The sequence below is a fragment of the Chitinophaga agrisoli genome, assembly GCF_008386695.1.
GTDB lineage: Bacteria > Bacteroidota > Bacteroidia > Chitinophagales > Chitinophagaceae > Chitinophaga > Chitinophaga agrisoli.
In genome coordinates, this window is record NZ_VUOC01000004.1 from 3,154,414 (window position 1) to 3,212,084 (window position 57,671).

The window sequence follows — 57,671 nt, forward strand, 5'->3', positions numbered from 1 at the left end:
CCATACGAATACTGCAGTTAACAAATATTTCATAGGTAAAATTGAATAACGATTTTATGGCATAAATATAATCGATTTGGGAAGACCAGCAACATGCATCCCCACCGGTATTGATCAGTTTAACCTATCTTTGGCGCCCGGAAAATCCCTTTAAAATGAAATCCTCACAGTCTGTTAGAATTGCCTTTTTAGCTATTTTATCTTTTTATTATATGCATGCCGGGGGACAGGCACGTAGTTCCGCAGGTTTTGGGATAGGCCCTAATCTTCCCATCGGGAGCGGTTATCCCGTAGGTACTACCGGGGCATTGCAAATCAGTGCGAAGCTTAGTAATAAAGTTGCATTGACGCCCCTTATCGGCGTTACAAGCATCAAGGGCCAGCGTGAGGCCCGTTATAACGGTTACTATTATGTGGAGTCCTCACAAAATGTTGCCTTGCTGATGACCAGCTTACCTGTCCGGTATTATATCACCAAAGGCTTATTTACCACATTGGCGCCTAGTTTGTATGTTGGGGGCGAAGATGCCTCCAGCAGCGGCATAGGCGGCACAGCCGGCGTTGGTTACGACCTGGCGCTTGATCCTGTCAATAGCTTAGAGTTTATGCTGCACTGTGATGCCGTGCCTGTTTATGAGAATGAGGTAGGCGTAATAGGTTTGCGCATACTTTACAAGATAAACTTCCATAGAGGAAGATAAGGTCCTCAGGGTACTGGCTGAGGCGTGGTAGTAGGCCCTTCTACAACCAGTGTCCCGTTCTTTAATATCTTCATCCGGTCGATAAAGACGACGCGTTTGTCACCCGTTGCGGATGTGCGGGCGTGGTATACGCATAACATTTGTCTTCCGTCCGGAGAATAGGTAATGCTGTTATGACCTGTTCCGGTTACGGTACCGCCTTTTTGTAAGACGGGATTATTGGCTGCTTTTGTAAAGGGACCCAGGGGGCTTTTTGAAGTGGCATATCCCACTGCATAGTTCTTTCCACCGAAATAGTTAGCGGAGTACATCATATAGTAAGTGTTTCCTTTTTTGAAGGCGACGGAACCTTCTGTCCAGCGGCGGTTAATTTCTTTTGAGGTGACTGAGCGGCTTTCCCATTCTGCCTGCTTGTCATTCATTTTTACCGGCGGGCGTAACAATAGTACCGGTTCGCCGATGACGCCGCTGAAATCAGGTTTTAGCTCAACGCCGTATACCCAGCTCTCTTCTATGGCATCAAACCATCCTTTTTTCTTTGCCCAGGCGGCTACCTCGCTTTCCACGGGGTGTTTGTAACAGCAACGGGAATAATACAGGTAAGCCCTGCCGTTGTCGAAAAGTACGTTGGCGTCGATAACGGGATAGCCTGGATCAAAAACAGGTTTGTTATCTATGTCTGTGAATGGGCCGGTGGGGCTGTTAGACACCGCTACGCCAATGCGGAAGTTCTCCAGGTCTTTATTGGGATTTGTTCCCCATTGGGCACTGTAGAACATGTAATATTTGCCATTGTGCTCATAGACTTCGGGCGCCCAATATGCACCGTTCCATGCGGCCGTGGAATCACTCCAGCCATTCCTGTTAGCGGCATAATAGACCTGGCCTTCGTTTTTCCAATTTACCAGGTCGGTGGAGGAATAGGCGGCAAATCCATTTTTGGCAACACCGCCGGTTCCGTACATATAGTACTTGCCGCCTTTTACCTGGAGGACGTATGGATCTCCCAGTTCAACGGGTAATGGATTCTTGTATGTTTGTGCCAATAGCCCAGTGATATTGGTCATCAGCAGGAAAAATCCGACTGCAAGCTTTGTTATTCCTTTCATTTTGTAATATTTCGGAACTGTGAAATTAATAACTATCGCTGTAAAGTGACTGCCATCAACCCAATTACCACGTCATTGGTGATTGTTTTTAGCGTAAGATCCTGCAAAGTTTTAGTGGCATCCAGTGGCAGATCCAGCACTGTGGCGGCGCCTCCGGGAATCTTCTTACCGTTGAAATCCGCTTCTGAGCTTTCGCCAGTTACGATATTTCCTGTCTTTACATGTACCCGGATAGGCCGGGGCGTCTTTAAAGCAAAGGCAAAACCATCGGTGTAGTAGTCCTGGTCGATGGGCCACCATGTTTCCGGATTGCGTAATACGAGCGTATCCGCTGTTCCATCTGTATAACGGACGATGACCTCGCCGTTCGTGAGCTGGCTTTGCATAGGATTGGTGGAGCCGGCCATCAGGAACCAGGCATGGGCCGCTTTGCCTGATAGCGGGATGGTCGCCTCATGCGGATAGTTGTCCCATTGGGAGGTGAATAGGATATTTTTCGCGGATGCGTTGCCGGGTGTACGGAAACGAATGCCCTGGGTGAGTATGATCCCGTTCTTTTCTCCGGCGGTCTTGCGGAGACCGCTGTCGTCTACATCGAAGGTCTCTAAGGGTTTGGGCCAGTCCCCGATGCCCTGCCAGGGCAATTGCAATGTGGTAGCCTGGGGGCGTGGCGAGAGATATTTGTTTTTAAAGATCTGCGTTAGCTGATCGTTGAAATAATTTGACAGATCTATTGTCTCTACTTGTGGTTGTTTATGACCATTCCAATCGATGAGCTGCGTGGAGATTGTTTTTCCGTTGCCATAAGTGATGTTTACCTTGTTGGTTCCGGGAAGCAGGTCTGATTCCGGTATCGTGATGTTAGCCCCGGTTTGGGCGGATATCCTGAAATCATTTACCTGGATGGTTGCGGAGCTATTTTGCTGCGTATTGTTCTGCAGGTAAAATATGTTGCTGTTTTCTTCAGGATCTTTCCAGGATATTAATTCAATAGCCGGCGCTACTTTGAAACAGATGGGCATCCACCAGGACAGGCCGCCTTGCCGAAGTTGGACAAATACCGTATGATCGCCTTCAGAGGCGTGGATTGCTGCTGAAAAGCCTGTTGTGGAGGTTTTGATACCCTGCAATACATTTTGGGGGTCAAATACTTTCAGGACGCTGGCGCCTGGAAAGCTTTTCGTAAGCGTTGTCGCATCGGTATAAGTGCTTTCTTTTGATGGCAGCAGCGGTTTAGCGCCTGTCCAGACGATCTTTATGTTATAGCTGGCGGCTGACGGGGCGTTGATCTCTATTAATGGTTTGCCTACGGCATCTGTAACATTTTTCCAGGCAATGGATTTGCCATTTAATGATATGTTTTGTACCTGTCCCTGTGCGATAACCCGGAGTTTGAGAGAAAGGGCCAGGGGGAGTTTTGGCACAATTGTGTAGGCATCGGTCTTTCCTGTTCTTTTGAAATCAAATGAGATATCGGGCGTGGCAAAGGATGCGTAATTCCATGCGGAGGGCAGTCCCGGGCGGATGGTCAGTACTTTATCCAGGGCATTGGGGACAATGCCAAAAAGCCCTTCTACCAGCGCCCGCGAAAACATACCAATGGGGTCTGCAAAATCACGATAGGACTCCCCACGGATGGCGTCAAAATAGGAGATCTGCACGATATTGCCCGGGCTTCCGCCTAAATACATTGACTGCAGCACTTCACTTTTAAACAGTTTGAAGGCTTCGTCTATGCGGCCGCCTTCCCAATTTGCCAGCGCCAGGTGCATGGATTCCGCCAATGCCACATTATTCAGGGACCACTGGTAGGGCATCCAATTGGTGGTTGAGACGGTGTAATAGCCGCTATCGGCTAATCCTTTTGCCCTGATGGGGATATGGGGGATCCCGTTATCAATATACCGTAAACTCTGAAACGCCTGGAATGGGTCCGGTACTTCTGAATCAATGCTGTGATAGATGCTCCACAGGGCGGCGGCAGGATGCAGCAGCTTATTACCCATTGCATCCTTAAATTCCGCGTAAGTTCCTTTTCCAGGCATCCATAAAGTTTGGTTCATAGCCTGGAGCGTTTTGCTGGCCTGCCGCAGGTATGGACCCGGGTCCTGCCCTATTATGGCGGCTATTTGCGCCGCCTTTTTAAAATGAAAATAGTTGTAAGCGGAGGTGTGGGTCACATCTCCCCCGCTGTATTGCAAAGCATCGCTGGCCCATATGGCAGCGTAGGCGTCGAACAGGCCATTGCCGTCTGCATCGAAGTTCCTGATCTCCCAATCGAGGTGTCTTTTGAGCACCGGCCATGTTTTCTTTATAAATGCGGTATCGCCGGTCCATAGATAGTGGCGTAACAATGCATCGATGTATACCAGGTTCATGTCGTAATGATGCGGCCTTAGCCGGACGTCATCAGGATCGCGGCTGATATAACCGCTGGAGAACATGCCGATACCCGATTTTTCGGTACTGCGGGCCAGGTGCATGGCGGTGTCAGGGACAACCGGCCCTATAGCCGGGCTGGTAAACTGGGAGGCGGCATAGGCACTGAGATGGATTGCTGCGCGGTCGTGCCAGCCTAATACATCTGCTGTATATGGTCCACGCCAGCCGTTCAAACGCATGCGCCAGCCAATAGCGCCGTGCATGTAGCTGGGGTATTCCCAGATAGCATCTGATGCCATGCTTACAGCGCCACCAATGGTATTGATAAAGGGATCCGGAGTGGTGACGAGTATACGGTTCGCCAATTGCTCCCTTGCGGTGGCGGCTTGCTGAAAAACAGCAGGCAGGCCGCTGTAGGGAATGGCTGCTTTTGTGGCGGGATTGTGAATGGCGAAATAGTTCTCCTGGTTGTTTTGCGCCGTTAATTTTCCAGTAATAACGGGCGCTTTTTCTGCTGTGGATCGATATAATTCATCAGGCGAATTGAGATGACCGGCGTCCGCAATTTTGAGATCGGCGTTTGGCGCGAATGTACCTGTTAGTTCGCGTTCACCGGCGCCATATTGCAGGTTAAATCTGCCTTTATCGTAAATAGTGTATTTGTTGTCTTTGCAGTTGCCGGGTTGTAAATAGAATACGGATTCAGGATCGGGTCCCATATCGCCATCCCGGGAAAACTTTTTGCCGGTAGCGCCGCCGAATGTCCAATATAAATTGACCGGTTTAGTTATGTTCTCAAAGCTTGTTTTGATGATACAGCCTTCGGCATCGGCCATCGCTAATATTTCAATGTGTAATGTGCCGCTGCCTAATAAAGGATCTTTGATGGTGTACAGCCTGCTTCCGGGGCGATAGCGGGCCGTGATCTTATCTGCCTGTGTAAGCCATTTAGTTTGGCCATTAACACCAATGCCGAATTTGAGCGTGCCACCCATCCCCGGCATATAGAAAGCAAATTCCGGCCGGTCGCCGGTCTCCACACGAAAGGCGGTATTTGTACCGTAGAGCGCTCTTGTAAAAAGGCGGGTTCCATTGGTAATGACAAAGTCTCTGCCTTCCGGTTTGTAGCGTAGTTCTAATTTCTTGTTGTGCCAATATTTATCTGAAAGCTTTAGCGGGTATAATTCCTGTGCATGGCTAACGGATGTAATAATAAACAGGCTGACAAATAAAAGCAGTCTCAGTGTGTTCTTCATCGTGGTCTCAATTTGGATAGCTATTCCAAATGATAAGATACTCAATTAACTGGACTAGTGCTTATTTCGTTTGGTTTTGCAATGCGGTAAGGTTAACCGTTTCATACGGATTTTCTGATAATCCAATACCCAGGGGACAGTCAGGTGGGCGGAATCCAGGAAACGAACCAGTCCCCGGCTCATTTGGCGTGCCAGGTTCAGATACCGGAAACACCTTCTACCAATCCCCCCAACTGCACTACTGCTTTGGAGGCCGGTTTGAGGTTTACCGCCTGTTCCTTTATCAATTGAAGAAATGCGGGTAAAACGGTGGCTGTATATTTCGGATATTCTTTTATGATCTGCTCATAATCCTGCGGCCTTGTCTTCCCATAGTCCATATCATGATACTCCATCCTGGAAGTGCATATCACCCAGTACGATAAAACTCACATCCTGCGCTTTCAGGATGGCCGGCGATAACAGAAAAAAAAAGCGATACAAAAATCTTAGACCTACGCATTTAGTAATTTATCTACGTCAATGATCTTCCAGGGATCGTTATCCATATTGCGGTAAATGGAAATTTGAACAGTTTTTACCGGCGACACAGTTACCGTGGAATACCCCATAAAATCCGCATATTCAAAATACCTGATGAATGGCTTTTCATTTTCCAGGTTTGTTCTTCGTTCTTCCAGCGAAGCAGGCGCAAACTTAGGCTCGAGATCCAGCAGGCTGGGGCCATAGGCACTGAGGCCTTCCAGGTGGTCTTTTACCGGTGCATCCGGATGTTCAATTACACTGCCGGTGCAGATCTGTACAAACTTACCGGTCTTTGTTGTCCGTGTAAGTATACTGGTTTTATGCAAGTGGCCGCATAGGACAATGGCGTTGTATTGTCCTAGTAAATTCAGGAGCTCTTCCCGCTGCTGTTGCTGTGAGGGTTTAGCGAAGATATGCCAGTTGGAGCGGGCCGTGAAAGGTACAACGGGTTGGTGTACGCAGAAGAAGATCGTTTTCTCCTTTGCAGTTGCCAGCATGCCTTTTAGCCAGGAAAGACTTTCATCTGGCGTATAACCATCGAACAGGATAAACCGGACGTCTTTATGAACAAATGTTGAATTGGCGGTGCTTAAGGATTGATCCTGCTGGGCAGTTTGCCAGGGCAATACCACCTCCTTAAACGTTTCCTGCGCGCCAATGCCAGTAATATCGTGATTGCCTTTTATTACAAAGAATGGGCGCTGGAGCTCCTGTTGTTTTACCAATTCAATAAATCCGTTAGTCTGTTTTCTGGCTAATTCTTCCGCACCACAAAGCCCTTCTACAAAATCTCCCAATTGCAGGTAAAAATCTGCATTGAGCTTTTTACCTGCTTCTTTTGTTCTGGTCAATAAGGGCTGCAGGTTTTCCCGGCTAATGCGGGAATAGTTATGCACCTGTGTCACATCACCGGGTGAGAATTTTGTTCTCACATATTCCAGGTCATGAAAATCCTCTTTTGTAAAGTGAATATCACCCAGCAGCATAAAGCTGAACCCTTTACCGGCACTGGGAATGAAATTAAATGCCGATGCGCCTAATGGCAGGGAAGCTGTGAGCATACCCATGGAAGCTACAAACCTGCGCCGGCTGATGGTATTTTTATTATCAGTCATTGTCATTTATTTCATTTTAAATTGATCCCTGGTGATATCCATGTAGGTATGGCCATAATTATCTGCCGGTTCTAATCCGGTACCTTTCTGAAAATCATTCCAGGAATTAACCAGCACCAAACGTTTCTTGCCCATATTTCTTTTGGCCACGTTGGTCATGTCGGTATAGAACTGAACGCTTCTTTCCTGGTTAAATAATGTGCTGGTTGGCGTCAGGACCTTATCATTGAAGCCGGGAATGATGCAGGGCACAAAATCCTTGCCCCAAACGGTGGTGGAGTCTGTCCAGTTTTTCCAGTTCTGGTCAGTAAATGCCGGCATAAATACGGAACGGTCATATACACTGGTGGACCAATCCGTAAGCACTACGCCGTCCATTGCCTGACTGGCGGCGCTGTAACGTACAGGCGGCAACCACCCGGTTGTGATCTCTCCAACGAAATAGGGGTGAACGCCGATCGAGTCCAGCGATGTGCGCAACGCAGGGATCACTTTTGTATAGTCAATGCTGGCAGCTTTGCTGGAAGAGAGGTTAATAGGCGTGATCAATACTACCGGCTGCCCATCGATCTTGTAATAATAATCGTTGGCGAAACGGTCGGTGGCCAGTGCTTTGAATTCGTTGATCAATGTATTCAGCTTTTCGCCCGTAAGCGGAGAGGCATTGGAAGCATTAATATGCGCGGTATTGAAATTGATCACCATTTTCACACTGCTCTTTCTTCCGGTAACGAAGCTATTTAAAAGCTTATCGCCACTTGATGCACCGTTCCAGTTAAAGATAAAGAAGTCCACGCCGGCAGAATCTGCCCAAATGCGTTCCTGGTCCATGATGGATGCCGTAAGGGCGCTGTAGTTACCTAATACAGGCGTATCGCTTATGCCTTTGGCCCAATCTGCGGCAGCGTAATTATAGAAATAAGCGCCTACGTTCACATTCTCTGTGATGTCCGTTTGTGGAATAGGGTAATTGAAATCAGGCGGAAGGTATTCATTCTCTTTTTTACAACTTGCCAAAATAAACAGGCAACATACGATATATATAGTCGTTCTCATTGTTTTGGTTTTAATAAGGTAAATACGGGTTTTTCTTATTTGGCAATGCAAACCAGAGCTTCGTCCACAGATCATCCGCACCGCCCAGCCATTGTGCCGCTTTAGCCACCTCCTTACTGTTTGTGGCACGTTCGCTGCCCGGATAGGGAATCCGCTGCGGTACATAGGCATATTCGCCATCATAGGTGGCAAACTGCGGTTCAAAGTCCAGTGTGCGTGACCGGCGGATCAATGCCCAGGCGTCTACGCCTTGTCCGGGGATAGCCAACCAATGCTGCATGATGACCTGCCGGTAATAATCCCCTGCAGGCACATAGCTGGTGCAGATCTGTACCCAATCCATGAATTCTGTTGATCTTCCAACGGTATCGGAAGCTGTTCCCCATTTAATGCCAGGCGTATTTTCGTATGTGGCAGCCTGGTCTTGTGTTAAGCCATAGCGATCGAATGAGGCGCCGATCCCTTCGTAATAATATTGCGAGGCGGTACCTGCATCTCCCCACCATCCTTTTAAGGCGGCTTCTGCTTTTAACATCGCGGCCTCTGACCAGGAGAGGAAGACATACTCAGCATCGGGTTTCAAAAATCTTGCTCCGATATAGGAATAATCGTCCTGTTTTAAGCCGGTGTGCGGGCTGACAATATTGCCGGCATACTTACTACCACCACCGTAGGAGATATTCTGCCCGAAATACTTACCTATATTGGGGCCTTGTTTGGAAGGCTGGCCATAAACGGCTAACCGGGGATCGTTATAAGGCTGTGTATAATATACCAATGACTCACAGAGTACAGGGATAGTAGCTTTGTTGGCCGTGTAATTATAAATAACGTTGTTATACAGGTAACTCCATGTATCGCTGGTAGTTCCCCAGCTCATAGCGGCAGTTTCGTCCTGCGCGGTAATGGTATACTGACTGCTGTTTTTATAGACGTCCTGTACCACCTGTTGCGCAAAGGCAGGATCGCCGTTGGGCGCATCGTTTGAGATACGCATGGCCAGCCGTAGCCGGAGGGTATTGGCGAATTTCTTCCATTTCAGCAGATCACCACCGTAAATCTTATCTGCTGTGGCTGTATAGGCATCGCCTGACAAGTTGATGGAATCTGCAATATTCTTTAGATCCGTCAGCAGTTTATAATAAACGTCTTGCTCCTTGGTATAGGCGACGCTGGGGGTGCCCGCCAATGCCGCGTCCATTGGGATGCTTCCCCACATGGAAACGGCGTTTGAAAAGATAAAATCTTTCCAGATGCGGGCGATGAGCACCCGGTTGGTATAGGCGGGATTATCCTTATAATTTACCTCGATCTGGAATGCAGGTTGCAGGCAATTGATATAGGTGTTGGCCCAGTAGGTATTGTTTGAGTTGTCGTTATAGGTGTATCGCTCAAACTCGCCCTGGAAACCGGAGAAGTGTTGTGTATAATTGAAAAACACTACGCGGTTCATATCCCCACCGTACAGATTGAGCGTATTTAACTGAGAAGTGGTTAAAAGAAAATCAGGCTCTACCTTATTGGGATGGTTAGGATCTGTGTTGATCTTATCAAAATTCTTTGTGCAGGCAAACAAGCCAATAACACTTAACAGTATTAGATATTTCTTCTTCATGTTTGATAGCATTAGAAAGTAAGGTTGATATTGAATCCGTAGATAGCGTTGGGCGGCAAGGACCCTCTTTCAATGCCTTGTCCATTACCGGCAGAAGATGTAGCCTCCGGATCAATACCACGTGGCGTATTGCGATACAGTATGGCCAGATTACGGCCTACCAGGGAAAGCCTGGCCGTTTTAATAGGCGTTCTTCCTATCAGTTTTTCAGGAAAGCTATAGCCCAAAGCCAGTTCGCGCAGCTTTACAAATGAAGCGTCGAACATTACAAACTCGGCATAGTTAGGCCGTGCGTATTCGTAATTCTGCGGCGTTACATATTTGGTATTTTTTGTACCGTCTGCATAATAGGCATCCCATTGAGCGCCGCCTGTTAGCTCACCGGCGCTTTCGCCAAAGATCATGGAGTGTTTGTAGTAATCATCCCTTCCGTTCAGCGTTTCTGCCAGTACGCCATTTGTGAGCATCTGGGAGTAGCTGCCGGAGTATAATAAACCGCCGCTTCTTACATCCAGTAAGATGCTCAGTGAGAAATTACCGTAGTTGAAGGTGTTCCTTAAACTTCCCAGCCAGTCCGGGCTTGAGGAGCCGAAAGCCATATCGGGATTTTTTGTCAGCAGGCCGCCACCATCGTCCAATAACATATGTCCGGATGCATCACGCGCCACACCCAGGCCGCGCATGTAACCATAGGGTTTACCTACTTCCGCGTACACATAGATATAGCTTGAGTTATTGTTCAATACAAAACGGTTCACGCTATCAATCAGGCTTACTACCAGCGAGTTGTTCTTTGAGAAATTGATCTGGGTTTCCCAATTGAATTTTTTACCGGTTAATATTTTTGCTGTCACCATCAGCTCGTTTCCCCAGTTCCTGATCTCGCCGGCATTGTAAATACGTTGCTTGTAGCCGCTGGAAGCCGGCACCTGGGCTGTAATGATCTGATCCGTTGTGGAAGCGCTGTAATGTGTTGCATCTATAAAAATGCGGTTATTGAACAGTCTCAGTTCTGCGCCGTATTCATATGACCTGGTTTTCTCCGGTTTCAGATCCGGGTTATTCATAGTAGTTGACAGGGAGGCAATAGGGGAACCGTTGAATAAACCATTGAATGAATAGGCTTGGTCCAAACGGTATGGGTCCGTATCGTTACCCACTATCGCCATTGATGCACGCACTTTTGCATAGTTCAGTACATTGCTATTGATATGCAGCATGTCTGTTAAAATGAGGCTACCACCAATGGAAGGGTAAAAATAAGCGCGGTTCGCCGCAGGTAAAGTTGATGACCAGTCGTTACGGCCTGTGAGATCAATAAAGGCAAAATCATTGTATCCCACAGAAACAGCGCCATATACCGAATTTGTCACTTTTTTCCTGGCCGTTTGTCCGTTGATGGGATATTCCTTCGCATTGGAAACATTGATCAAACCAGGCTGCAGCAGGGAATTGATCCTGGTGTCCCTTGTTTCATAGTTAGATGTATACCTGGTGGCGCCTGCTACTGCACTTATAGAAAAGTTCCTCACCCGTTTGTTGAAAGAAAACAGGCCTTCCAGGTTAAAATTGGTTTGGTTGGTATTGAAGGTACGCAGAAACCCATCGGGGTTACTGGCTATCACTGAACCGATATCGTTGAATTCAGAACCACTCCACCAGATCATATCCGCACCCAGACGGCCGGTAAACTTTAACCAGGGCGTTAGATTGATCTGCGGGTTAAAAGATGCAATTACGCGATCCTTTGTATCCTGGTTGGGGTTTTTATTGACGATCCAATAGGGGTTGCTAAAGTTGCGGTGCGTGCCGATCTCATGCCCGGTAACCGGGTCTTCGTACGGGAGCAGTTCGTCCAGATCCGTACTGCGGGCCATATGTACATACTCGTATGTTGGATTGCGGCCATTGGAATTGGAATATTGCCGGTTGTGCACGATATCCCTGATAAAACTCACCTTAGAATCCATTGTGAACCATTTGGTAAACGTGTTGGTCATCCGTACATCAATGGAATGCTTATTGTCTTTATTAAAGCCATCCACGACGCTGGTACCGGTATAATTGGTGTAACCGATCCTGTAGGTGGTGTTGGTATTGCCGCCTTCAATAGCGATGGAGTTGGTAAAAAGATGCGCCGTGGAATAGAAATCCTTTACATTATCCGGCTGTGGCAGATAAGGTTTGATCTCCCCATTAATGGCAACATATGGCTGCCCCAGCATAGGCGAGCCCCAGCTACGGTAGTTTACATTACCCACCGGAATGCGATGGGTGTTATCAATATAGAATGATGTTCCCACACCGTAGGCATTCTGATATTCCGGGAACTCCGTTAATGTCTGGAAGGTTTCGTTTGAGTTAAGGGTAACCTTGAACTTACCGGAGCCTTTTTTGGTGGTAATAAGGATCACCCCGTTCTGCCCGCGGGAACCATATAATGCAGCAGCATTAGGCCCTTTCAGTACTTCCATACTTTCGATATCTGCGGGGTTGATATCGGCTGCCCCGCTGCCATAATCTATACTACCGTCATCACCAGGGGTATTTTCGATGGGCATACCGTCCACCACGAAGAGCGGCTGGTTATTGCCGGTGAGTGATTTATTTCCGCGGATCACGATCCTTCCCGATCCGGTATTGAATCCCGAAGGCACGATCTGTACGCCGGCCACTTTACCCGCCAGGGAGTTGATAAAATTGGGATCCTTTGTTTCGTTCAGGGAGTTTACATCCACACTTTGGTGGCTATAACTGAGCGCTTTGGCTTCCCTTTTTATGCCAAGCGCCGTTACCACTACCGGGTTTATGTCCTTTATCGCTGTGCTAAGCTGTACAGAAAGCGTGATCATCTCCCCTGCCTTGTAGGAATAACCTTCCAAGACCTTTTTAGCATAGCCTAAATGGGTAAATGTAAAGGAATAGCTATCGCCAGATTCCAGGTTATTAAATGTAAAAACCCCGGCATCATCTGTAAAGGTATGGGCGGAAAAATCTCCTTTTTTATTGCGCACCTCCACTGTGACATGAGAGAGCGCGGCGTCCGTTTCGCTCTTCACGATGCCCTTTACTGCAGGGAGCTGCTGTGCTGCGAGTGGAATGGCAGCTCCTACCATAAAGAGCCAAACCATTGGCATCATTACAAATAAATAACATTGTTTCATGTATCATTGATTTTAGACAATACTATCCCCTTCCCCTCTGCGGGAGATCTTTTCATTTATATCAAAACATCAGGGTTATTTAGGGCTTATATAGATGGTATCCCCTACGCTGTTACTTTTCAGCTCGTTCAGTAACAGCAAAGTTTCCATAGCCCCTTCTAATTTTGCACTCTTTTTGAAACTACCTGTAAATTTCCTCCGCTTTAGCGACTCCAGTGGATATTCTATATGAATGTTATAAGCCTTGCTTAATTGTTGAAATACCTCGGGCAATGGCGCATTATGAAAATTAATTTCGTCCGCGGCTAAGGTCTGTTCTGTTTGTGCGTTGGGATCTGCAGACAATTTGCCACGTCCCTGCGGCACCATCTGCAGCGACTGCGCCGTTTGATCAAACCGGCAGCTCTGGCCACTGGTAAGGTAAAAGACCTTTGCTGTGTCTTGCAGGCGATGCACTGCGATCTTTCCGCTGATGAGCTGAACGTTTGTCACTTTCTTATCCTTATCAGTGGTGATCTTAAAGACGGTTCCTATATCGATGGTCACCAGTCCGGCCGCGTATACTGTAAATGGCCGTTTGCTATCATGCACCACATCGAACACCCCTTCGCCCTCCAGCCATAGCGATCTGTTTGCTTTCATGGCATTATCATAGCGTAAGGTGCTTCCCGGCGAGAGCTTCACTATGGAATGATCCGGCAAGGTATATTTTTGAACCGCCGTTCCCTGGTTCTGTATCACCGTATCGTGTTGGGCCATCACTACCTTGTCTACATTATTCTCAGCCATTCCGCTGTGCCTGGAAGCGGGTACCATAAAATACAGCGCGGCTCCCATTACCAAGAGCAGCACCGCCGCCGCAGCGCTCCAGTATTTCCAATGCAAGCTGCGGACACGGCCAGCTTTACTCCGGTTAATATTTTCCAGCCACGATGCTGCCCACTCCTCCGGAACCGTGTCCGGGGATAGCTCATCCCACTCCTGTTCATCCAGGTAAGCATCCAGCACTTCCGGCGGCAATTGGAGGAATTCTTCCGCTTCCCGGGCAGTGCCTTTGCTTTCCAGCAGCTTCAAAATCTGTTCGTGCAGTGACTGTTTTCTTTGATCCATCGCGGTGGTTATAATATGAATACGTTGTACTTAGCGGCTTTACTTACCGGTAACAATTTGGTAACATAGGGGCTTTATGCTATCCAGCCAGTATAATAGCCATACAGTAATATCCAGATGGCGATATCAGTGGAAATGAGGCTGCGGATCTCTTTAATGGCCTTATTAAGCTGGTTTTCCACAGTTCTTTTGGAGATACCCAGTTGTTCTGCTATTTCCTGGTTGGTCCATCCTTTGAGGCGTAACTGCATGATCTTGCCGCGTTGGGGAGGGATCTTATTTAATGTGACCCTTACTTCTTCGACAAAGGATCTTGATACCGGAGGCGCTTCGGGGATATTATCTGCAGCGGCGTATTCGTCCAGGCTAAGCAGCTTTTCTTTTGCTTTTTGCCTGAGTAAATCTATCAGTGTGGTCTTTGCAATGCGGAAAATCTGATGGGACAGGGCTATATCGGGGTTCAAGTGGTTACGGTACTTCCAGCATTTAAGGAAGGTAGTCTGTACCAGATCGGCACTAATCGCTTCCGACCGGGTTTTGTTCAGAAAATAATAATAAAGCTTAGCGTGATATTGATTGTAAATGGTCGTAAAGGCAGCTTCATTATTCCCCTTAACTTCTTCGATCAAATTCTTGTCCATTGAACATCTTTATAACAAACACGTGAAGAGTCAAGGCGCAAAATAAAACTGCATTTACGACAACCGGGGTTAACTCTGTGTTATCTTTTGTTTATTCCTTTCTCATCATTGATTCATCGCTTTTGATGCCGCTATGACCGCCTGGTTAATCTCCCTGATCCTATCCAGCTGCATCTTCTCTACTTTTCTATCATAGGTAAGCAGGCCATTTACTTCGTGTTCTACGTCCGTTGTCTGGGTATAAATGGCTACGCTTAGGCCTTTGTATCTCATCAGCTGTTCGACCTGTTCGAGTAACAGTACATAGCGGTCTGTAAGTGCGGTTTGCGTGGGCTCATACGCGTAGGCATTATTTTCTACCGGCCACATATGCCCGCGGGTAAACAACCCTACGCCGCCAAATTCACCTAATGAGGCGGCACGTTTAGCGTCTGGTACGGATGCTTTGTAGGGGCCTACATAAATATGGGTATCTACATAATCTCCGTTTCCAGGGTCTCCATAGGCTTTTTGGTAGTGTGGGTTATTATTAAATCCGGAATTGCCATTCACGAGCCGGGAGACATCATATGCTTTTACCCAATCGGTAATTTCCTTCACATCAAATGCACCCCAGTTTTCGTTAAAGGGCACCCAGGTAATGATGGAGGGGGAGTTATAATGTTCATCTATGATTGCTTTCAGCTCCTGACGGAACTCCTTGCGGGTAACGGCTGTATCTTCATCCTGATACCAGATAGCGGGCATGTCCTGCCAAACCAATAGCCCCAGTTTGTCTGCCCAATAGTAAAAACGCTGGGGCTCCGTTTTCATATGTTTCCTGATAAGATTGTAGCCTGCTTTTTTGGTGAAGGAGATATCAGACTTCAGAGCTTCTTCGGTTGGCGCCGTTAGCACGCCATCCGGCCAGTAGCCCTGGTCCAGCAGCCCAAGCTGCATCAGGAATTTACCGTTCAACAACGGTCTTACCACTCCGTTAAGCTTACCCAGTTTTATATCCCGCATGCCGAAGTAGCTTTTCACTTCGTCTGCGATGCTGCCATCTGGATTGTATAAGGTTAGTTTAAGGTCGTACAAAAAGGGCGTATCAGGCGACCATAATTTGGGGTTTTCGATGGGCAGATAAAAATGTGTACCAGTCTCTCCGGTTGCCGTTGAAACGATCTTATGGCCGTCAGCCGCTTCTGCAGCTATCTTGTTTGCACCATCGCTGTAAACGAATACCAATAAACGCTTAGTGTCAAGATCAGGCAATAAGCGGATACTTCTAATATAGTGACTGCTTACCGGCTCCAGCCATACGGTTTGCCATATACCGGAGGTAAAGGTGTAGTCGCCGCGGGGGCCGTTCTTGCCGGAGGGCGTTTTGCCGTCATTGAGGTCCTGCGCTGCCACGATCAGCGTATTAGTACCCGCTTTTAAAAATGGCGTGATGTTGCAACTAAAGGCATCGTATCCGCCCTGATGAGCGCCTGCTTTTTTCCCGTTTATGAATATGGTAGCGTTATGGTCAACGGCGCCAAAATGCAGGATGATCTGTTTCCCTTTCCAGGCTGCCGGTATTTCGAAGGTTCTCCGGTACCACATATTTATTTCCTGTTTGCGCCGGATGCCGGATAAAAAGGATTCCGGGCAATAGGGTATTAATATTTTTTCATGTACATCGTCAAAGGAGGCGGGTAATTGCGGATGCAGGGCATCAGGCGCTTCCTTACCGCCATAATAGTCCCATTTCCCGTTCAGGCATATCCATTGGTCTCTTTGCAGCTGAGGCCTGGGATACTCGGATAGCGGAATGGAGGCTTGTATGGCGTCGTTTGTCCAGGGCGTAGGTAGTTGTGCTACCTGTGCGGAGGCATTGACATATACAGCGGTGAAAAGTAAGGATGTTAGCAAGGTCCGGTAATAGCTCATATTCAATTGGATATACCGGTATAATACAAATATTTTAGTTCAATTTGGTTAGAATATTTGTGGTATGAGAGTAGATATTTATTCCGCTCTTAATGCCCTTACCGGATTCATTAGCGCGGCCCTTAGTGATTGTAAGCTGATGGTAAACAAGGCAATTATCATTGCCATCAAGCCGGCCAGGGCAAAGGTCCACCAATGGAGCTCAATGCGGTAGGCGAAATCTGCCAGCCAGTGGCTCATCGCGTACCAGGCAATAGGTACTGCGATCATGACAGCGATCAGTATTAACCTGATAAAATCCCTGGACAGCAGTGCCAGTATGCCCGGAACAGATGCGCCCAATACCTTACGAATGCCTATTTCTTTTACACGTTGCTGCGCTGTAAAAGTGGCCAATCCAAAGAGACCAAGGCAAGCGATAGACACCGCCAACACGGTAAATATCAGGGATAGCTGTTGCTGCTTTTGTTCTGCGCCGTATTGCCGGGCGAAGTTCTGGTCAAGAAAACTGACATCAACCGGATTGTTGTTGTCAAATTTTTTATAGACGGCTGCCAGGTAGGCAAGTGCCTGAGGCGTTCTGGCAGTATTGATCTTTACATACAGGTTATCTTCCATAACAGCCGCCGGGGGCATGATCATCACCATCGGTTCTACTTTGTGCTGCAGGGAATAGGTATGAAAATCTTTTACCACCCCAATGATGGTGCGTTCACCTACCGAATCCTGCCCTTCCATATTGAAACGCAGTCTTTTCCCTACTGCCTGTTTCCAGCCCAGCTTTTTTACCAGGGTCTCATTCACCAGGGCTGCACCAAACTTATCCGACTGGGAGAAGGCAGTGAAGTTACGGCCGGTGAGTGTTGTAATCTCCATTGTGGGAATGTAGTCCGCATCGATCATCAGCTGTTCGCATACCACTGAACTGGGGTCGAAGCTACCATCTTCCTTTTCGAACCTATAACCGAATCCGCCCAGATCATTATTACCGATAGGGTTACCGGCTGCGGCCACGCCGGTGATCAAATTGTTCTTTAGTAACTCCCCTTTCAGGGCAGTTACCTGCTCCCTTACTTTTTTATCGTGGATATGTAGCGTAAATACCTGGTTTTTATTAAAACCAAGGTCTTTACGGGAAGTGTACTGTAATTGCTGGTAAATGACCAGAGAGCCAACGATCATGACCACTGTGATCACAAACTGGAAAATAACGAGCGATTGCCGGAACAAGGCGCTGTTAGACAGGTTACCTGTGTGTCCTTTTAAGGCGGGAATGGTCTTAAAACGGGCCAGGAAAAAAGCCGGGTAAGCGCCGCTCATTACTCCAGTAAGCACAGCGAGAGCGGCCAATCCCAGCAAGGTGGCGCCCTTACCAAAGCGCCAGATGGCCAGCTCTTTACCTGTAAGCACGTTAAAAAATGGTAATAACAGTATGAACAAGAAAAAGGCCATCAGGGCTGCCAGGCAGGTTTGCAACACGGCTTCTGTTATAAACATAGCCGCGAGCTGCCGGATGCCAGATCCTACCACTTTCCTTACTCCTATCTCCCGTATGCGGATAGTAGCGCGGGCAGTAGAAAGGTTCACATAATTGATCACTGCTATCAACAATACCAGTAAAGCAATGGCCGAAAAAATATAGATCTTGCTGATGCTGCCGTTGGGACCTATCTCAAAAGCCAGATTGGAATGTAAATGAATGCTGGTAAGCGGCTGCAATTCCATTTTATAATCATCGATCTGCATGCGTTTCCGGATGGTCTTATCAGCAAAAGCAGGCAGCTTGCGCTCCAGCTGTTGATGATCCACCCCATTCTTTAGCAACAGATAAGTATAGACGTCGAATTGCTGCCAGCTGCCTTCGTAATTTTCAGGCAATGAGCGTAGCGCGCTGAAATGCAGGTGTGTATTGCCCGGCACGTCTTTAATGATGCCCGTGACCTTATTGGGAAAATTGTTGTCGAAATAAACGGTCTGGTTAATTGCCTGTTCGGGACTGGCAAATAATTTCCGGGCTATTGATTCGGTGATCACGATGGATTGGGGAGAAGCAAGTGCGGTGTTCGGATCTCCAATGATGAAGGGAAAGGTGAATACTGCAAATATGTTCTTGTCAGCAAAGAAAATGTCGTTGGCTGTTATCTTTTTGTCGTTGTGCCCGATAATACCACCGCCTTCCGTAGATATGCGGACCGCTTCTTCTACTTCCGGAAACTCTTCCTTTAATGCCGGCGCAAAAGGCGCTGAAGTAGGCGCTTCGTGTAAATCGTTACTACCCCAGCGGGCGTGTTGTACCACCCGCACAATACGATCTGCTTTCTTATGAAAGCGGTCATAGCTTAGTTCATCCCCTACGTAAAGAGCGATCAACATAAAACTTATCAAACCGATGGTGAGCCCCAGGATGTTGATAAGGGAGAAGACCTTGTTTTTCCAAAGGTTCCGCCAGGCGATCTTACAATGATTTTTAAACACGGTGCAGGAATTTTCTATGGGGAAGCAAGAATGCTGCCATTCGTGTAAGATACGTTATATGCCACTGTTGCATATATTTACTTTTTTGCAATTGTTCGAATATGGGATATGCTGTCCGGAAATGGACGGAGTATTGGTAACCAAAATGACGGGGGACGGCCTTTACCAGATATCAGAAATCATTGGAAATCCGTCACCCGGTATGATCTAATTTCACCCTGCGGGCATAAATTAATGCTCCCTTACCACGGACTAATTCCTGTTTCCGGCGCATTGTCATCACTAAAGAACTGACCTGTGGGCCCATCGGAACCTAACATGGCAGCCTTTACCACCCTGGCAGCAGCATCTGGTACAGTTCCGGGGCCAGTGTGATTGTTAAAATCTGTAGCCGTATAACATGGGTCAACGGCATTTACCTTAAATGGCGTGTCGCGCAGGTCATAAGCCAGCACAATAGTATAGGCATTAAGGGCCGCTTTGGATGCAACATAACAAGCCGGTTTTACCAGAAAATGTACCCATGAGGGATCATTTTGTAACGTGAGGGAGCCCAGGCCGGAAGTTACGTTCACAATCCTTGGCTCCGGCGACTGTCTCAGCAGGTCTATAAATGTCTGTGTTACTGTTATTACGCCAAAAAAGTTTGTTTCGAATACCTGTTTAAACACATTGATATCCGCTTCCAGTGGCGGCTGCGGCATATCTCCATGTATACCCGCATTATTGATCAGCACATCCAGCACCCTGGTTTTCCCACCCAGCGTTTCACGGGCGGCCATTATAGATGCAGGCCGATCTACATCTATCTCTACAGGCTCTACCTGATCTAAGCCTTCTGCATGCAGCTGACTTGCGGCGTGTTCCCCTTTTTTCAGATCCCGGCACCCCAGATACACATAGTAACCTTGCCTTAAAAGTTGCCTGGCTGTTTCAAAGCCAATGCTTTTGTTTGCTCCTGTTATCAGTACTGTTTTCATATTTAAATGTATAATAGTACAAAGCTACAGAGAGCCAGGGGCATGGCTGTAACACATCCAATGGTATTAATGGTACATTTTACGGATGGTGCTACGATACTCAGCCGGCGTTATACCGGTTTCCCGCTTAAAAAACCGGTTAAAATAAGAAGCATCTGAGAAACCAAGATCAAAGGCGATCTCCTTCAATGTGTTATGGGTATGAAAGAGTAAGCGACGGGCTTCCAATACCAACCGTTCATGAATATGCTTAATGGCTGGCTTACCGCTTTGTAATTTCACCACCTCACTTAAATGGCCAGCTGAAATATGTAACAGCGAAGCGTAATCACCTACCTCATGCATTTCGCGGAAGCACTCATTTATCCTGGCCTGGAAATTCTTTATTAACAGCTTATCGGCAGAAACGACGCCTTCCTTAAATTGCGCTGTATACAACCGGCTCAGATAAGTAAGGAGCGTGGTGAGGCAAGCGGTGAGCATACGTTGCTGCCATTCACCGGGGGTGTTGTTCTCTTCGTTGATCCTGGCCAGCATATCTTCTACAAAGTCCACATCAGTTGCTGTAAGTAGCAATTCGTGACCGTCTTGTGGGTTCTGGATCAGTGGCAGCTTACTTAGTGAAGCGTTTTCCTGAAATGAGAGAAATTCCTTTGTAAAAGCGATACCTGTGCTCCATAACTGGTCAAATTCTTCCTTTACTATGATATGATTAGGCCCCGAAAAGTAAATAGTATTGTCTTTAAGTGTATATGGCGTCATATCTATCCATTGCCGAACGCCAGCGTGCCTGATAAAAACAACCAGGTAATGATCCTTCCGGTGAGGAATAAGCAATTCTGACTGATGAGGCAAGCTACCTTCAAAATTATATACTCTAAAATATTTATTACCGGTTGCTTCATCGGGCGTTAAAGCATAAACCGGCAATTGCTGATTGTGGTTAAGTACATACATTTCTTAAAGTTATCATTTTGCCGTAAACAACGAAAGAGGTTTATGATCCTGGTCCGGCTTATCACCGCTCCATTAACTTTACAGCCTCTTCATCCTTATACCGGGCTGCCAGTATTCGCAGCTGGTGTTTTAAGCTGTCTGCGATCTGTGCATATGCTTTATCCTGGTACACATTGTGCATTTCACCCGGATCTTTTCCAAGATCATAAAGCTCCCAGCTGTCTGTGGGACCATAGAAATGTACCAGGGTATATTTTTCCGTTCGTATACCGAAATGGGGGTATACATGGTGGGGCTGAGGAAACTCATAGTAATGGTAATAGGCTGCCTTACGCCAGTTTGCAGTATCGCCTTTTAGCAGTGGCAGGAAGGACTGCCCCTGTATATCTGCCGGCACTGATACGCCTGCGATGTCCAACATGGTAGGCGCCCAGTCAATGTTCACCATCAGATAGTTGAAGGTAGTGCCGGGCTTTATCACACCGGGGTAGCGTATCAGGAAAGACGTTTTCAAGGACTCTTCATAGATAAAGCGCTTATCGAACCAGCCATGCTCTCCCAGGTAAAAGCCCTGATCTGAGGCATATACGACCACGGTATTTTTTGCCAGCCCGCTTTGGTCGAGGTAATCCAACAGGGCGCCAATGTTCCTATCGAGAGATCTGGCTGTTGACAGATAATCTTTCAGGTAGCGTTGGTATTTCCAGCGAACGAGGGTCTCCCCTTTGGGCTGCAGCTGGTCAAAGTCACGGCTTACTTTACCCTCGTAATAATCCCGGAAGGTTTTCAGCTGACCGGGGGTAAAGCGGTTGTAGATAGGCCCTCTACCGTAATCTGCGTGAACCTTCAGGTCTTCTTTCAGGCGCATGGTCTTCTCAATGGTCATATCCTGGTCCTTAGCCGCTACGCGGCCTTTATAGTCATCCTGAAAATTGGGCGGTAAGGGGAAATCGATACTGTCGTAAGCGCCCAGATCCTGCAGGTCAGGGAGCCATTCGCGGTGGGTAGCTTTATGGCCTACTACCAGGAAAAAGGGCTGCGTAGTGTCGCGGTGCTGCAGCCAGCCGATGGAAGATTGCGTGATCAGGTCTGTCACATAGCCGGTATCGCGGGTGGTGTGCCCGCCTTTTTCGATAAAGTCCGGGTTATAGTAATCTCCCTGCCCGGGTAGTATGCGGAAATAGTCAAAGCCCTGTGGCAGGCTGTTCAGGTGCCATTTCCCGATCCAGGCGGTCTGATAGCCATTTTGTTGCAGGATACGGGGGAACAGCTGCTGGGATGCGTCAAACCTGGTGGTATCATTTAGCTTAAAGCCGTTCATATGGCTGTATTTGCCGGTGATGAACGTTGCCCGGCTAGGCCCGCAGATGGAGTTACCTACCAGGGCATTCCTGAAAAGAGCGCCTCCGCGGGCAATACGGTCTATATTAGGCGTTTGTACCAACTTACATCCATAGGCGCTGATAGCCTGGTAGGCGTGGTCATCTGAAAGGATAAATATAATATTCGGGCGTCTAGCAGCGGCAGTGTTGTCTTTCTGCGCCCGGGCGCAGGCACTGGTCAGCAACAAAAACAGTAGAAACAATAATTTAATGGGATCACTCATCTTTCCAATGTTTTACATGAATGTTTATGGCGCGGCTACAGTTTTTCATCATTAAGATATAAAATAACCGCTTTCTTTTCCGATGAAATCAGAGATGAGGGGCATGCATGGATCTGGTAAGCGCATTTTATGCATTGAAAAAATTTCAGTAAATTAGTAAGGTTAACTATTCCTCAGCCCTCAAAATAATTAATCCTATGCGGACAAATGCCTATTTGCCGTTTTGCCTGATATCCGTCTCATCACTTGTGATAACACTCCGGATCCTTGCCAGCAAAGAATACTATTAGCAGCCCCTAAATTATATGCTGAACAACCACTCCATGGCATTGCCCCAAGGCCAAAGACAGGAGAGGATTATTTAAATACTATTCCACTATGAAAAAGTTCACTCATCCCAAAAAACTTCAATTGAGCAAGATCAAAATTGCCAGTCTCAGTAAATCATGGCAGCAGGCGTTGAAAGGAGCGGGTGTTTGTTTAACCTCCCTAGCCCAGACCACCTGCCCTAATTGCACCCCCAGAGAAACCGTTTTTGATTGCGTATGATATGCTGTCACGACCCTAAAAACCATATGCTGAACAACCGCTCCACGGCATAGCATCCAGCTAAAGACAGGAGAGGACTATTTTAAATACTATCCACCATGAAAAAGGCCACGAATCCCAAAAAACTCCAATTGAGCAAGATCAAAATTGCGAACCTCAGTAAATCCAAACAAGCAGCATTGAAAGGCGGCGGTATCTGTTTAACGTCTTATGACGAGACCTCCTGCCCTACCTGTTCCCGTAAGGAAACGCTTTGTAACGCCATTTAACGGGCAAAAGACAGACAGTGCCAGCGGTTGGCATGATAATCCCTGGCACTGTTTATCTATGGATTCCCCAGAAGGCACACCCACCACATTAAAATAATAAAGTATATATTTAGCCTTCTAAGGGGACAGTCACTATAGCTATAATGATTGATTTTGAACTATGCAAACATTTAATGATCAAATACAGCGAATAAAGGATAAACTTCCGGAAGCCCGGAAAGCGGACAAAGAGCTTAACGCATTTGGCGCCAGCAGCCATAAATATCAGCTCAATAATCCTGTAACAGAAGAAGAAGCATTGAAGTTTGAGCAAGGGTATAGTATTCGTTTACCAGAAGATTACAGATCCTTCGTGCTTCAGGTAGGAAGTGGCGGCATTGAGCACGAATATTCGGGGGCGGGACCTACTAGAATTTATGCTTTAGGGAAAGGATTAGATCAGCTAATCCCACATATTGCCGGAGATTATCTGAAAGAGGCCTGTATCATTTACCCAGGAATGTCTGATGAATACTGGGCATCATTGACGGAAGATCTTCGCAACAACCATCATAAAATGGATGAGTCTGACTATGTAGATGCAACAGGTAAAATATTTGGCGGAATTCTTTTTATGGGGGATGATGTTGGGATTGTTTTAAATGGTCCACATATGGGCAGGGTGGTACATGTAGATTCATATGAATACAAGCCTGTATTTGCGTCTGAAAATAATTTTTTAGACTGGTATGAACAATGGCTTGACGGGATAATCTCTGGTGAACTGATAAGCCCGTATTCCAACCGGTTTGATCATACTATGGCTGGTACAGATATAGAAACAATCCGTGCTTTTGTGGATTCAAATATTCCTGGTGAACAGGACAATTGTTTGTATACCCTGCTGAGGAGAGAGGAGATCACGGCCACCACCATACAAATTATTGAAGCTCAACTTTCAACCAATGCGGGGAAATATAAGGAGCTATTGCTTCAAATACTCACAAAGTTTGATTACCAAAAGGCGAAGCCACATTTAATTGAGTACTCGCAAACTAAGCTTGCGTATGCGCTCATATTTGTTAATACGTATGCAAAAGACAGGTGTATTGAATGGATTACACTGATATATGAACATATAGACAGCATTAATGATTATGGAACCTTTAATGCATGCCTCCACTTGCTTCATACAGCAGGAATTGAATCAGGCCAGCTACTGGTTCAATTCGCACAAAAAAAAGATGAGCACATACGAATATCTGCACTTTATGCCCTGGGAAAATTGGAAGATAAGGCAGATTTTTTAGATGCTTTTATACAAGGGCTAGCGGATGACGCTCCTCTTGTGGTGGATGCTGCTTTACAAGCGCTTGCCGGCATAAAAGATCCCAGGCTTCCGGTACTTTACGCTCAAATTGCCGAAAAATTTGCCGGAGAAAAAGGGAAACGTATATATTATCTTGCGGAGCGGTTAGCCGAATATGGATTAACCCATAAGAAAAACTAAACAGCTATATCAGAACTCAATTCTTTATATGTACAAGTGAACATTAAGAAAGAGCAGCTGGACCGTTTTTTCCAGGCCAAACTAATAACGCCTGCGGTCGATGCAGATTGGGTATCCTGGTGGAACAGCCGTGAAATGTACTCGCCATCAGAGTTGTCAGACATTCCTGTATATTCTAACGCCACCAATGGCGAGATATTTACCACGTTTTTAACAGATCCGCAAAGCGTCAGCTATGAACAGCGATCAGCGACAACCAGTACTTCCGAGCTTGACCCAGCCTTACTTGCCAACAGCTGCTTACATTCAAAGCGGCTACTGGTTTATAGAATTATGTGCCTGCTTAAAATATCCTTATAATTTGCGCCGAAGCCCATTCAGAAACCAGGTTTTGCGTAACTTCTCGTTATAATTCGCCTTGTATTATGGCTAATGGAAGCAAATCACCACATATCCTCAATACTTCTACCAACCTGCTTGGGTTTTGTTTAATTGTACTGACCTCTATTAAAGTCATGCATTTTAATAACAGCACCCTTATCGACGATAGCACGGGCATTGCTTCGCTGTTATTAATGGCCAGTTGTTTTCTTTCCTTCTTATCTATGCGGTCGAATGACGCACGGAGGAGCGAGCGGCTGGAAAACGTGGCTGATTATGTTTTCCTGATCGCGCTGATCTGTGTAAGCGTTACCATTGTTTTCGTGTCTTTTAACCTGATCTCCTAGATCTGCAAGGAGGTCCGTTGCCGCTATGGCTGCCGTACCATCCAGAATTCGTACCTTTAATTACATATGCGACCGCATGTTATCAATAAGCCCCATTATTGCCCCACCTGCCTCCATAAATTCAGCGGCGGCTATTGTTATAACTGTGGCGAAAAGTCCGTAGATCTTAATGAGCATGGCGTGAAGAAGTATTTAACGGATGCGCTGGATGCGTTTACACATTTTGACGGAAAGTTCTTTAAGACGATCAAATACCTTATGCTTTACCCCGGCAAGCTGACTGTAGAGTATTTTGCCGGGCGGCGGGTAAAGCTGATGAAGCCATTGCAGTTATACCTGGTCATTACGCTGCTTTATTTTATCTTCCAGAAATCGTTTGATTTTTTCTATAACCACCTGGAGTATGTTGTTACGCAGCACGATCAGCTCTCGCTTCAGGCAAAGGAATTGGCGCTGGGTAAGGCGGTGGCAAAGGGCTTGTCATTCGAAACCTTCACGCATACATTTAATCACGCGGCACAGGATAATGCCAAGGTCTTTATTTTCATACTCATTCCTGTACTGGGCCTGCTTTTATATATCCTGTTCTATCAGCGTTACAGGAAATACGTGCCCCACCTGATATTTGCCACCCATTATTTCACCTTCTACCTTATTTCCTGGGCCCTGTATACCCGCCTGATCGCAGAACCGCTGATACATAACCGCCAGGGCTGGCTTTATGAGCACAGGGAATGGTTATGGGGCTTCATTATCCTGATGAATACCCTTTACCTGGTATTGGCGCTCCGGCGTGTATATGCTAATAACTGGGGCTGGACTATTATCAAAGGGCTTATAATAAGTCAATTGATGATCTATATAGGTACCGTGTATAAGCTGTTTATCACCTTCTTCACGTTATGGACCATTTGAGGGCGATAGACGATCAATGTAAATAAGCATACTGTAAGCATTCATTCATAGTTTTCCGGCCAGCTAAAAAGGTGCTCCTGATGTGCTTTTTAAGCCGGCCGGGAAAACATATACCCTGGCGGGTGTTCTTTAAGAGGCACGATAGAAAATTTGCCTAACCGGCCTTTTGATAGCTAATAATTACCACCCCGGACTTTAATTGCGTTGCGCCTACAAATTGCAGCGGTTGCCTGGCTGCCATGCTGATCTTATCAAAAAGACGCACGCCGCCTTCATTGCCGGCTATCACCGGTTGAATGGAGAAATGGTATTCATCTACCAATCCCAGCTTTGTTAATGCAGCTACGAGACCAGGGCTGCCGATGGTCAGCATATTCATGCTGCTGGTTTGTTTAAAATTGTTGATCGCCTCCGCATCCATGCTTTTTACAATGATGGAGTTATTCCATTTAGTGGCCGCCAGGGTGGATGAGAATACAGTTTTGTCAATATCATTCAGTTTCCGGGCCATTTTAACCTGTGAAGCATGAGGGCTCCCACCTTCCAGGATGGGAGGCCATACGCCCTGGAACAACTCAAAGGTATTGCGGCCAAACGCCACCGTTTGCGTATTAGCAAGTAAACCATGCACGTATTCATGGAATTCAGCGTCTGCTATTACAAATTCGCTCCCTACAAAACCATCCGGCGTGGTATTGATCAATGCTATTAGTTTTCCCATATTGTTTATTTTATGTTTGAATAATGATCCCCTGGGGCGCCAAAGTCCATGGCGTGATGTAGGACAAACTGCTCAAAGGTGGTAGGCGTTACATTAAAAAGACGATGGGTATTGAGATCTATGCGTGCCTGCGGATGTTTACACCGTTCGGCTGTTTGGGCGGCGACCGCCTCCACAAAAAACGGAGGTAGGCCGGCGGCTAATAATGCCTGGCTGCGCTCTTCTATGGATATTGCGGCATAACGGACCGGATAGTTCGCGATCCTGGCAATGATAGCGGCTATTTCCGCCAAGGAAAGCGCTTCTGGGCCAGTGATCCGCAGACGCTGTGACTGATAACCTCCGCCGGCTAGCAGTGCCGCCGCTATTTTGGCGATATCCCGTACATCTACCGGGGACATGCGGATATCTTCCAAAGGCAAACGCAGCTCACCGGTGGTCCTGATAGCAGCGGCCTCCCTTAAATAGACCTGCATAAACTGGCTGGGGCGCAGGTGGGTCCATTGCAGACCGGAGCGCTCCAGGTATCCTTCAATTTCATTATGCTCGCGGGTAAAGCGGAAATGTTGCGGGTTATAGCCTATCTGGGACTCCTCACCGGAAAATTTTATCACATGGGGCACGCCAGCTGCTTTACAGGCATCGATAAACGAACATTGTGTGTCCACCATCCTATCATTGGCAGAAGAGATGAGCAGCGCCCTTTCAATACCGGCCAGGGTCGGCTGCAGGCTATCCGGCTGCAACATATTGCCGGTTATGATCTCCACCTCAGGAATGCCGTCCCATATACGCGCTTTTTCCCGATCCCTGACAAGGGCCCGGACCGGCACCTGCTGCAGTATCAGCTCGCGGATCACCATAGCGCCACTTTGTCCGGTTGCCCCTGTAACCAGGACAGCCGCTTTTTTCTTTAGATCCATTCTGTTTTTTATGCAAAACTATTCGCTACGAACGGCCTTAAAGGGGTGTGAATTTGACAACTTAGCGGGTTGTTTGTGCACGCCCGCCCATTTACATTTGGCATATGAAAGAAGTGAGCTTTTTACTGACCAATGGCGTGCTTAAACCCAGTTCCTTATTTACGGCCATAGAAGTTTTTGAAAAGGCTAACCAGTTTTATACAGAGCGGGGAGAGCGGCCCTTTTATAAGATTGAGATGGTGGGATCGGATCTCACACAACACCTGCAAAATTCCTATTTCTCCATACAGGCCACCAGGGATATCAAAAGTGTAGGCAAAACAGACTGTATCATTATACCAGCTACGGAGTACAATAAGACGGCCATCCGGGATAGCAGTGAGATGATCGCCTGGATCGTGCAGCAATACAAGGAGGGCGCAGAGATAGCCAGTTTGTGCACAGGTGCATTCCTGCTAGCGGCTACCGGGCTGCTGAACGGTAAAGAATGCTCCACCCATTGGAAAGCACAGGAGGCGTTTATGCAGCTGTTCCCGGACTTACAATTATGCACGGATAAAGTGATCACGGATAGTAACGGCATCTATACGGCAGGCGGTGGCCTTTCCTCTCTTAACCTGGTATTATACCTTGTTGAGAAATACAATGGCCGGGAGGTGGCGTTATATTGCGCCAAGCTATTGCAAATAGATATTGACCGTCACTCACAATCGCCTTTTATCATCTTTAGCGGTCAGAAAGAACATCATGACGAGGAAATAAAGATGATCCAGGATTTTATTGAGACCAATATTGAAGAAAAAATGAGTGTAGACCAACTTGCTGACCGCTGTGATATGAACCGGGTAAATTTTTCGAGAAGATTTAAAAGAGCCACCCGCACTTCTCCTATTGAATATATACAACGGGTTAAGATGGAAGCCGCGAAAAGAAGCCTGGAATCGGGCCGGAAAAATGTTAATGAAGTGATGTACTCCGTTGGTTATGTAGATATAAAAGCCTTCCGGAATACATTTAAAAAAGTAACCGGCATTACGCCATGGGAATATAAAACCAAGTTTGGCCAGGCTTAGATCTGCTAATAATCAGATTGTTTGTCACCCATGCCGCCATTGTGAATGAACCCATCCCCATTATTGGTGAGTCTGCCGTTCTTTAAACGGGTGTAGCTTAGCGCCCTGAAACGGAAACACCATACTTTATGCATATAAATCAAACCAACCGCCGCGATTTTCTGGGCAAGATCACCAGCGCGGCAGCCCTGATGACGATGGGAAACCTGGCAGCAGTAGCAGCACCCGTAGCCGCCGCCGGCCAACATTCGGCCATCCTTGCAGCCGGCCCGGACGAATGGCTTAAAACCAATATTAGGGGAAAACACAAGGTAGTGGTAGACGCACCAGATCCGGCCAGCGACCATATATTTGGCGCGCCCAAGGTCATACTCCTGGGACAGGCAGAAACCGGCACCTCTGAAAAAGACACGTCCATACTGGTGGTGTTGCGGTCAGAGGCCATCATTTTTGCCATGCAGGACTCCCTTTGGGAAAAATACAAGTTCGGCGAAACGCATAAGATCGTTGATCCCCGTACGAATGCCGTCAATAACCGCAATCCCTACTGGGAGACCAAACCGGATGATTTTAAGTTTCCGGGCTTTGGCGCGGTACCTATCGGTATACGCGATCTGCAGGCCAGCGGCGTTCTGTTCTGCGTTTGTGGCGTAGCGATCACTGTACACAGCGCCATGGCCGCCCAACAAAGCAACCGCAGTGAAGCTGATGTTAAAAAAGAATGGCTGGACGCACTGATCCCCGGCGTGCAGCTAATGCCCTCTGGCGTTTGGGCAACCACGCGGGCACAGGAATATGGTTGTTCTTACATCCCAGGATAATAGTAGTGTTAGTGTGAGAGAACATTGGTTTCCCGTCTTGTTGATTATTGTTGTTGTCCTTGTTGGCGGGGAAGAGCTGGTCACCGGGCTGCAACAGCGGCGCCGGGAGGAGCAGGCTTTCCCCGCCTATACGGCAGGCAGCCCGGCCGACAGCGCCTGGCGTGGTCCCGATAAATATGAGATCCCCAGGACCAGCGACAGCGGCCGGCTGATCTGGTATGGTCATGAACTGATAGCGCATACCTCCCACTACCTGGGGCCCAGGGGTACCGTACGGCAGATCTCCAATGGTATGAACTGCCAGAACTGTCATCTGGATGGCGGTACCGTTCCTTACGGGAATAATTACGGTAAGGTGTACACGACCTATCCGCAGTTCAGGGCGCGGAATAATGGCATACAAACTATTTACGACCGCATCAACGACTGTTTGCAACGCAGTCTTAACGGGCAACCGCTGGACAGCAGCAGCCGGGAGATGCAGGCCATTTATGCATATATCCGGTGGCTGGCCCACGGCATGCAGCATGGAGAAGTACAGCGTGGCACCAGCCTGATGCAGCTTGCCTATCTGGACCGGGCAGCAGATCCGGTGGCTGGCAGAAAGGTATATATGCAATATTGCCAGCGCTGTCATGGGGCTGAGGGGCAGGGACAACCGGCTCCCGGAGCGGATGAGTATACATACCCGCCGTTATGGGGACAGCACAGTTATAATGACGGTGCAGGTATGTACCGTTTGCGCAGCTTTGCCGGTTTTGTAAAGAATAATATGCCTTTTGGAACGGATTATCACTCTCCGGCACTTAGCGATGCGGAAGCCTGGGATGTGGCAGCGTATATAAACAGTCAGCCCCGGCCGCATTTTGACCAGAGCAGGGATTGGCAGGAGCTATCTAAAAAACCTGTGGATGCGCCGTATGGGCCTTATGCGGATACTTTTTCCGAAGCGCAGCATAAGTATGGGCCGTGGAAGCCGGTTGTGAAGGCGCGTGGGAAATGATGGGATCAGGTATATTCCAGCCCGTACATACGCCCCTAATATAAAATCTGCTTTAGCTACCCACGCCGTGTTGCCATCGACGGAGCATGTTTTCTGGGCCGCGCTCTTCTGTTACGGCGCCTCCAGGACGTAATGCTTCTGTTGGGATAAGACCTGGCGGGTGTGAGGTTGTTAAAGATAAGCGCCACCATGAGCAGGATGAGGCAACCGGTTAGTACCGGCGACAATACGTACCAGTAACCCAGGCTTTTGATCTTCTCTGAGCCGATGACAGCTATCAGGGCGGTAGCGCCGCCGGGCGGATGTAATGTTTTTGTGATCTGCATGGCTACTATCGACAATGCGGCGGCCAGCGGGGCAGTGATCCAGATTATATCCGCCAGCAGCATATGCACGGTAACGCCCACCAGGGCAGATACCACATGACCGCCCACCAGGTTGCGGGGCTGCGCCAGGGGGCTTTGTATAGCGCCATATACCAGTACGCTGGAGGCCCCAAATGATCCTATCAGGAATATATTCTCTTCTTTGCCCAGTGTAAGCCCCTGTAACCAGGCAATAGCGCCGATGCCTACCATAGCGCCCAGTGCGGACCAAAATTGTTCCCGGTAGTCTACGAGTGTTTCCCGGTATATAATATAACGTGATATGCGCAGTCCGCGCTTTATCTTATGCTTCATGTAAAACTCTACAGTACCTGTTTATTGTATAAATGATCTTAGCTTATCCTCATTTACGATCCGGATACGCTTGCCAATGGTCTCAATGATGGCAGCGTTGATCCATTCCGTGAAGATCTTAAAAACGGTTTCATAAATAGTACCGGCATAGGAGGCTATATCCTGTCTGGAAACGGTGAGGCTGATAAAGCCTTCTTCATCCCTCCCGAATGTTTTGTTCAGCATTAATATGGATTCTGCTGTACGGCCTTTTACATCCAGGTGGGCAAGATCACTCATACGCTGTTCCGCCCGTTGCAGCTCAGCGGCGTATACCTGCATGAGGCGATAGCTTAGGGCAGGGTTGGTAGCCAGGCTGTTTTGCAGGTGATCATGGGGGATGCAGCATATTTTTGTAGGCTCCAGAGCCGTAGCGGACACACGGAACGTGGTATCCCCAAAACCGCGTATACCAATCACATCCCCTCCAGTAGCGAAGCGGATGATGAGCTCTTTCTGATCTACCCATTGTTTATGCACCTTTACGGCTCCGGACAAGGTAAAAAACATGCCCCGCACCGGATCTCCTTCGGCAAAGATCTGTTCCCCTTTCTTAAACAGCAGCGTTTGCTTTTTTAGGGCTGTTAATTCCTTCCATTCGGGAATACAGGCCTGACAGAAGAGGCAGCTGGCAAGGTCGCAAGTTGCTTTAGAATCCATTTTTATTGCTTTTACAGCATTTTTTCAGGTCAAAATTAATATTATTCACCAAATAATATTGCAAAAGCAATACTTTTGCAGTGTAAACGAGATGCAAATAATGAAAAAACATGACGAAAGTATCCCTTTAGCGCCATCTATGAGCCCTATTATGGGGAAAAAGAGCGTACAAACGCCGGGGGGCGTAGATAAACGGGTCCTTTATTTAAGTATCCAGGCCATCTTCAACGCCTTGGTTATCGGATTGATTGCCAAAGGGTTAGTGTACCTGATTGACCTGATCACCAATATTTCTTTTTATGGTAAGTTCACCTTTGAGCCCATGAGCCCGGCCAATAATAATCTGGGGCTTACGGTAATTGCCATTCCTATTATCGGCAGCCTGATAGTAGGGGTAATTGCCAGGTATGGCTCTAAGGCGGTACGGGGGCACGGGATCCCGGAAGCGATGGAGAAGATCATCCTTGACGATAGTAAGATACCACCATTGATCACCTTATTAAAGCCATTATCTGCCGCCATCTCCATAGGCACAGGCGGCCCGTTTGGGGCAGAAGGGCCGATCATTGCCACGGGTGGAGCCTTTGGTTCCTTTACGGGGCAGATCATGCACATCACCGCTACGGAGCGGAAGATCATGCTGAGCGCCGGCGCCTGTGCCGGTATGGCCGCCATCTTTGGCAGTCCGCTGGCGGCCGTGCTACTGGCTATTGAGTTACTCCTCTTTGAATTTTCTGCACGTTCTATCATCCCGGTAGCGCTGGCCTGTATTACCGGCGCGGGTATGCATATCTGGTTATTTGGGCATGATCCCGTATTTGCCATGGGAGCTATCCCCGCTCCATCAGACAGCGCATTGCTGGTGTATGTGGGCATGGGCTTACTGATAGGCGTAATTGCGGCACTTGTTTCCAAATCCGTATATGCGGTGGAGGACCTTTTTGAGAAACTGCCTATCCACTGGATGTGGTGGCCTGCACTTGGCGCTATTGCGGTAGGCGTAGTAGGTTATTTTGCACCGTTTACCATGGGCGTAGGTTATGATAATATCCAACACCTACTGGAAGGTAATCTGCCACTGGCAGCCCTATTGTCCCTATGCCTGTTGAAATACATTTCGTGGGTGATATCGCTGGGAAGCGGTACATCCGGCGGTACCCTGGCGCCGTTGTTCACAATTGGGGGCGCAGCGGGCGCTTTAATTGGATTGGTGATATTGCACGTGTTCCCCGGATCAGGTATTACGCTGGCCACTGCCGCGTTGGTAGGTATGGCGGCTATGTTTGCCGGCGCATCCCGGGCATTGCTGACCTCTATTGTATTTGCGCTGGAGACCACTGGTCAGCCGAATGGCTTGTTGCCTTTATTAGGCGCCTGTATTGCTGCTTATTTTGTTTCGTTCTTCCTGATGAAGGGCAGCATTATGACCGAGAAGATCAGGCGGCGTGGTGTTAGTACACCTGATACGTATGAATCGGACCTGTTACGGCATACTACAGCTAAGGAGATCATGACGCCAGTAGCTGAACAAACAACCGCCCTTCATGCAGTAAGGGAAAATGACGACCTGGGCGCCTGTATGCAGCTAATGGGCGAGTATGGCGTGAGTGAGTTGCTGGTAACAGATGACGCCGGCCATGTAAAGGGGATGTTGAATGCAACCAGCCTGATCAAATACTATAGCGATCAAAGGGCGATTGCAGAAAGATATGAAGCGCCGGTGCGCACCAAGCGGTTTATTATACGTACCAGGCGGCTGATGCATGCCAAACGGTAGAAGATAATAGCTTATAAAAGTAAGGAAGCCTTCAAGTCGTAAGACCTGAAGGCTTCTTTAGTTTCATGAAATGCCTGATGCGGACAGCATCAATTTTCTGCGAACAGGTGGGGATAACCAGCCTTTAGCTCATCGCAGTCCGTGTACAACCTCTCGATGAACACATCCAGGCTATCCTCCTTCAGATCCGAAGCCAGCATGTTCCAGTACTCACGGGAAAAGTTCTCTTTAGTGAGCGTTTCCGGTGTTACCTGTGGCATGGGCGTGCAACACTTGAATGGACTGGTACCCGGCGGGAACCCGACGAGATCCATTGCCATCTCGAATAACTCAAGGCAATCCAGCGCGCCAATGTGTATGCTTTCCCCGGCTAAACGATCAATGCAGTCGCAAACTTCAATGTGCTTTGTCAGCAGTTTTTTAATCACCTCGTGATTAGGTTTCATGGAATTTATATTTACGGTTAAAAAAAACTAATGGATCAACGGGTGATAAAATGGCCGGGCCAACTATTCAAGCATCTATATACGTTAGTGACGTTAGGTAAGGATTTATTTCCGGCAGAAAAAATTGATGATTTGAGCTTTATACCGCAAACGTTAATTACTTGTTATTGCCAGCTAATATTTCCTTACATTAATAGTCCTAAAATCCTATACATATGAGCGATGCATCACAGCGGGCCGCTATGCCCAGCGGGACCCACACTGTTCTTGACAGACGGAACGTACACAATGCCAACCGCAACCTACTAAACATTGTTAAACCCGGGGATACTGTACTGGATGTTGGCTGTGGAGCCGGTTCCATTACTGCCGGCATAGCGGAACTGACAGGCGCAGGCGGGCAGGTAACGGGGATAGATACCAGCCAGGAGCTCATCAACCGGGCCAGGGAAAACTTTAGTCATTTAGATAATATGCATTTTGAAGTAGCGGATATTAACACCTATCAGCCGCAAAAGCAATTCAATGTGATCACCACGGCGCGTGTGCTGCAATGGGTGGATAATCCGGCACAGCTTATTAACAGGATGGTACAATTGCTGGAAAAGGACGGGCATATCACCATACTCGATTACAATCATGAGCGGATACAATGGTCGCCGGCCATACCTGCCAGCATGCAGCAGTTCTACCAGGCGTTCCTGCAATGGCGGGCGGATGCGGGTATGGATAACCAAATAGCGGATCACCTGGCCGGCCTGCTTACTCAACAGGGGCTTACGGTAGTACGTATGGAGGACTTGTCAGAAAAGGCGGTAAAAGGCGAACCAGGCTTCCGGGAGGACCTGGATATATGGGCAAAGGTAGCGGAGACCAGGGGACAGCAACTGGTGAAGGATGGATATATTACGGAAGACCTGCGGCTAAAGGCTATTGCGGAGTACCGCAGCTGGATAGATACCGGGGCTGAAACCATGACGCTTTACCTGCTGGCGCTGACTGCCAGGCGCTAACTCCGCAAAAAGCGGCTCCCCGCGGCCGTTTTGAACAATATGGTTGCTATAGCTGTTATATAATAACCCCTAACGGCTATAGCAATCATATGCACTTATTCTCCCCAGGCTACCACTTGCGGCTTAGCAAGCTATACTTAACTACTTACCTTAATGTAATCGTTTGGCTATTGGGGAGCCTTTCTGCCCGGGCGCAGGCGCCAACTATCACTTCTTTCTCACCTGTCAGCATTTGTCCGGGACAATTACTTACCATTGCGGGGACTAATTTTATTGGCGCTACCAAGGTGCAGATAGGCGGTATAGATGCTGCTTTTACAGTAGATAATGCGGCCAGGATCAGGGCAACCGTTCCGATACAGGCCCCCAGCGGTGTTATTACAGTGACTACGCCCACTGGTAGCGCTACCAGCACTACCCCTTTAACGGTGCTGCCAGTACCCATACCCGGCTTAACACATGTTGACGCGGCGGATGGCCCTTTTTCCAACTGTAACGGCAGTATGACCTATGAATTGAAGGTACGTAACAGCTCTACCAATGTTAGCGGCACCGGTTATACTTACCAGATCAACTGGGGCGATAATTCGACACCGTTTACGCAAGTGGATTGGCCTACGGATGCGACCGGAGTGACTTCCCATACTTATGCCTCACAAGGTTTTTTTCCGATAACGGTTACCATCACTGCTCCAAACGGGTGCGTGCAAAATACGGTGTACCGGTTCTATAACGGGCTTAACCCGCTGGCCAGCTTTTCCACCACCTCTTCCACCACCGGTTTGTGTGCGCCGGCATCTGTTGAGTTCCAAATTGGCAACTGGTTTAATAACACCCCAGGTACTACGTATGAGGTGGATTTCGGCGACGGGAGCCCACATGTAACGCTGGACCATCCGTTAAACCCCACTAATACCACATTCCTACTTAGCCACCAATACCTTAGCTCCTCCTGTCCTACCCCGGATTTTAAGGCCACACTAATGGCCAGTAACGGTTGTTATACTACTACCTATACACTTGATCAGATCATTGTACGGCAAAAGCCCCTGGCTGATTTTGGCCTGCCACCTGTCAATCCCTGCGTAAATACGCCTGTCTGCATAGAGAACCAGACCACGGAGGGTTACAGTGGGAACGGCTGCACCCGCACTACTACTTTTCACTGGGATTTTGGGGATGGCAGTACTTCTGATGAGGAAGATCCGCCCTGTCATACCTATGCCACCGCCGGCACCTATACGATCACGCTAACGGCCTCTAATTCAGGCTGCGGAGGAGACACCAAGACAAAGCAGATCACGGTAAGCCCTCCATCGCCGCCACCGGTGGTGAGCGCGCCCAGTATTACGTACTGCCAGGGTGCAACGGCGGCGCCGCTAACGGCTACCGGCACGGGATTGTTATGGTATACTACTGCAACGGGTGGCGTTGGTACTCCCACAGCGCCCACGCCATCCACGGCTATTCCCGGCGTTACCACTTATTATGTGGGCCAAACGGTGGCAGGTAATTGCGAGGGCCCACGGGTGGCTATTACGGTAACAGTGAATGCCTTACCTGATGCACCGTTGACATCACCGGTGCAACTGTGCCAGGGTCAAACGGCAGGGCCGCTTACTGCAACTGGTACGGGCCTGTTGTGGTATACCACTGCGAGCGGCGGCACTGGTTCTCCAACAGCGCCAGTACCGGCTACCGCCACTGTTGGCAGCACCACCTGGTATGTAAGCCAGACCGCCAATAATTGCGAAGGGCCCAGGGCGGCGCTGGTAGTGAGCGTTAGTCCACTGGCAATGGCGCCGGTGGTTACCAGCCCGGTTGTCTATTGTCAAAACCAGCCGGCCCTTCCTTTAACGGCCGGTGGTATTAACCTGTTATGGTATACGGTCCCTACCGGCGGTACCGGTTCGCCTTTAGCGCCTACGCCGCCAACGGCTATTCCGGGCAGCACCAGCTGGTATGTGAGCCAGACGACGGGATGCGGCGAAGGCCCGCGGGCGCAGATCACGGTAACGGTTATTGCCCGTGGTACGGCCACCATTGCCTATACGCCGGCCACACTGTGTAATACGGCCGGCGCGGCGCCCGTGCAGGTAACCCGAACGGGCGCAGGCGGGGGCGCCTATACGGTATCTCCGGCAGGATTAAGCATCAATGCCAGCACCGGAGAGATCAGTCCGGCTTATGCGAGTGCGGGTGTATATACCATCACTTATACCATTGCCGGTACTCCCCCGTGTCCGGATATAGTGGCTACGGCCACCGTAACGGTCAATGGCACACCGGCCGCCACTATTGCCTACCCGGCGTTGTGTACATCTGACGGTATTACACCGGTTAACCTCAACGGGTCTGCGGGGGGCGTATTCAGCTCCACGGCCGGCTTAACGATAGACGCGGCCAGCGGGGCCATTACGCCCGCGATCAGCGCGCCTGGTACCTATGTAGTGACCTACAGCATTGCCGCCGCGGCGCCCTGTCCGGGTTTTACCACAACCACCAGCGTTACGGTAACCAAAGCGCCAGTGGCTACCATCCGTTACCAACCGGCCAACCTCTGTAATATTGTTCATACGCCGGCACAGCCCAATTTGCCTGTGCCCGTTACGCTGACGGGCAATACAGGGGGTACTTATTCCATTACGCCGGCCGCTGGTTTACCCATCAATACCACTACAGGGGAGATCAATCCTTCCGGCGCGACCGCCGGCTCTTATACCGTGACTTATACGGTGGCCGGCGCGGGCGGCTGTGCGGATTATCAGACCACCACGACGGTTGTGGTTAACAGCGCTCCTGCGGCTACCATCAGCTATGGCGGCACGCCTTTTTGCGGCAGCACTGCCAATCCGCAACCGGTGGTAGTAACTGGTACTACTGGCGGGAGCTTTAGCGCGGGCGCTGGATTATCAATTAATGCCGTTACTGGTGAGGTAACACCCTCATTAAGTACACCCGGCGTTTATACGGTGACCTATACGATCGCAGCTTCCCCACCGTGCCCAGGTTTTACCACCAGTACTGCCGTACAGATAGATGAAAGCCCGGTAGTGAGCTTCCCGGTTACCACACAGGCTATCTGTTCCGGTGGCACTGCGGTATTCAGGCCAAGTTCCACGGTGGGTAATACCACCTATAATTGGGCGGTAGCGGGCGCTTTGCCCGGCGGGGTAAGTGGCGTTAGCAGCGGCACGGTATCCGATCCTAGTGCAGCTATCAGCCTATCCTTTACCAATACCGGCACCGCCAACCAATCACTTACAATCCGGGTTACGCCGGTAAACCCCACTGCGAGCCCCTGTCCCGGCACGGCGTATGATCTAACATTAACCATAAGACCAGTAGTGCCGCCGCCGGTAACTACCACGGTAAACCGTTGTATGGGAGAACCGCCGGCGCCATTACAGGTCACTTCGCTGCCAGGTAATACGATCCGCTGGTTTGATGAAAACGGAACGCCCTTAAATGCCGCCCCGGTGATCAGTACCACCAGCGCAGGCCAGTTCCGTTTTTATGTAAGCCAGGTTACCGGTGAGGGCTGCGAGAGCCCAAAGGCTGAGATAATAGCAATAGTGCACCCCACCCTTAAGATCGTTGGCAGCAGCTTTACGCACCCAAGTGCCTGCGGGGTACCGTCCGGCACTATTATCCTGCAGGTATTGGATATCAATAACGGCGCAGTGCCCAACTTACCTGTGGTGGTACATTACAACCGGTTCCAGACGCCGCTGACCATGGCGGTAACGACCGATGCAAGCGGCACTATTACCCTGCCGCTAACAGCCGGCACCTATTCCGGCATATCTGTAGAAACCAGCGGCAGCTGTAACTCTCAAAGTATACCGGATGTATTTGTGTTAAGGGATCCCACGCCGCCTACCCAACCGGTAGCGGGGTATAATCCCCCGTTATGCGCCGGCACACCGCTTCAATTAACGGCGCTATCTACCAGCTCACTGCCGGGGCCTATTGACTACGTATGGGCAGGGCCTGCATTTGGCCCTGCGGCGGATACGGTGCGTAATACGCTGGTTACCTTCCCCTCCCCCACAGTGGGCGACGGCGGCACCTATGCGGTGTATGCTATCCAGAATAATTGTATTTCCGCGCCCTCCAGCTTTGCGGTGACCATTAACCCTGCGCCTACCAAACCGGTGATCTCCACCAGGACGCCTTTGTGCGTGGGCGATGACCTGGTGCTGCAGGCGTATAGCTCTATACCAGATGATGTTACGCTGACGTATCAATGGAGAGGACCCAATACCGCGTTCCCGGTAAATGCGCCTAATGCCGCTATCAATAATGTGAAGATCGAAGACGCGGGCGTGTATTCCATTACCGTTAGCTCACCCACAACGGGGTGCAGCGTAACCGCTGATACGTTGATACAGGTGGGTGGTTATCCTATTGTGCAATTTGCACAGGATACGCTGAACCTGCCAACAGGCCATCTGCTGCCCTTGTCGCCGGTGATCACCAATGCCGCCGATCCCGGCATACTGCCTGTACAAAGCTATACGTGGACGCCGATGCAGGACCTGGTATGTAATGACGCGGCCTGTTCATCGCCGGTGGCTACCGTCAAAAATGATGTGTGCTATAAAGTAACCGTCACCAATGTATATGGCTGCGTGGGGAGTGATGATGTATGCATCAATGTGTTCTGTGAAAGCTCGCAGGTATTTATCCCCAATGCTTTTGCGCCCACTGGCAATGTGCCGGAAAACAGGGTACTGATGGTAAGGGCCAGCGGGATCAATTCCGTAAAGTCCTTCCGGATATTTAACCGCTGGGGAAGGATCGTATTTGAGCGGAGCAATTTTGCGCCGAATAGCCCTGATTTTGGATGGGATGGCCGTGTGAATGGGAAGCTGGCGGATACAGGAGTGTATGTATACACGGTGGAAGTGATCTGTGAGAACGGCGTGCCCTATACCTATAAAGGTAATGTTACATTATTCTAAACAACTTGTGTATGCTACGTTATTGTAAACTATGCCTTTTGCTGCTTGGTAGTTGTTTGGCTGCTATTAAAGGATTTTCGCAGGATGTTGGTTTTTCCCAGTTCTATGACCTGCCTTTATTACGTAACCCGGCATTAGCCGGCATGTTTGAGGGGGACATAAGGGCCACGGCTGCTTACCGTAACCAGTGGCAAAGCGTTACCATTCCCTACCGCACCTTTAGTCTAAGCACGGAGGTTAAACTGGCCACTAATGATGTGAACTATTTTACCATAGGGCTGCAGCTGATGCGGGACGTAGCCGGCACCTCTGAGTTCAGCACCACTCAGATACTGCCGGTGATCAACTACCGCTTATCCTTTAACGGGGAGAATAATTCTTATCTGTCCTTTGCTTATATGCCGGGGTTGCGGCAACAGCGGTTTGACCCTACGAAGCTGGTGATGAACGATCAGTTTGTAGCGGGTAGCAATGGCAGCTTTAGCATACTGCCGGCTACGCGCCAGGTATTTGACAAAACCAGCGTTAATTATATTGACCATTCCGTTGGCGTCAGCTATAACGGCGTTATCCAGGATAAGATAGACGATGCCGCGGAAACGGGCTATTTTATTGGGCTGGGTATGTTCCATATTACCAGCCCCAGTGTAGGTTTCTTTGCTGACCACCGTATTCATCTGAACAGGAAACTGGCCGTTAATGCCGGCGTATCTACCCCTACCAGCGACAGGAACCGGCTGGTATTCTATGCGGATTATTTTCAGCAGTACGATAAGGAGCTTACGCCGGTAGGCAGTACCGTACAGGCGGGGATATTATATGATACGGATCTGTTTGTGGAGGGAGATGTACAGCATACTATCACCTTTGGGGCGCTGTACCGCATGAATGACGCGATCATACCGGTAGTGCAGCTGCAGCTGTCTAAATTTACCGTGGGCGTAAGCTACGATGTAAATATCGATAAGCTGGCGGCAGCCTCGCAACGCCGCGGCGGATTGGAAGTAGTGATATCTTACCGTGATTTTCTGAGTAGCCGCAGCCGGGAGCAGCGGCAGACGATGTGCCCGAACTTCAGGAGATAGTTTAACACCCTTTAATACAGCTTAACAATAAATAACACTGTCAGCCCCAGTCTGGCATGCTTTTGTCATTATCTATACCAGACAAAAAAGTTAAAACCGCCTGCAGACGCTTAGCTTTTATTCATTCACCCACGTTTCTTCAAATCTTACAATCATGAAAAAGTTAAAGTATCTTATTGTGCTGCTAGTTGTTGTATCCGGTTTAAGCAGTTGTATGGTATACAGGGACAGACCGGGTTATTATCATCCTCATCCTCATTACCGCTATCATCATCACGGCTATCACAGATAAACGGGAACTATATAAAGGCCGGGATGTTTATGCATTCCGGCCTTGCTTTATGACAAGGGTGCGTTTAAATGATCGAGTAAATCAGTTATTTGGTCGAACAAGGCCGGCCATCTCCACAAATTATATTATTTTCCTGCTGACGGTGGAATGACCATGCCTGATATTTTTGCAAAAGATATTAATTTGTCAATATTTTCTGTACCTGGTACCTGATGCCATTATTTAAACCATGCTGCTCTATGAAGAAGTTACCCATGATGGTAGCTGCATTGCTTTATTTAACCCAACAAGCCAATGCGCAAACCTATATTATCCATGCCAATGTTGTGGATGTGCTGACGCACAAGATCCTGGCTGACCAAACGGTAGTGATACAGGACAAACTCATTCAACAGACAGGCCCTTCCAAAAAGATCACACCTATGGCAGGCGCTACGGTGATTGATGCCACCGGCAAATGGGTGATGCCTGGTCTGGTGGATGCGCATGTGCATTTTTTCCAGACCGGGGGACTGTATACAAGGCCGGATGCCTTAGACCTGCGTAAATTTCATCCTTATGAAAAGGAGATTGAATGGTATAAGGCCCATATGGAGGCGCAGCTACGCCGGTATGTTTCCTGCGGCATTACTACGGTGCTGGATATGGGCGCCACCTATAACCTGCTGCAATTACGGGACAGCCTGGCCGGACAGTGGTATAGTCCCCGGATCCTGATGGCAGGGCCGCTGGTATCCACGGCCTACTCACCCAAGACCTTTGACCTGCTGCCCACGGGCGATGCGCCTTTTCTGCCGGTGCACACACCTGATGAGGCCTTGAAGGCCACACAGCAACAGTATAGCCATCACCCGGATATGATCAAGATCTGGTATATCACGGAGGCGGCGGATGCAACGGGCAGCGCACGGGAAAGGGAGCCGATGGTGAAAGCAGTGACCACGGATGCGCAGGCGCATCATTACCCGGTGGCGGTACATGCCACGGAACTGCTGCCCGCCCGGCTGGCGGTGGAGGCCGGCGCTCATTACCTGGTGCACAGCGTAGATGACGCGGTGATAGACGATAGCTTTATACAACTGTTAAAGCAGCGGCAGGCGGTGTTATGCCCTACCCTTACCGTGATAGACAATTATTATAAAACATTCTCCCAGCAGTATGCGCCTACCGCGGAAGACTATACTAAAGCCGATCCGGAACAACTGGGCAGTTTGCAGGAACTGGGGCATCTCCCTGACAGCGTGATTGCAGCACAGTACAAGCGGCTGGCCGCGCAGCGCGCGCAAGGCAATGCCCGTGCAGACTCTATCAGCGCTATAAATCTTAAAAAGCTGGTAGATGCAGGTATACCGGTGGCTACAGGTACCGATGCCGGTAATATAGGCACACTGCATGCCTCTTCTTATTTTAAGGAGCTCCGGGCTATGCAACATGCGGGGATGAATAACTGGCAACTGTTGACCGCATCCACGATCAATGGGGCGAAAGCTGCCGGGAAGGAAAAAGATCTTGGCAGCATTACAGCAGGCAAGACCGCCGACCTGCTGATCTTAAACGGTAACCCGGTGGATGATCTGCAGCAGCTGGAACAGATCGCCTATGTAGTGAACCATGGAAGGGTGCTACGGCCGGATACCCTGCTGCAGGATAGCCCGGAGGATATTGTACAACGGCAGGTGAACGCCTATAATGCGCATGACCTCCATGCCTTTCTCTCCTTCTACGCGGATGATGCTACGCTATATAATTTCCCGGATCAGCAGATCGCCAAAGGGAAGGAGACCATGCGGAAGATGTATGGGTTCCTGGAGAAGGCGCCAGGCCTGCATGTGACGGTAAGCAACCGTATTGTACGGAACAATGTGATCATTGATCATGAGGTACTGACCACCGCTGCGGATAAAACCGGCAGGAACGCTGTGGCTATTTATGTGGTAGAGGGGCAGCGCATCAACAAAGTATATTTTATTATAAAGTAGGCGTTATGGGTTTTTGAAGGACTGCCTGAACGTGACCGGTGACACCTGTGTTTTGCGTTTGAAGATCCTGTTAAAGGACTGGGGATGTTCGAAACCCAGGCCGTAGGCAATTTCTGCAATAGACAGGTTGGTGGTGCTGAGGATCTCCTTTGCTTTTTCTATTATCATATCCTGGATATGCTGCTGGGTATTACGGCCCGTGAGCTGCCGCAGCATATCGCTGAGGTAACGGGGAGAAACACTGAGCCTTTCTGCGATCTGCGGCACGGTGGGCGGGCCTTTCATCAGGGCTTCGCCATTATCGAAATACGCTGCCATGATCTTTTCCATCTCCAGCAACAGATCACTGTGCACGGCCTTACGGGTTATGAACTGGCGGTTATAGAAACGGTTGCTGTAGTTGAGCAGCAGCTCTACCTGGGATACCAGTACATCCTGGCTGAAGTGATCGATAGAGGTGGACAGTTCCTGTTGTATATTTTCGAATACAGAGATAATGATACCTTTTTCTTTCTCTGAGAGATAGAGGGCTTCTGCAACAGCGTAGGAGAAGAAACCGTATCTCTTTATGCTGCTGCCCAGGGGATAGTTCCGGATAAAATCCGGGTGAAAAAGCAAGGTAAAGCCTTCGTAGTCCTGGTCTTCCGCACCTGCGGAGATGAGCTGATTAGGGGAGACAAAAGAGAGGCCGCCTTCATCGAAATCGTAATATCCTTGTCCGTATTTTACTTTCCCCTTCAGGTTGCGTTTGAAGGAGACCTTATAGAAATTGAGCACCAGGGCTTTTGAAAGTGCGGTGGTATCTGCGGTGATATCTTTATAATTCACCAGGTCAATTAATGGGTGGCGGGGTTTGGGTAAACCCAATGCGGCATTCAGCTCCGAAATGGATTGAAAGATGTAAGGCGTTTGTTCTGGTTCTTTTTCCATACTGTTCAGGTAATAGCATGAAGATCGTTTTACGGACCTTCATGCTAAGTTAGTTATTCTTATCCTACCCGTTCAAAGGGGCTTGTAAGGTGAAGATAGGCGGCAATACCTCTGCGGTACGCATCATGGCCTTGTTCCTGCTTTTTGGCATAGGTGCTGATGGCATCATTGCCGGCCAGGTAACGCAGCTGGTCTTTACCATCTGTAGCCGCTTCGTATACCACTTCCGCAATGAGCTCCGGTTCTGTAAACTTCATAAGGCTACCGTCTGTAAAACCTTCCATCATGCGGGTGTTGAGGGCATCATAAGCGGTATCTGCCACTATATCCATCACATTCGTGTAATTACTTTTGATACCGCCTGGCGCTACTGTTTTGATGCCGATATTAAAATGGGCCAGGTCATAGGACATGCCTTCGCTCCAGCCTTCTATTGCCCATTTGCTGGCGCAGTATACGGATGACATGGGGGTAGACGCGAGGCCGCAAATAGAGGAAGTAGTAATAAACAGCCCCTGGCGTTTTTCTTTAAAATAGGGAATAAAAGCCCTGGTTACCCGGAGCACGCCAAAGAAGTTGGTATCGAACTGGTTGATGATCTGCTGCTCTGTATAACCTTCCAGGGGACCAATGAGGCCATAGCCGGCGTTATTAAAAACCACATCGATATCTCCTGATTGCAGGGCTTTTGCAACGGTAGCGTTTACCTGTGCTTCGTTGGTAACATCAAGCGGCAGGAGGATGATATTGGGCAGAAGATCCAGTTCTGTTTCCTTTTCCGGTGTGCGCATAGTGGCTATTACCCTCCAGCCTTTGGACTGAAATAGTTTTGCGGTGGCTTTGCCTAAGCCGGCAGATGCGCCGGTGATGAAGATCGTTTTCATGTTTGTATTACTTTTTTTTCTTACTACAAAGGTGGGATGTTGATACCGGGATATAGTAACCGGATTGGTATATGTTGTAACCAAATCGGGTGGGTGGAGGCACTGTCTAAATCGTCCCCTAACAAAGTCTAATCCACCGGTCATCAGGGGTTTTATAAGGGGGTAACTTTACTGTATGAAACAGCATAACTACCAGGGGACAACGACGGTACAGGTACCGCTCCCCACAGCATTTGACAGTATTCGCAGGCGGGTGCCGGAATGGTGGGCTAAACATTTTGAAGGCAGCTCGCAAAGCAAAGGCGACCGTTTTACCGTGCGCTTTGGCACTACGTTTGTCACGTTTGAGATCACGGAAATGCTCCCCAACCAACAGATCGTATGGAAGGTGGTGGATAATTACCTGCCTTTTATTGACAACAAAACAGAATGGCAGGGTACGGAAGTAGTATGGGAATTTAAGGAGCAGGATGGGGCTGTACAGATCCATATGACACATGTGGGCCTCACGCCGGAGTCTGAATGTTTTGAAGTCTGCAATAAAGGCTGGAATGGGCATATACAAGGCAGCCTGCATAACCTGTTGATGGAAAACAAAGGCAACCCGCAGTAACCCTCTCCTTTCAGCCATTTAAAAAGAACCATGTTTATGAGCACGCTTAAGCAACCACGGGCTGTTGCCGATACGGAAACCGGCGCCATCCTGGCGATGGCAGACCTTGCCGCCCCGCCGGAACGTATCTTCAAACTTTTGACGGACGCGCATGATATTGAGCAATGGTGGGGATCTGATGATACCTACCGCATGCGGCAATGGGAGGCGCACACTGTGCCGGGCGGTGATTATACGGTAGCAGTACGCGCTGCAAACGGAGACGTTTTTCCTGCCAGCGGAACGTTCCTGGTGGTGGATGCACCCTATAAGCTTAGTCATACCCGTAAGTACGAATGGGATCATCCAACGCTGGGCAGGCATGTTACCACCATTAGTTTTTTGCTACAGCCTATTGAAGCAGGCACCCGGTTAACGGTACGACACGAAGGCTTTGCCGGGTTTAATGACGCCGCTTATGAACATGCGGACGGATGGGAGCGGGTATTGGGATGGTTGAATGTATTCATCTATTCCCATGCAGATTGAAAGTGCATCATCTTATAGATTGCATGTAACGCCTTAGGGCGAACAATTTAAAACAGAACGGCCCACCGCGTGTAACGGTGGGCCGTTCTGTTTTAAGCTTTATCTTCGTTAAAACTCCAGCTTATGGATGCCGCCACGTTAAAGGGCCTGCAGGCCCCATTGAAAGAAAAGTACCGGCAAGACCCCGCCGCCGCTTTCATCACCTTACATGCGCAGGGCAAAACAGGCCCCAACATTTCCTGCCAGGTAGATACCGGGCATATGGTAGTAGAAGCCGGCTTGCACCCCGCTACCGGTGGTAATGGAACGCAGGCCTGCTCCGGTGATATGCTGTTACAAGCGCTGGCTGCCTGTGCAGGCGTTACCCTTAACGCAGTAGCCACTGCTATGGGTATTGAACTGACAGCTGCCGTTATTAAGGCGGAGGGGGATATAGATTTCAGGGGTACGTTGGGCGTATCCAAAGAAACGCCGGTAGGATTCAGCGCTATACGGCTGCAGTTTGTAATAGATAGCCCGGCTACTGATGAGCAGTTGGATAAGCTGTTACAATTAACGGAGCGGTATTGTGTGGTGTATCAAACGCTACGTTCCGGCGTAGCCATTGAAAATAGCCTGCAGCGGGAAGCAGGAAATGCGTAAATTAAAATGCTGCTGTAGCATAAAAACTAACCCTCTTCATGAAACTCGACGCTGACGTATTGATCATAGGCGCCGGTCTTGCCGGACTGGTGGCCACCCACGAGCTTACCTCAAAAGGCATTAAGGTGATCCTTTTAGACCAGGAAGGAGACCAGCATTTAGGCGGCCAGGCATTCTGGTCGTTTGGCGGATTATTTATGGTAGATACGCCCCTGCAAAGACGCATGGGCATAAAGGATAGCCTGGACCTGGCCCTGCAGGACTGGATGGGCACGGCTGGTTTTGACCGTGCGGAAGACTACTGGCCGCGGAAATGGGCGGAGGCCTATGTACATTTTGCCGCTACGGAAAAATACAGCTGGCTGCGGCAGCATGGCCTGCGCTTTTTCCCTATTGTAGGCTGGGCAGAGCGGGGCGGTTATAATGCTACGGGACATGGCAACTCCGTACCCAGATTCCATGTTACCTGGGGCACCGGACCGGGCGTTGTAGGCCCTTTTGTGCAGTATGCGAAGGAGGCCTCCAAAAAGGGGCTGCTGCAATGCAAGTTCCGGCACCGCGTGAATGAGCTGGTTGTTGAAAATAATGTAGTAAAAGGCGTACGTGGTACGGTACTGACGCCTACACAGGCAGCACGCGGAGAAAAAAGCGAGGATACGGTGATAGGCGATTTTTATTTTGAAGCGCAGACGGTGATCATCACCTCTGGCGGCATAGGCGCCAATCACGACCTGGTGCGGCAGAACTGGCCGGCACGTTTAGGCAGAGCGCCGGAACATATGTTATCCGGCGTGCCGCAGCATGTAGATGGGCGTATGCTGATGATCGCGCAACAGGCGGGCGCGCATCTCATTAACCCGGACCGGATGTGGCATTATACGGAAGGCATTAAGAATTGGGCGCCCATCTGGCAGGACCATGGCATCCGGATATTACCCGGCCCCTCCTCCATGTGGTTTGACGCCAAAGGGCAGCGGTTGCCCGTACCCCTGTACCCTGGTTTTGATACGCTGGGCACTTTGCAGCATATTATGCATACCGGGTATGACTACTCCTGGTTTATCCTGAATCAAAAGATCATCAAGAAAGAATTTGCCTTGTCTGGTTCTGAGCAGAACCCTGACCTGACCAATAAAGAATGGAAACAGGTAGTAAAACGCGTATTTGGCAAGCGGGCTACAGAGCCGGTGGAAGCATTCAAAGAAAATGGCGAAGACTTTATTGTAGCCGACAATCTGCGGGCTCTGGTGGATGGTATGAACCAGCTAACGCCAACGCCGCTGCTGCGCTTTGAAGATATAGAAAAAGAAATCCTGGCCAGGGACCGGGAGCTGGAGAATAAATTCTGTAAGGACGCCCAGATAGCCGCTATCCGGAATGCGCGGCAGTACCTGGGGGATAAACTGATCCGCACAGCGCCATTACACCCCCTGTTAGACCCTACTGCCGGGCCATTGATAGCGGTACGGTTACATATACTTACCCGCAAAACACTGGGCGGATTGGAGACCAACCTCGATGGGCAGGTATTACATGTCCAGGGGCAACCCATCAGTGGGCTGTATGCCGCCGGCGAGGCGGCAGGTTTTGGCGGCGGAGGCATGCATGGCTACCGGGCGCTGGAGGGCAGTTTTTTAGGCGGCTGCCTGTTTTCCGGGCGGGTAGCGGGCCGGCATATTGCGCATAGTTTAAAATAATAAGCTATCCGCCTACCGGAGGCTGCAATTCTACTAGTTTAAGTCAGAAACCTGCGCCGATTATTGCGGTGTATCATCCATGATCCCATTCCGGGACCTATCAACCCCTATATGCCAATCTTAACCACTAAAAGGGGGAAGACTTATGACACGGACATGCTTATATATGCGGCCGGCAGCCATGCTGGCCTTTGTGCTGTTTTTATATACTGCACAGGCGCAACAGCCAACCAATCACTCATTACCGCGGACGCAGCAGGGAACGCCACAGCTATTCCAGGTCACTACGGCCAATACACGGCCGGGGGATGCCGTGCTAGTGCGGGGCGAATACCTGGATAAGATCACGCAGGTGCAGGTAAGCCGCCTGCCGGATGAAAAAGTGGATAATCTGCCACCAGGCTATGTACCGCTTCCACAGGCAGATGCGCTGCCGGACAAAGACGGCACGGACAAGCGGGTAAAAGCGCTAACCGGCGCCAGCGCCGCCACGGTGGACCGGCTGCAGCAAAATGCCCAATCACTGAAATTTATGGTGCCCGCCAGCTGGCAGGAGGGCGTTTACAGTGTACGGTTAACGGATGGCAGTAATCAAACCAGTGAGTTTTATGTAAATGTACCGCAGGTGAACTGGGTGATCAGCGAGGAAGGGCAACAGGCCGTATCCGGCGGGTACCTGCGCATACAGGGCAAGAACCTGTTGCGGAAAGGCGTTAGCGGGCAGGCCGTTCTGATATCCACCGATAAAAAGCGGGTCGTGAGGGCCAGGGTAGATCATGCGTTTGACGATTATTCCGTGAGCGTAAATATACCCGCCGGTATACCTGCCGGTAACTATCAACTGTATTATCATAATGGCCTGGGTGGTAAAACGGCCTGGAGCCAGCCTTTAGCGGTGGCTATAGCAGCGCCCTCACAGCCGGCCTGGGATAAAAAGACCTTTAATGTAAAAGACTATGGCGCCAAGGGCGATGGCGTGACCGATGAAACAGCGGCCTTCCGCGCAGCGCTGGCAGCAGCGCAGCCCAACGGCGGCACCGTGTTTGTGCCCGGAGGGCGGTATATGCTAACCGGCGACCTGGTATTAGCGCCCAATACCCAGCTGAAAGGCGCCTCACAGGCGCAGACCCAACTGTTCTGGAACCCGGAACATTGGGACAATGGTAAACTGCCGGCCAGCCTTATCAGCGGCACCCATCATTTTGCTATTACCAACCTGAATATATGGGCATCCCGGGCGTGGGGCATTATTATGCAAACAGGGCCGGCGCCTGAGCAGGGATATGTAACCCTGGAGAACCTGATCGTACGGCAGACAGCGCAAATGGGCCGCGCCATGTACCAGGTGAAGGCCAAGCGGGACAGCGCGGAGGCCGAGTTTAACAGCAAATGGAATAAGACCGGCATTATCCTGCGCGGGCCCAATATCAAAGTGCGGAACTGCGATTTTAACTCCAGCGGCATGTACGGCTTTTCCGGTGTGAGCGGGTTTATACAACATTGCCGTTTCCAACGCAACAGCACCGGCACCAACCAGTCTTATATGGTGATACACCCCAAGGGGCTGATATTTGAGGATTGTTATAAACAGGCGGATGGTTACGGATATGCATCTACCATTGATGAAAGTCATGACCTGTATGAAGCGCGCAATACCATTCCCTTTGATTATACAAATGACCGCGAAGTGATGACACTGGATGGTGGCGGCGGCGCGTATGCAGGGCCTGTGGGCAGCGTGAATGGGGTTACGCTTACATTGCCAGCCGGGGCCAGCACTTATCAATGGACTGCGAATAAATGGACTGGTGGCGGCGTGTTTATTATACAAGGCAAGGGGGCAGGGCAATACCGGCGTATTGTAAGCCATACGCTGGATAATATACAGCTGGATCAACCCTTTGCTGTGGACCCTGATGCGAGCTCCGTGATCAGCATCACCACTATCCGTAAACACCTGTATTTTGTGAATAACGAAGTGACGGACGGCGGGGCGTACCAGCTGTATGGCTCTGCACAGAATTGCGTAATAGCCGGGTTAAAGATGCGGCGGAGCAATGGTATCATCAGCCGGGGATCTTTACTGTACCACGGCAAGCAGCCCAACTGGTATATTGATATTGTAGACTGCGAGCTACGGGAAGGTAATTACAGCCATTGGTTCGGGATCAATGACCAGCACTCCGGCTACCAGTGCATTAACCTTATTGGCACCGGCGGGCCTGGTTTGAACATTGGCGCATTGGTGCGGCATAACCAGCTGTATGACTATTCGTATATCCGCACCTCGCCGGGAGCAGAGCCTAATTCTGTAACAGACGCCATTATTGAAGATAACAGCATTACCACCGCGCCCAAAGGTATTATGCTTGGCGGTGGCGGCAGCAGCACCTCCAGCGTGCTGGTACATGATAACCATTATACAGATGTGGCAAAGCCGATGGATACCAATCCTGGTCTAAAGGCTGCCAGCTATCTGCGCATGGAAGATGGTAAAACGCCGGCGGGTAAATAATTGAGTCCCATGAACATGTCGCGTAACGCCCGGGTAGGTGCCTGGTGTACCAGCCTAACCGACCGCGTGGTAGATGTTAGCCCCACGGAATCGCAACAGATTGGCCGGGTGGGCAGCAAGGGCCTTGAAATAGACCTTAATGCCAATCCCTTCCGCGGGCTGAACCTGATAGCCGGGTATAGCTATAACGAAACCAGGAACCTGAAAGGCGCCGATAATTTTTATGCAGAAAAAGGCAGGGCGCCGGGCGGCCAGGGACCGCAAAAACTGGTCTGTGAACCTGCAGAAGCAGCGGAATTATACGGCCAGTTTCTCCTATAAGTTTTAGCGTCCATTTAGCAGCATAGTTGTTTGGGGCGCCGCTTTTTATAAGCTGGCGCCCTTTTGTTTTCAGGGGGGTGAAAAAAATTTACGGTTTTCTGTCCAATTGTGATTTACCCGGTACCTATAAGGGTGTACTGACCATCATTCACCACTAAAAAAACACAACAAAATGGATACGTTACTTGCACCTATTGAGCAGCCTAAGGGCCTTATCATGAAACTCGTTTACTATTTTACCCGTAAACAATTTGGCAAGGTGCTGATGCCTTTAAAAGTGCACTCTGCCCGCCTTCCTACCGCCTTTGGGATGTTTTATGGCAAGGTTTCCCAATTGGATAAAAAGCTGCAGCTATCCAAAGAAATGGTGATGCTGATACGTGAGCAGGTAGCCCGTATCAATATTTGCCTGTTCTGTATGGATATTGGCCGGGCGGCTGCCATACAGGCCTCTATGAATGTGGCCAAATTTGACGCGCTGGACAAATACAGCACCAGTCCGCTGTTTAATGAGGCGGAAAGGGCGATGCTGGATTATGTAACGGAACTGACCACCCATAAAAAGGCGGACACGGCCGCTTTTGCGCGTATGGCGCAACACTTTACAGAGCGGGAGATATGCGAGATCGTATACATTGTAGCCAGCGAGCACCTGTACAATATCACCAATATAGGGTTGAATATACATTCTGATATGCTGTGTGATATCAGCAAAAAAGGAAAGTAATCTCCTTCCGCCAATACAGAAACAGCAAGGGGTATCTTATACAGATACCCCTTTTAGTGCTTTATTGTTGTTATGTTATACTACTGTCTGAGCTTTGTTGCGCTTTCTCCTTCAATATCTGCCAGGGCAGAGCTTTTGCTGAGTATGGGGGCGCCCTGTGTGCGGGCTTTCATCCATTTGCCCAGCGTGGGGCTGTACTCGCCACCCAACAAGTTATAGTAACCCAGATCTGCCGTGTTGTATACCAGGCTGAGGGTGTTGGAACCGGCGCGGTAAAAGGGCTGATCTTCGAGGGTGAGGGGATTTTTTACATCATACCAGTCTGTATTGGTGATGCGGTACCCTTGCGCCGGTGGGCCAGCTGTAAAAAGGCTGCCGCCGGTGGCTACGAAGATCACATCTACGGGACGGGAATCCACCGTTACTACGGAGTCTGCAAACACGGCTACACCGGAGGCGTTGCCACTGTTGGCGAAGAGGCCGCCCGTCATCGCCCCAAAACCATCGCCATCCTGTTTGGTATAGTCGAAGGTCCTGATCCAGTTGGCCTGGGCTATACTGGTGGAGTTAGGGCCATTGATCTTTTTATTGGCGCCTCCTACGTAGAAGTATGTGCCCTTAGCCGCCTTACCGGAAAAGAGGTTAAACTTAAAGGTACGCTGTGTACCCGTAGCCCAGCCCTTAGCAGGGAAACCGCCGGGTTTGGAAGCGTTGGCATTGTTGGTAACCACCACGGCAAAAGGCGTTACGGAAAAGTCGATATCCTTTGTAGCCAGGAGCTGTACGTATTCGTAGTTACCATCCCCACCCTGCAGATCACTCATAAAACCGGCAATCACGACGGGGGCAATCTCTATCTCGGAGCTAAGCACCTGCACATCATCATGGGTACGCATGCGGAACTCCGGCACCGGCTTACCATCCGAACCATTGGCATTGAACATGATGCCGTAAAAATTGGCGCTAACAGGCGCCAGATCGCCTGCAAACGTAGCAGTATCCGCGGTACGCAGGGTGATATTGCCAAAGCCATCGTTCAGCACTTTATTGCCGGATAACCTTTCCTTGGGGGCGGGCAACGGATCGAAGCCGCCTTTAACGATTACGGAAAGGGTACTTTCATAATCATCTGGCGCTGCCAGTATTTTGTTGATGGGAACACGGTTTACCGGAATCTTAATACCGGAGCTTACTTTGGCAATATCATTTGCGGTAATGCCCGTGATCTCCAGGATACCGTTCACTTTTTTGAGCACGTGGCCTTCAACATGCACGATGATGGAATCACCAGGCACAAATGTTTTGGCCAGGTCGCCAACGGGCAGGGAAATACCACGCAGTTGTGAGAGGCGGCGGTTATCCTGCAGCACCAGCAGGCCTTGCGGCAGGTTGCCGCCAGTGTGGTCTGATACTACCACTCCGGTGATCTTAGTTGCGCCGCCCATATTATCCGTGTTAAGGGTCACCTCCGAGCCCCGGTAGAGATGGCGGACATCAAACATGGATATATAGGGGCCGAGCTCCGCCCCGGGATAGGTATCCTTTTTACAGCCCCATAAGCAGGCTAATGACAATAACAGGAAGGAATATATGCTTATCTGTTTCATTGTTATGCTGGTTTAGATCAGGGTTTTTGCCACCATACCTGGGTAGAGATCACATCCGGACCCTGGGCGGCAACGGCGATTTTATAATTGGTAGGATTAGTAGATTGTACGTATACCGGGTAGGTCATCCTGGCCGGCATGATACCGTTATTCCTTAAGCCCGGCCCTTTGGGCAGTACCGGATGGCCGGTGCGGCGGTATTCAAACCATTGCTCCAGGTCTTCGAGGAAGAGGGCGTAGTATTTCTGGAGATGGATCTGCTCCATTTTGTCTTCTACGGTACCAGCCTCGTTCCACTGAATATCTGCCGCGGAGAGGTAGTCTGCAATGGCCAGTTTCCACTGGGGCAACCAGAGGGTGATGCTGTTCTGCACCCCATTGTTATAATAGGTTTCCGCGGAACCGCTGATCCAGCCTTTGGCGGCCGCTTCTGCCAGTATGAACTGTACTTCTGCGTAGTTCATCATCATACCGGTGAGCGGGTCTGTCATTAAAGTAGCCGCGGAGGTAGTGGACAGGAAGTAGCTTTTCTTTACCACGCCGCTACCGGGCGCATAACCACTGGGAATGCCTGCATAGATACCTGCAGCCGGGCTGATGGCCCACCTGTTAACGCCTGAGGAACCATAAGTGGGAATGTCGATACGGGGATCGTTCCAGGACACCAGGTGATCGATAAAGAAGCTGGCGATGCCGGGCGCGCGGAAGTCCTGTTCCCTTACGCTGAGATAGGGGGATACATAGGGGCCGGCGCCTGTCCAGTGAAGGATAGCCGATTCGTCGTTATTGGCGATAATGGGATATTTGGCAGCGTTCACCTCTACGATATCCTTTATTTTGGCTATACTGCTCTGGGCCACCTCCGCTTTACCGGAAACGCGCAACAACAGGCGTAAGTAGAGGGAGTTACCAAACTTACGCCATTTGGCTACGCTGCCGCGGTATACGGGATCGCTGGCAGAGTCGATAGCGGTGCCGGTAGTAAGCAACGTGTTGGCGGTATCCAGCTTCCTGAAGATATCCGCATAGATATCTTTCTGCTTATCGAAAGCCGGCTCGTAGTTACTGCTATCCTTAGCCTCGTTTGAATGGAAGTAAGGAATATCCCCATAGGTATCTGTGAGCATGGAATAGATCCAGGACTGGCAGATGAGCGCAATACCCATGTAGGATTTGTTATAGGCCAGCTCTCCGCTGGCGATCTTATAGATATCCTTAAAGTTGGTGAGCTCAGAATACCAGCCATTGTACAGGTAATCTGCCCAGTTGGCGCGGTAGTCATAACGGAACACCTGGCCCTCTGCATCACTTGTATTAACGGTTACCTGCATAAGCTCATTATTGAAGTTACGGTTGCGCAACATGCCATAAGTGAGCGCACCTACCAACGCAGGCGCCAGGAGCTGTTTGGGCGCGGCGTTGGGCGTGTTATTAGGATCTGTATTAATATCCTCAAAGTTCTTTGTACAGGACGAGAGCAGCATACCTGCCAGCAGCACCGCACCTGTGATCTTAACTATTATCTGCTTCATTATTCAACGGATTAAAGTCCTATAATCAGATTTACGCCAAAAGAGCGGGTAGATGGGAACTGTCCCACTTCATAGCCCTGCACGATATCAGTGCCATTGAGGGTACCAAATTCCGGATCGAAGATGGGCCAGGGGGACCAGATGAACAGGTTACGGCCATATACGCCCAGCGTTACCCGCTGCAAGCCCCAACGGCGGGTGAGCTGCGGGCTAAGGGTATAATCCAGGCGGGCCTCCCGGAACTTTACAAAGTCAGTGCTGAAGGTGCTGCCCTCTGCATTATCTACCCCATAATGCGAGCGGTAGTACTCATCTATATCCGTGGCGATCACATCGTTCTTGCGGTATTTGCCGTCACCATCCTGTACTACGCCGTTACCGATGATACCATTGAACCTGCCGGGGAGGGTATTGGGCGTTTTGCCCTGCTCCGCCAGTTTGTAATGCGTGAGGGAGTGGGCTACGGCGCCGTATTGCGCATCGAACAAGAGGTTGAGATGAAACTGTTTGTAGGTGAAATCATTGGTGAAGCCCAGTTTCCATTTGGGCACGGTATTGCCCAGGTACTTCACATCTTCAGAAATGAGGGCGAAGCCGGTCCTGGAATCATATACGATCTGCCCATCCGGGGAGCGTACATAACCACGGCCGTACAGGTCGCCCATGCTGCCGCCTTCTTTAGCCACGATCTGCACACCGCCCACAGGGCCGGTTTGCAGCACTACAGAACTATCTGCCAGCTGCTTGATACGGTTACGGTTGGTGGAGAATACGATATTGGTATTCCAGGTAAAGCCGGTTTTTGTGGTGACTGGCGTAGCGTTCAGCGCCAGCTCCAGGCCGCTGTTAGTTACCTTACCCGCATTAATGAGGGTACGGGTATAACCGGAGGCGCGGTCTACGATACGTTCCAGGATCTGGTCTTTTGTGTTGCCGTTATACACCGCCAGGTCTATTCCTATACGGTTGTTAAAGAAGCGCACATTGGTACCAGCTTCGTAGGTAATGGTACGCAGGGGCCGCAGATCCGGGTTAGCGAGGATGGCCGGATTCTCCAGACCGCCGTTATAGAGGCTGCCCGCTGAAGTGTAGTTAAAGGCTGTACGGTATGGCACCGTTTGTCCGCTACCTACACCTGACACGGAGAACCTGAATTTTGCAAAGCTGATAGCTTTGGGCAGCTCCATTACTTCTGAGGCAATGAAGCTCATATTGGCAGAGGGATAAAAGAAGCCTGCGTTGGTCGTGCGCACGGGTGTAGCCAGTACGCTGTTCCAGTCCTGGCGGGCGGTAAGGTCCACGAACAGGAAGTCCCTGTAGCTGGCTGCCATCAATCCATAAAAACTGTTGATCGCGTATTTGCTTCTCCAGGGCATAGTCACCAGCGGGCCCGCCGCATTGGCGAATGTATATACGCCTGGGTACGTAAGGGAGTCTGCACGGGTCTCATCCCTGTTGTATGTATTACGCAGGATGCTACCACCGGCAGATAGGGAGAAATCGATAGCGTGGGTGATCTTCCTGGCGTATTTGAGCAGAAAATCGCTGCTAGCCTCCATGGAGAAGATGTTCTGCGTACGGTAGCTGCCTTTTGGCATTTTGGAGCCTGCATCATAAGGACGGGATTGCCCGCGTTGCTC

The 57,671-nt window shown here is 49.4% G+C and carries 46 protein-coding genes (2 of these 46 only partly in view); 21 read left to right on the plus strand and 25 right to left on the minus strand.

What is annotated here, in order from left to right; genetic code table 11:
- Window positions 1-33: the beginning of a hypothetical protein gene (locus F0L74_RS31535; protein ID WP_149841855.1), read on the minus strand. 1,011 nt of this gene lie to the left of the window's left edge; 33 of the gene's 1,044 nt are visible here — the first part of the coding sequence; the start codon lies at window positions 31-33; its stop codon lies off the left edge, out of view.
- A 122-nt stretch (window positions 34-155) separates the two neighbouring features.
- On the opposite strand from F0L74_RS31535, the gene F0L74_RS31540 reads away from it, so the two are divergent.
- Window positions 156-701, plus strand: a complete 546-nt coding sequence (locus tag F0L74_RS31540) for a hypothetical protein (protein ID WP_149841856.1) — start codon at window positions 156-158, stop codon at window positions 699-701.
- 5 nt (window positions 702-706) lie between these two features.
- Here the strand turns inward: F0L74_RS31540 and F0L74_RS31545 are convergent, their stop codons facing one another.
- From F0L74_RS31545 to F0L74_RS31610, 14 genes are all read right to left on the minus strand, one after another.
- On the minus strand, window positions 707-1,810 hold the full coding sequence (locus tag F0L74_RS31545; protein WP_149841857.1) for a glycoside hydrolase family 43 protein: 1,104 nt from the start codon (window positions 1,808-1,810) through the stop codon (window positions 707-709).
- A gap of 32 nt (window positions 1,811-1,842) precedes the next feature.
- On the minus strand, window positions 1,843-5,448 hold the full coding sequence (locus F0L74_RS31550) for a DUF4450 domain-containing protein (protein WP_149841858.1): 3,606 nt from the start codon (window positions 5,446-5,448) through the stop codon (window positions 1,843-1,845).
- 197 nt (window positions 5,449-5,645) lie between these two features.
- Window positions 5,646-5,843, minus strand: a complete 198-nt coding sequence (locus tag F0L74_RS31555; protein WP_149841859.1) for a hypothetical protein — start codon at window positions 5,841-5,843, stop codon at window positions 5,646-5,648.
- Window positions 5,844-5,942: 99 nt separating this feature from the next.
- Complete coding sequence (locus F0L74_RS31560) at window positions 5,943-7,088, minus strand: metallophosphoesterase family protein (protein WP_213087111.1); 1,146 nt, start codon at window positions 7,086-7,088, stop codon at window positions 5,943-5,945.
- A gap of 6 nt (window positions 7,089-7,094) precedes the next feature.
- Window positions 7,095-8,144 (minus strand): glycoside hydrolase family 99-like domain-containing protein, encoded by a 1,050-nt coding sequence (locus tag F0L74_RS31565; RefSeq protein WP_149841861.1) that lies wholly within the window; start codon window positions 8,142-8,144, stop codon window positions 7,095-7,097.
- Between the two features lie 10 nt (window positions 8,145-8,154).
- Window positions 8,155-9,759 carry a SusD/RagB family nutrient-binding outer membrane lipoprotein gene (locus F0L74_RS31570; RefSeq protein ID WP_149841862.1) on the minus strand — a complete coding sequence of 535 codons (1,605 nt, stop codon included), beginning with the start codon at window positions 9,757-9,759 and terminating at the stop codon, window positions 8,155-8,157.
- Between the two features lie 11 nt (window positions 9,760-9,770).
- The gene (locus F0L74_RS31575; RefSeq protein WP_149841863.1) at window positions 9,771-12,923 is read right to left on the minus strand and encodes a SusC/RagA family TonB-linked outer membrane protein; all 3,153 of its coding nucleotides are present in this window, start codon (window positions 12,921-12,923) and stop codon (window positions 9,771-9,773) included.
- Between the two features lie 75 nt (window positions 12,924-12,998).
- A complete protein-coding gene (locus F0L74_RS31580; protein WP_149841864.1) occupies window positions 12,999-14,033 on the minus strand; it encodes a FecR family protein in 1,035 nt (344 codons plus the stop codon).
- A 74-nt stretch (window positions 14,034-14,107) separates the two neighbouring features.
- Window positions 14,108-14,674: an RNA polymerase sigma factor gene (locus tag F0L74_RS31585; protein ID WP_149841865.1), complete on the minus strand. Its 567-nt coding sequence runs from the start codon at window positions 14,672-14,674 to the stop codon at window positions 14,108-14,110.
- A 105-nt stretch (window positions 14,675-14,779) separates the two neighbouring features.
- Window positions 14,780-16,588 (minus strand): glycoside hydrolase family 2 protein, encoded by a 1,809-nt coding sequence (locus tag F0L74_RS31590; RefSeq protein ID WP_149841866.1) that lies wholly within the window; start codon window positions 16,586-16,588, stop codon window positions 14,780-14,782.
- Between the two features lie 78 nt (window positions 16,589-16,666).
- A complete protein-coding gene (locus tag F0L74_RS31595; RefSeq protein ID WP_149841867.1) occupies window positions 16,667-19,063 on the minus strand; it encodes an ABC transporter permease in 2,397 nt (798 codons plus the stop codon).
- A gap of 242 nt (window positions 19,064-19,305) precedes the next feature.
- On the minus strand, window positions 19,306-20,043 hold the full coding sequence (locus F0L74_RS31600) for an SDR family oxidoreductase (protein WP_149841868.1): 738 nt from the start codon (window positions 20,041-20,043) through the stop codon (window positions 19,306-19,308).
- A gap of 66 nt (window positions 20,044-20,109) precedes the next feature.
- Window positions 20,110-20,805 (minus strand): helix-turn-helix domain-containing protein, encoded by a 696-nt coding sequence (locus F0L74_RS31605; RefSeq protein ID WP_246197895.1) that lies wholly within the window; start codon window positions 20,803-20,805, stop codon window positions 20,110-20,112.
- A 256-nt stretch (window positions 20,806-21,061) separates the two neighbouring features.
- Entirely contained in the window at window positions 21,062-22,606 is a 1,545-nt protein-coding gene (locus F0L74_RS31610; RefSeq protein WP_149841870.1) for a sulfatase family protein, read from the minus strand.
- A gap of 378 nt (window positions 22,607-22,984) precedes the next feature.
- Between F0L74_RS31610 and F0L74_RS34205 the strand changes: the two genes are divergently transcribed.
- The 5 genes from F0L74_RS34205 (at window position 22,985) to F0L74_RS31625 (ending at window position 26,556) form a co-directional block, all read left to right on the plus strand.
- Complete coding sequence (locus F0L74_RS34205; protein ID WP_188316247.1) at window positions 22,985-23,155, plus strand: class I lanthipeptide; 171 nt, start codon at window positions 22,985-22,987, stop codon at window positions 23,153-23,155.
- 98 nt (window positions 23,156-23,253) lie between these two features.
- Complete coding sequence (locus F0L74_RS33475) at window positions 23,254-23,424, plus strand: class I lanthipeptide (protein ID WP_188316248.1); 171 nt, start codon at window positions 23,254-23,256, stop codon at window positions 23,422-23,424.
- Window positions 23,425-23,584: 160 nt separating this feature from the next.
- Window positions 23,585-24,913, plus strand: a complete 1,329-nt coding sequence (locus F0L74_RS31615; RefSeq protein ID WP_149841871.1) for an SMI1/KNR4 family protein — start codon at window positions 23,585-23,587, stop codon at window positions 24,911-24,913.
- A gap of 425 nt (window positions 24,914-25,338) precedes the next feature.
- Window positions 25,339-25,641: a hypothetical protein gene (locus F0L74_RS31620; protein WP_149841872.1), complete on the plus strand. Its 303-nt coding sequence runs from the start codon at window positions 25,339-25,341 to the stop codon at window positions 25,639-25,641.
- A gap of 66 nt (window positions 25,642-25,707) precedes the next feature.
- Window positions 25,708-26,556 (plus strand): DUF3667 domain-containing protein, encoded by an 849-nt coding sequence (locus F0L74_RS31625; RefSeq protein WP_149841873.1) that lies wholly within the window; start codon window positions 25,708-25,710, stop codon window positions 26,554-26,556.
- A 154-nt stretch (window positions 26,557-26,710) separates the two neighbouring features.
- On the opposite strand, the gene F0L74_RS31630 is transcribed toward F0L74_RS31625, so the two are convergent.
- On the minus strand, window positions 26,711-27,277 hold the full coding sequence (locus F0L74_RS31630; RefSeq protein WP_149841874.1) for a dihydrofolate reductase family protein: 567 nt from the start codon (window positions 27,275-27,277) through the stop codon (window positions 26,711-26,713).
- Between the two features lie 5 nt (window positions 27,278-27,282).
- Entirely contained in the window at window positions 27,283-28,200 is a 918-nt protein-coding gene (locus tag F0L74_RS31635; RefSeq protein ID WP_149841875.1) for an NmrA family NAD(P)-binding protein, read from the minus strand.
- 104 nt (window positions 28,201-28,304) lie between these two features.
- Between F0L74_RS31635 and F0L74_RS31640 the strand changes: the two genes are divergently transcribed.
- The 3 genes from F0L74_RS31640 (at window position 28,305) to F0L74_RS31650 (ending at window position 31,097) form a co-directional block, all read left to right on the plus strand.
- Window positions 28,305-29,273: a GlxA family transcriptional regulator gene (locus tag F0L74_RS31640; protein WP_149841876.1), complete on the plus strand. Its 969-nt coding sequence runs from the start codon at window positions 28,305-28,307 to the stop codon at window positions 29,271-29,273.
- Window positions 29,274-29,401: 128 nt separating this feature from the next.
- Window positions 29,402-30,094 carry a twin-arginine translocation signal domain-containing protein gene (locus F0L74_RS31645; protein ID WP_149841877.1) on the plus strand — a complete coding sequence of 231 codons (693 nt, stop codon included), beginning with the start codon at window positions 29,402-29,404 and terminating at the stop codon, window positions 30,092-30,094.
- Window positions 30,095-30,107: 13 nt separating this feature from the next.
- On the plus strand, window positions 30,108-31,097 hold the full coding sequence (locus F0L74_RS31650) for a c-type cytochrome (protein WP_246197897.1): 990 nt from the start codon (window positions 30,108-30,110) through the stop codon (window positions 31,095-31,097).
- Between the two features lie 56 nt (window positions 31,098-31,153).
- Here the strand turns inward: F0L74_RS31650 and F0L74_RS31655 are convergent, their stop codons facing one another.
- Both F0L74_RS31655 and F0L74_RS31660 read right to left on the minus strand, forming a co-directional pair.
- Window positions 31,154-31,777 (minus strand): HPP family protein, encoded by a 624-nt coding sequence (locus tag F0L74_RS31655; protein WP_149841879.1) that lies wholly within the window; start codon window positions 31,775-31,777, stop codon window positions 31,154-31,156.
- Between the two features lie 21 nt (window positions 31,778-31,798).
- On the minus strand, window positions 31,799-32,476 hold the full coding sequence (locus F0L74_RS31660; protein ID WP_149841880.1) for a Crp/Fnr family transcriptional regulator: 678 nt from the start codon (window positions 32,474-32,476) through the stop codon (window positions 31,799-31,801).
- A 100-nt stretch (window positions 32,477-32,576) separates the two neighbouring features.
- On the opposite strand from F0L74_RS31660, the gene F0L74_RS31665 reads away from it, so the two are divergent.
- A complete protein-coding gene (locus F0L74_RS31665; protein WP_213087112.1) occupies window positions 32,577-34,253 on the plus strand; it encodes a chloride channel protein in 1,677 nt (558 codons plus the stop codon).
- An 89-nt stretch (window positions 34,254-34,342) separates the two neighbouring features.
- Here F0L74_RS31665 and F0L74_RS31670 read toward each other — a convergent pair whose 3' ends face one another.
- Complete coding sequence (locus tag F0L74_RS31670) at window positions 34,343-34,567, minus strand: hypothetical protein (RefSeq protein ID WP_149841882.1); 225 nt, start codon at window positions 34,565-34,567, stop codon at window positions 34,343-34,345.
- Between the two features lie 347 nt (window positions 34,568-34,914).
- On the opposite strand from F0L74_RS31670, the gene F0L74_RS31675 reads away from it, so the two are divergent.
- The 4 genes from F0L74_RS31675 (at window position 34,915) to F0L74_RS31690 (ending at window position 44,035) form a co-directional block, all read left to right on the plus strand.
- On the plus strand, window positions 34,915-35,712 hold the full coding sequence (locus tag F0L74_RS31675; protein ID WP_149841883.1) for a class I SAM-dependent methyltransferase: 798 nt from the start codon (window positions 34,915-34,917) through the stop codon (window positions 35,710-35,712).
- Window positions 35,713-35,801: 89 nt separating this feature from the next.
- Complete coding sequence (locus tag F0L74_RS31680; RefSeq protein ID WP_149841884.1) at window positions 35,802-40,679, plus strand: Ig-like domain-containing protein; 4,878 nt, start codon at window positions 35,802-35,804, stop codon at window positions 40,677-40,679.
- A gap of 11 nt (window positions 40,680-40,690) precedes the next feature.
- Entirely contained in the window at window positions 40,691-41,764 is a 1,074-nt protein-coding gene (locus F0L74_RS31685; RefSeq protein WP_149841885.1) for a PorP/SprF family type IX secretion system membrane protein, read from the plus strand.
- A 531-nt stretch (window positions 41,765-42,295) separates the two neighbouring features.
- Window positions 42,296-44,035 (plus strand): amidohydrolase family protein, encoded by a 1,740-nt coding sequence (locus F0L74_RS31690; protein ID WP_188316249.1) that lies wholly within the window; start codon window positions 42,296-42,298, stop codon window positions 44,033-44,035.
- A 3-nt stretch (window positions 44,036-44,038) separates the two neighbouring features.
- On the opposite strand, the gene F0L74_RS31695 is transcribed toward F0L74_RS31690, so the two are convergent.
- Together F0L74_RS31695 and F0L74_RS31700 are read right to left on the minus strand one after the other, a co-directional pair.
- A complete protein-coding gene (locus F0L74_RS31695; RefSeq protein WP_149841887.1) occupies window positions 44,039-44,965 on the minus strand; it encodes a helix-turn-helix domain-containing protein in 927 nt (308 codons plus the stop codon).
- A gap of 59 nt (window positions 44,966-45,024) precedes the next feature.
- The gene (locus tag F0L74_RS31700; protein WP_149841888.1) at window positions 45,025-45,849 is read right to left on the minus strand and encodes an SDR family oxidoreductase; all 825 of its coding nucleotides are present in this window, start codon (window positions 45,847-45,849) and stop codon (window positions 45,025-45,027) included.
- A gap of 175 nt (window positions 45,850-46,024) precedes the next feature.
- On the opposite strand from F0L74_RS31700, the gene F0L74_RS31705 reads away from it, so the two are divergent.
- The 7 genes from F0L74_RS31705 (at window position 46,025) to F0L74_RS31735 (ending at window position 52,892) form a co-directional block, all read left to right on the plus strand.
- A complete protein-coding gene (locus F0L74_RS31705; RefSeq protein WP_149841889.1) occupies window positions 46,025-46,462 on the plus strand; it encodes an SRPBCC family protein in 438 nt (145 codons plus the stop codon).
- Between the two features lie 36 nt (window positions 46,463-46,498).
- A complete protein-coding gene (locus F0L74_RS31710; protein ID WP_149841890.1) occupies window positions 46,499-46,990 on the plus strand; it encodes an SRPBCC family protein in 492 nt (163 codons plus the stop codon).
- 123 nt (window positions 46,991-47,113) lie between these two features.
- Window positions 47,114-47,632: an OsmC family protein gene (locus tag F0L74_RS31715; RefSeq protein ID WP_149841891.1), complete on the plus strand. Its 519-nt coding sequence runs from the start codon at window positions 47,114-47,116 to the stop codon at window positions 47,630-47,632.
- Between the two features lie 38 nt (window positions 47,633-47,670).
- Complete coding sequence (locus F0L74_RS31720; protein ID WP_149841892.1) at window positions 47,671-49,329, plus strand: FAD-binding dehydrogenase; 1,659 nt, start codon at window positions 47,671-47,673, stop codon at window positions 49,327-49,329.
- A 145-nt stretch (window positions 49,330-49,474) separates the two neighbouring features.
- Window positions 49,475-51,844, plus strand: a complete 2,370-nt coding sequence (locus F0L74_RS31725; protein ID WP_213087113.1) for a glycosyl hydrolase family 28-related protein — start codon at window positions 49,475-49,477, stop codon at window positions 51,842-51,844.
- Between the two features lie 9 nt (window positions 51,845-51,853).
- Window positions 51,854-52,165, plus strand: a complete 312-nt coding sequence (locus F0L74_RS31730; RefSeq protein ID WP_149841893.1) for a hypothetical protein — start codon at window positions 51,854-51,856, stop codon at window positions 52,163-52,165.
- A gap of 172 nt (window positions 52,166-52,337) precedes the next feature.
- On the plus strand, window positions 52,338-52,892 hold the full coding sequence (locus F0L74_RS31735) for a carboxymuconolactone decarboxylase family protein (protein WP_149841894.1): 555 nt from the start codon (window positions 52,338-52,340) through the stop codon (window positions 52,890-52,892).
- An 80-nt stretch (window positions 52,893-52,972) separates the two neighbouring features.
- Here F0L74_RS31735 and F0L74_RS31740 read toward each other — a convergent pair whose 3' ends face one another.
- The 3 genes in view from F0L74_RS31740 to F0L74_RS31750 are tightly spaced (at most 17 nt apart) and all read right to left on the minus strand, a layout consistent with a single transcriptional unit that may run on beyond the window.
- A complete protein-coding gene (locus F0L74_RS31740) occupies window positions 52,973-54,499 on the minus strand; it encodes a DUF5689 domain-containing protein (RefSeq protein ID WP_188316250.1) in 1,527 nt (508 codons plus the stop codon).
- A gap of 17 nt (window positions 54,500-54,516) precedes the next feature.
- Entirely contained in the window at window positions 54,517-56,031 is a 1,515-nt protein-coding gene (locus tag F0L74_RS31745) for a SusD/RagB family nutrient-binding outer membrane lipoprotein (RefSeq protein ID WP_149841895.1), read from the minus strand.
- 11 nt (window positions 56,032-56,042) lie between these two features.
- Window positions 56,043-57,671, minus strand: the 3' end of a protein-coding gene (locus F0L74_RS31750; RefSeq protein ID WP_246197898.1) for a SusC/RagA family TonB-linked outer membrane protein. The gene runs 1,902 nt beyond the window's last position; 1,629 of the gene's 3,531 nt are visible here — the last part of the coding sequence; its start codon lies beyond the right edge, outside the window; its stop codon occupies window positions 56,043-56,045.

What these genes read in the sequence shown, in the direction of transcription:
- F0L74_RS31540 (WP_149841856.1), top strand. Translation starts at nt 156, where the DNA reads ATGAAATCCTCACAGTCTGTTAGAATTGCCTTTTTAGCTATTTTATCT.
- F0L74_RS31545 (WP_149841857.1), bottom strand. Translation starts at nt 1,810, where the DNA reads ATGAAAGGAATAACAAAGCTTGCAGTCGGATTTTTCCTGCTGATGACC.
- F0L74_RS31550 (WP_149841858.1), bottom strand. Translation starts at nt 5,448, where the DNA reads ATGAAGAACACACTGAGACTGCTTTTATTTGTCAGCCTGTTTATTATT.
- F0L74_RS31555 (WP_149841859.1), bottom strand. Translation starts at nt 5,843, where the DNA reads ATGGAGTATCATGATATGGACTATGGGAAGACAAGGCCGCAGGATTAT.
- F0L74_RS31560 (WP_213087111.1), bottom strand. Translation starts at nt 7,088, where the DNA reads ATGACTGATAATAAAAATACCATCAGCCGGCGCAGGTTTGTAGCTTCC.
- F0L74_RS31565 (WP_149841861.1), bottom strand. Translation starts at nt 8,144, where the DNA reads ATGAGAACGACTATATATATCGTATGTTGCCTGTTTATTTTGGCAAGT.
- F0L74_RS31570 (WP_149841862.1), bottom strand. Translation starts at nt 9,759, where the DNA reads ATGAAGAAGAAATATCTAATACTGTTAAGTGTTATTGGCTTGTTTGCC.
- F0L74_RS31575 (WP_149841863.1), bottom strand. Translation starts at nt 12,923, where the DNA reads ATGAAACAATGTTATTTATTTGTAATGATGCCAATGGTTTGGCTCTTT.
- F0L74_RS31580 (WP_149841864.1), bottom strand. Translation starts at nt 14,033, where the DNA reads ATGGATCAAAGAAAACAGTCACTGCACGAACAGATTTTGAAGCTGCTG.
- F0L74_RS31585 (WP_149841865.1), bottom strand. Translation starts at nt 14,674, where the DNA reads ATGGACAAGAATTTGATCGAAGAAGTTAAGGGGAATAATGAAGCTGCC.
- F0L74_RS31590 (WP_149841866.1), bottom strand. Translation starts at nt 16,588, where the DNA reads ATGAGCTATTACCGGACCTTGCTAACATCCTTACTTTTCACCGCTGTA.
- F0L74_RS31600 (WP_149841868.1), bottom strand. Translation starts at nt 20,043, where the DNA reads ATGAAAACAGTACTGATAACAGGAGCAAACAAAAGCATTGGCTTTGAA.
- F0L74_RS31605 (WP_246197895.1), bottom strand. Translation starts at nt 20,805, where the DNA reads ATGACGCCATATACACTTAAAGACAATACTATTTACTTTTCGGGGCCT.
- F0L74_RS31610 (WP_149841870.1), bottom strand. Translation starts at nt 22,606, where the DNA reads ATGAGTGATCCCATTAAATTATTGTTTCTACTGTTTTTGTTGCTGACC.
- F0L74_RS34205 (WP_188316247.1), top strand. Translation starts at nt 22,985, where the DNA reads ATGAAAAAGTTCACTCATCCCAAAAAACTTCAATTGAGCAAGATCAAA.
- F0L74_RS33475 (WP_188316248.1), top strand. Translation starts at nt 23,254, where the DNA reads ATGAAAAAGGCCACGAATCCCAAAAAACTCCAATTGAGCAAGATCAAA.
- F0L74_RS31615 (WP_149841871.1), top strand. Translation starts at nt 23,585, where the DNA reads ATGCAAACATTTAATGATCAAATACAGCGAATAAAGGATAAACTTCCG.
- F0L74_RS31620 (WP_149841872.1), top strand. Translation starts at nt 25,339, where the DNA reads ATGGCTAATGGAAGCAAATCACCACATATCCTCAATACTTCTACCAAC.
- F0L74_RS31625 (WP_149841873.1), top strand. Translation starts at nt 25,708, where the DNA reads ATGCGACCGCATGTTATCAATAAGCCCCATTATTGCCCCACCTGCCTC.
- F0L74_RS31630 (WP_149841874.1), bottom strand. Translation starts at nt 27,277, where the DNA reads ATGGGAAAACTAATAGCATTGATCAATACCACGCCGGATGGTTTTGTA.
- F0L74_RS31635 (WP_149841875.1), bottom strand. Translation starts at nt 28,200, where the DNA reads ATGGATCTAAAGAAAAAAGCGGCTGTCCTGGTTACAGGGGCAACCGGA.
- F0L74_RS31640 (WP_149841876.1), top strand. Translation starts at nt 28,305, where the DNA reads ATGAAAGAAGTGAGCTTTTTACTGACCAATGGCGTGCTTAAACCCAGT.
- F0L74_RS31645 (WP_149841877.1), top strand. Translation starts at nt 29,402, where the DNA reads ATGCATATAAATCAAACCAACCGCCGCGATTTTCTGGGCAAGATCACC.
- F0L74_RS31655 (WP_149841879.1), bottom strand. Translation starts at nt 31,777, where the DNA reads ATGAAGCATAAGATAAAGCGCGGACTGCGCATATCACGTTATATTATA.
- F0L74_RS31660 (WP_149841880.1), bottom strand. Translation starts at nt 32,476, where the DNA reads ATGGATTCTAAAGCAACTTGCGACCTTGCCAGCTGCCTCTTCTGTCAG.
- F0L74_RS31665 (WP_213087112.1), top strand. Translation starts at nt 32,577, where the DNA reads ATGAAAAAACATGACGAAAGTATCCCTTTAGCGCCATCTATGAGCCCT.
- F0L74_RS31670 (WP_149841882.1), bottom strand. Translation starts at nt 34,567, where the DNA reads ATGGATCTCGTCGGGTTCCCGCCGGGTACCAGTCCATTCAAGTGTTGC.
- F0L74_RS31675 (WP_149841883.1), top strand. Translation starts at nt 34,915, where the DNA reads ATGAGCGATGCATCACAGCGGGCCGCTATGCCCAGCGGGACCCACACT.
- F0L74_RS31680 (WP_149841884.1), top strand. Translation starts at nt 35,802, where the DNA reads ATGCACTTATTCTCCCCAGGCTACCACTTGCGGCTTAGCAAGCTATAC.
- F0L74_RS31685 (WP_149841885.1), top strand. Translation starts at nt 40,691, where the DNA reads ATGCTACGTTATTGTAAACTATGCCTTTTGCTGCTTGGTAGTTGTTTG.
- F0L74_RS31690 (WP_188316249.1), top strand. Translation starts at nt 42,296, where the DNA reads ATGAAGAAGTTACCCATGATGGTAGCTGCATTGCTTTATTTAACCCAA.
- F0L74_RS31695 (WP_149841887.1), bottom strand. Translation starts at nt 44,965, where the DNA reads ATGGAAAAAGAACCAGAACAAACGCCTTACATCTTTCAATCCATTTCG.
- F0L74_RS31700 (WP_149841888.1), bottom strand. Translation starts at nt 45,849, where the DNA reads ATGAAAACGATCTTCATCACCGGCGCATCTGCCGGCTTAGGCAAAGCC.
- F0L74_RS31705 (WP_149841889.1), top strand. Translation starts at nt 46,025, where the DNA reads ATGAAACAGCATAACTACCAGGGGACAACGACGGTACAGGTACCGCTC.
- F0L74_RS31710 (WP_149841890.1), top strand. Translation starts at nt 46,499, where the DNA reads ATGAGCACGCTTAAGCAACCACGGGCTGTTGCCGATACGGAAACCGGC.
- F0L74_RS31715 (WP_149841891.1), top strand. Translation starts at nt 47,114, where the DNA reads ATGGATGCCGCCACGTTAAAGGGCCTGCAGGCCCCATTGAAAGAAAAG.
- F0L74_RS31720 (WP_149841892.1), top strand. Translation starts at nt 47,671, where the DNA reads ATGAAACTCGACGCTGACGTATTGATCATAGGCGCCGGTCTTGCCGGA.
- F0L74_RS31725 (WP_213087113.1), top strand. Translation starts at nt 49,475, where the DNA reads ATGACACGGACATGCTTATATATGCGGCCGGCAGCCATGCTGGCCTTT.
- F0L74_RS31730 (WP_149841893.1), top strand. Translation starts at nt 51,854, where the DNA reads ATGAACATGTCGCGTAACGCCCGGGTAGGTGCCTGGTGTACCAGCCTA.
- F0L74_RS31735 (WP_149841894.1), top strand. Translation starts at nt 52,338, where the DNA reads ATGGATACGTTACTTGCACCTATTGAGCAGCCTAAGGGCCTTATCATG.
- F0L74_RS31740 (WP_188316250.1), bottom strand. Translation starts at nt 54,499, where the DNA reads ATGAAACAGATAAGCATATATTCCTTCCTGTTATTGTCATTAGCCTGC.
- F0L74_RS31745 (WP_149841895.1), bottom strand. Translation starts at nt 56,031, where the DNA reads ATGAAGCAGATAATAGTTAAGATCACAGGTGCGGTGCTGCTGGCAGGT.